This window comes from Marinifilum sp. RC60d5 (assembly GCF_052400665.1).
Classification (GTDB): Bacteria; Bacteroidota; Bacteroidia; order Bacteroidales; family Marinifilaceae; genus JBQTGK01.
Genome location: NZ_JBQTGK010000017.1, coordinates 19,597 through 66,809 on the forward strand (window position 1 = coordinate 19,597; position 47,213 = coordinate 66,809).

The 47,213-nt window shown below is 32.0% G+C and carries 38 protein-coding genes and 2 pseudogenes; 21 read left to right on the forward strand and 19 right to left on the reverse strand.

Annotated features, from left to right (window positions below; translation table 11 throughout):
- Positions 1-60: 60 nt before the first annotated feature.
- From ACT3CE_RS18400 to ACT3CE_RS18410, 3 genes and pseudogenes are all read left to right on the forward strand, one after another.
- Positions 61-159, forward strand: a pseudogene (locus tag ACT3CE_RS18400) (ComC/BlpC family leader-containing pheromone/bacteriocin); the annotation flags it as partial.
- Positions 160-228: 69 nt separating this feature from the next.
- Positions 229-327: pseudogene (locus tag ACT3CE_RS18405) on the forward strand (ComC/BlpC family leader-containing pheromone/bacteriocin); the annotation flags it as partial.
- 110 nt (positions 328-437) lie between these two features.
- Positions 438-1,295 carry a sensor histidine kinase gene (locus ACT3CE_RS18410; RefSeq protein WP_444711228.1) on the forward strand — a complete coding sequence of 286 codons (858 nt, stop codon included), beginning with the start codon at positions 438-440 and terminating at the stop codon, positions 1,293-1,295.
- Positions 1,296-1,344: 49 nt separating this feature from the next.
- Here the strand turns inward: ACT3CE_RS18410 and ACT3CE_RS18415 are convergent, their stop codons facing one another.
- The 3 genes from ACT3CE_RS18415 to ACT3CE_RS18425 all read right to left on the reverse strand — a co-directional run bounded on the left by ACT3CE_RS18415 (position 1,345) and on the right by ACT3CE_RS18425 (position 3,195).
- Positions 1,345-1,674 (reverse strand): hypothetical protein, encoded by a 330-nt coding sequence (locus ACT3CE_RS18415; RefSeq protein ID WP_444711229.1) that lies wholly within the window; start codon positions 1,672-1,674, stop codon positions 1,345-1,347.
- 5 nt (positions 1,675-1,679) lie between these two features.
- Entirely contained in the window at positions 1,680-2,702 is a 1,023-nt protein-coding gene (gene ruvB / locus ACT3CE_RS18420; protein WP_444711230.1) for a Holliday junction branch migration DNA helicase RuvB, read from the reverse strand.
- 109 nt (positions 2,703-2,811) lie between these two features.
- Positions 2,812-3,195 carry a response regulator gene (locus tag ACT3CE_RS18425; protein WP_444711231.1) on the reverse strand — a complete coding sequence of 128 codons (384 nt, stop codon included), beginning with the start codon at positions 3,193-3,195 and terminating at the stop codon, positions 2,812-2,814.
- A 746-nt stretch (positions 3,196-3,941) separates the two neighbouring features.
- On the opposite strand from ACT3CE_RS18425, the gene rpiB reads away from it, so the two are divergent.
- Positions 3,942-4,382 carry a ribose 5-phosphate isomerase B gene (gene rpiB, locus ACT3CE_RS18430; protein WP_444711232.1) on the forward strand — a complete coding sequence of 147 codons (441 nt, stop codon included), beginning with the start codon at positions 3,942-3,944 and terminating at the stop codon, positions 4,380-4,382.
- A gap of 132 nt (positions 4,383-4,514) precedes the next feature.
- The gene (locus tag ACT3CE_RS18435; RefSeq protein ID WP_444711233.1) at positions 4,515-4,958 is read left to right on the forward strand and encodes an RrF2 family transcriptional regulator; all 444 of its coding nucleotides are present in this window, start codon (positions 4,515-4,517) and stop codon (positions 4,956-4,958) included.
- Here ACT3CE_RS18435 and ACT3CE_RS18440 read toward each other — a convergent pair.
- Positions 4,953-5,381 (reverse strand): VanZ family protein, encoded by a 429-nt coding sequence (locus tag ACT3CE_RS18440; protein WP_444711234.1) that lies wholly within the window; start codon positions 5,379-5,381, stop codon positions 4,953-4,955. The genes ACT3CE_RS18435 and ACT3CE_RS18440 overlap by 6 nt on opposite strands.
- Positions 5,382-5,531: 150 nt before the next feature.
- On the opposite strand from ACT3CE_RS18440, the gene ACT3CE_RS18445 reads away from it, so the two are divergent.
- Positions 5,532-9,692, forward strand: coding sequence for a phosphodiester glycosidase family protein (locus ACT3CE_RS18445; RefSeq protein ID WP_444711235.1), 4,161 nt, complete (start codon positions 5,532-5,534; stop codon positions 9,690-9,692).
- Positions 9,693-9,713: 21 nt separating this feature from the next.
- Here ACT3CE_RS18445 and ACT3CE_RS18450 read toward each other — a convergent pair whose 3' ends face one another.
- Together ACT3CE_RS18450 and asnS are read right to left on the reverse strand one after the other, a co-directional pair.
- Complete coding sequence (locus ACT3CE_RS18450; RefSeq protein WP_444711236.1) at positions 9,714-10,433, reverse strand: head GIN domain-containing protein; 720 nt, start codon at positions 10,431-10,433, stop codon at positions 9,714-9,716.
- A gap of 180 nt (positions 10,434-10,613) precedes the next feature.
- Positions 10,614-12,059 (reverse strand): asparagine--tRNA ligase, encoded by a 1,446-nt coding sequence (gene asnS / locus ACT3CE_RS18455; protein WP_444711237.1) that lies wholly within the window; start codon positions 12,057-12,059, stop codon positions 10,614-10,616.
- 418 nt (positions 12,060-12,477) lie between these two features.
- Between asnS and ACT3CE_RS18460 the strand changes: the two genes are divergently transcribed.
- Positions 12,478-14,133 carry an AMP-binding protein gene (locus ACT3CE_RS18460; protein ID WP_444711238.1) on the forward strand — a complete coding sequence of 552 codons (1,656 nt, stop codon included), beginning with the start codon at positions 12,478-12,480 and terminating at the stop codon, positions 14,131-14,133.
- Positions 14,134-14,162: 29 nt separating this feature from the next.
- Here ACT3CE_RS18460 and ACT3CE_RS18465 read toward each other — a convergent pair whose 3' ends face one another.
- Positions 14,163-15,068 (reverse strand): hypothetical protein, encoded by a 906-nt coding sequence (locus ACT3CE_RS18465; protein ID WP_444711239.1) that lies wholly within the window; start codon positions 15,066-15,068, stop codon positions 14,163-14,165.
- Between the two features lie 582 nt (positions 15,069-15,650).
- Here ACT3CE_RS18465 and ACT3CE_RS18470 point away from each other — a divergent pair.
- The 5 genes from ACT3CE_RS18470 (at position 15,651) to ACT3CE_RS18490 (ending at position 22,831) form a co-directional block, all read left to right on the forward strand.
- Positions 15,651-15,917 (forward strand): hypothetical protein, encoded by a 267-nt coding sequence (locus ACT3CE_RS18470; RefSeq protein ID WP_444711240.1) that lies wholly within the window; start codon positions 15,651-15,653, stop codon positions 15,915-15,917.
- Positions 15,918-15,927: 10 nt separating this feature from the next.
- Positions 15,928-17,298, forward strand: coding sequence for a TolC family protein (locus tag ACT3CE_RS18475; protein WP_444711241.1), 1,371 nt, complete (start codon positions 15,928-15,930; stop codon positions 17,296-17,298).
- Positions 17,299-17,326: 28 nt separating this feature from the next.
- Positions 17,327-18,448 carry an efflux RND transporter periplasmic adaptor subunit gene (locus tag ACT3CE_RS18480; protein ID WP_444711242.1) on the forward strand — a complete coding sequence of 374 codons (1,122 nt, stop codon included), beginning with the start codon at positions 17,327-17,329 and terminating at the stop codon, positions 18,446-18,448.
- Positions 18,449-18,459: 11 nt separating this feature from the next.
- Positions 18,460-21,897: an efflux RND transporter permease subunit gene (locus ACT3CE_RS18485; RefSeq protein ID WP_444711243.1), complete on the forward strand. Its 3,438-nt coding sequence runs from the start codon at positions 18,460-18,462 to the stop codon at positions 21,895-21,897.
- A 343-nt stretch (positions 21,898-22,240) separates the two neighbouring features.
- Positions 22,241-22,831, forward strand: a complete 591-nt coding sequence (locus tag ACT3CE_RS18490; RefSeq protein ID WP_444711244.1) for a hypothetical protein — start codon at positions 22,241-22,243, stop codon at positions 22,829-22,831.
- A 26-nt stretch (positions 22,832-22,857) separates the two neighbouring features.
- On the opposite strand, the gene ACT3CE_RS18495 is transcribed toward ACT3CE_RS18490, so the two are convergent.
- The 4 genes from ACT3CE_RS18495 to ACT3CE_RS18510 form a co-directional block, all read right to left on the reverse strand.
- Positions 22,858-24,270 carry a family 16 glycosylhydrolase gene (locus ACT3CE_RS18495; protein ID WP_444711245.1) on the reverse strand — a complete coding sequence of 471 codons (1,413 nt, stop codon included), beginning with the start codon at positions 24,268-24,270 and terminating at the stop codon, positions 22,858-22,860.
- Positions 24,271-24,366: 96 nt separating this feature from the next.
- Positions 24,367-25,191, reverse strand: coding sequence for an energy transducer TonB family protein (locus tag ACT3CE_RS18500; RefSeq protein ID WP_444711246.1), 825 nt, complete (start codon positions 25,189-25,191; stop codon positions 24,367-24,369).
- 161 nt (positions 25,192-25,352) lie between these two features.
- Positions 25,353-25,820 (reverse strand): toxin-antitoxin system YwqK family antitoxin, encoded by a 468-nt coding sequence (locus ACT3CE_RS18505; protein ID WP_444711247.1) that lies wholly within the window; start codon positions 25,818-25,820, stop codon positions 25,353-25,355.
- 10 nt (positions 25,821-25,830) lie between these two features.
- Entirely contained in the window at positions 25,831-26,202 is a 372-nt protein-coding gene (locus ACT3CE_RS18510) for a carboxypeptidase-like regulatory domain-containing protein (protein ID WP_444711248.1), read from the reverse strand.
- A gap of 260 nt (positions 26,203-26,462) precedes the next feature.
- Between ACT3CE_RS18510 and ACT3CE_RS18515 the strand changes: the two genes are divergently transcribed.
- Entirely contained in the window at positions 26,463-27,167 is a 705-nt protein-coding gene (locus ACT3CE_RS18515) for a ComF family protein (protein ID WP_444711249.1), read from the forward strand.
- On the opposite strand, the gene ACT3CE_RS18520 is transcribed toward ACT3CE_RS18515, so the two are convergent.
- Both ACT3CE_RS18520 and ACT3CE_RS18525 read right to left on the reverse strand, forming a co-directional pair.
- Positions 27,164-27,865 (reverse strand): response regulator transcription factor, encoded by a 702-nt coding sequence (locus ACT3CE_RS18520; protein WP_444711250.1) that lies wholly within the window; start codon positions 27,863-27,865, stop codon positions 27,164-27,166. The two genes, ACT3CE_RS18515 and ACT3CE_RS18520, sit on opposite strands and share 4 nt — an antisense overlap.
- Positions 27,866-27,889: 24 nt before the next feature.
- A complete protein-coding gene (locus ACT3CE_RS18525; RefSeq protein WP_444711251.1) occupies positions 27,890-28,927 on the reverse strand; it encodes a sensor histidine kinase in 1,038 nt (345 codons plus the stop codon).
- A gap of 620 nt (positions 28,928-29,547) precedes the next feature.
- On the opposite strand from ACT3CE_RS18525, the gene ACT3CE_RS18530 reads away from it, so the two are divergent.
- Together ACT3CE_RS18530 and ACT3CE_RS18535 are read left to right on the forward strand one after the other, a co-directional pair.
- On the forward strand, positions 29,548-32,292 hold the full coding sequence (locus ACT3CE_RS18530; RefSeq protein WP_444711252.1) for a TonB-dependent receptor domain-containing protein: 2,745 nt from the start codon (positions 29,548-29,550) through the stop codon (positions 32,290-32,292).
- 33 nt (positions 32,293-32,325) lie between these two features.
- Entirely contained in the window at positions 32,326-34,326 is a 2,001-nt protein-coding gene (locus ACT3CE_RS18535) for a hypothetical protein (protein ID WP_444711253.1), read from the forward strand.
- Between the two features lie 229 nt (positions 34,327-34,555).
- Here ACT3CE_RS18535 and ACT3CE_RS18540 read toward each other — a convergent pair whose 3' ends face one another.
- A complete protein-coding gene (locus ACT3CE_RS18540) occupies positions 34,556-34,948 on the reverse strand; it encodes a rhodanese-like domain-containing protein (RefSeq protein WP_444711254.1) in 393 nt (130 codons plus the stop codon).
- Between the two features lie 63 nt (positions 34,949-35,011).
- On the reverse strand, positions 35,012-36,190 hold the full coding sequence (gene hemW, locus ACT3CE_RS18545) for a radical SAM family heme chaperone HemW (protein ID WP_444711255.1): 1,179 nt from the start codon (positions 36,188-36,190) through the stop codon (positions 35,012-35,014).
- 173 nt (positions 36,191-36,363) lie between these two features.
- Between hemW and rpoN the strand changes: the two genes are divergently transcribed.
- Positions 36,364-37,818, forward strand: a complete 1,455-nt coding sequence (rpoN, locus tag ACT3CE_RS18550) for an RNA polymerase factor sigma-54 (RefSeq protein ID WP_444711256.1) — start codon at positions 36,364-36,366, stop codon at positions 37,816-37,818.
- 137 nt (positions 37,819-37,955) lie between these two features.
- Entirely contained in the window at positions 37,956-38,558 is a 603-nt protein-coding gene (locus ACT3CE_RS18555; protein ID WP_444711257.1) for a hypothetical protein, read from the forward strand.
- A 2-nt stretch (positions 38,559-38,560) separates the two neighbouring features.
- On the opposite strand, the gene ACT3CE_RS18560 is transcribed toward ACT3CE_RS18555, so the two are convergent.
- Positions 38,561-38,980 (reverse strand): SPOR domain-containing protein, encoded by a 420-nt coding sequence (locus ACT3CE_RS18560; RefSeq protein ID WP_444711258.1) that lies wholly within the window; start codon positions 38,978-38,980, stop codon positions 38,561-38,563.
- 7 nt (positions 38,981-38,987) lie between these two features.
- Positions 38,988-39,428, reverse strand: a complete 441-nt coding sequence (locus ACT3CE_RS18565) for an SPOR domain-containing protein (protein WP_444711259.1) — start codon at positions 39,426-39,428, stop codon at positions 38,988-38,990.
- A gap of 281 nt (positions 39,429-39,709) precedes the next feature.
- Between ACT3CE_RS18565 and ACT3CE_RS18570 the strand changes: the two genes are divergently transcribed.
- Both ACT3CE_RS18570 and ACT3CE_RS18575 read left to right on the forward strand, forming a co-directional pair.
- Positions 39,710-40,093 carry a methylglyoxal synthase gene (locus ACT3CE_RS18570; protein WP_444711260.1) on the forward strand — a complete coding sequence of 128 codons (384 nt, stop codon included), beginning with the start codon at positions 39,710-39,712 and terminating at the stop codon, positions 40,091-40,093.
- Positions 40,094-40,180: 87 nt separating this feature from the next.
- On the forward strand, positions 40,181-42,463 hold the full coding sequence (locus tag ACT3CE_RS18575; protein ID WP_444711261.1) for an inorganic phosphate transporter: 2,283 nt from the start codon (positions 40,181-40,183) through the stop codon (positions 42,461-42,463).
- Positions 42,464-42,523: 60 nt separating this feature from the next.
- Here ACT3CE_RS18575 and ACT3CE_RS18580 read toward each other — a convergent pair whose 3' ends face one another.
- The gene (locus tag ACT3CE_RS18580) at positions 42,524-43,219 is read right to left on the reverse strand and encodes an SIR2 family NAD-dependent protein deacylase (protein WP_444711262.1); all 696 of its coding nucleotides are present in this window, start codon (positions 43,217-43,219) and stop codon (positions 42,524-42,526) included.
- Between the two features lie 7 nt (positions 43,220-43,226).
- Positions 43,227-44,072 (reverse strand): hypothetical protein, encoded by an 846-nt coding sequence (locus tag ACT3CE_RS18585; RefSeq protein ID WP_444711263.1) that lies wholly within the window; start codon positions 44,070-44,072, stop codon positions 43,227-43,229.
- A gap of 211 nt (positions 44,073-44,283) precedes the next feature.
- Between ACT3CE_RS18585 and dnaG the strand changes: the two genes are divergently transcribed.
- Positions 44,284-46,260, forward strand: coding sequence for a DNA primase (dnaG, locus tag ACT3CE_RS18590; protein WP_444711264.1), 1,977 nt, complete (start codon positions 44,284-44,286; stop codon positions 46,258-46,260).
- Between the two features lie 18 nt (positions 46,261-46,278).
- The gene (locus ACT3CE_RS18595; RefSeq protein WP_444711265.1) at positions 46,279-46,803 is read left to right on the forward strand and encodes a pyridoxamine 5'-phosphate oxidase family protein; all 525 of its coding nucleotides are present in this window, start codon (positions 46,279-46,281) and stop codon (positions 46,801-46,803) included.
- Positions 46,804-47,213: the final 410 nt, after the last annotated feature.

A 47,213-nucleotide genomic window follows, 5' to 3' on the forward strand; every position in this document is an offset into this window, starting at 1 on the left:
TCAAAAAAACAATCCATTATTTTCTATACAGATAATTCAAAATACTAACAAAATAAAAATACAACAATGAATAATTTTGAAACACTTAGCACAGAAGATTTAAAAAATACTAAAGGTGGTATGCAGGATAAAGTAGTTCTTGATGACATTCTAGTTTAGATCATCTTCTCAAAAAAACAATCCATTATTTTCTATACAGATAATTCAAAATACTAACAAAATAAAAATACAACAATGAATAATTTTGAAACACTTAGCACAGAAGATTTAAAAAATACTAAAGGTGGTATGCAGGATAAAGTAGTTCTTGATGACATTCTAGTTTAAAAAAATTCTATCATTAAATTTTCGGATGATAATCACTCTAAGATCAATGGTCTTGTATTAGCATGTAAATACAAACCAATAATCTTTATACTAAAGATAAATTCATTTGCATGGAGAAAAATCCAACTTACAAGGAATTGCAAGAACAATTAGAAGAAGCAAAAATACAATTAGAACAAGCAGAACAGCTTAAAAATTCGTTTCTCTCTAATATGTCACACGAAATTCGTACTCCTATGAATGCCGTTGTAGGTGCATCTGAATTGTTAAAAGACGACTCTCTTTCGAAAGAAGAACGCAATGAGTTTACTAAAATATTAAGTTCAAGCAGTAAAGAGCTATTGGATTTATTTAATAGAATTCTCGAGTTATCTCAACTAGAAAGTGGCGCAGTTAAATTAATGGAATCTGAAATTGAAATTCGTACTCTATTTGAGAAATTACACATTTTATTTAGCCAAAAGATTTATGATTCTAAAAAAAATATAATCCTTAACTATTATCAGGATCTACAGGAAATTAAAATTTTTAGCGATCACGATAAACTATTAAAAATCTTATCTTATTTGCTGGATAATGCAGTAAAATTTACAGATAAGGGAGAAATTGATTTTGGGTGCGCAATTCTAGATAGCGATAATATTATATTTTATGTAAAAGATACTGGACCTGGAATTGCAGAAGAAGAATCAGAAAAAATATTTAAAAAATTTACTCAAATCGATAATTCTTATACCAGAGTACATTCAGGGGCTGGTTTAGGTTTAAGTTTATGCAAAGGATTAATAAATACATTAAATGGTAAGATACATATAGATTCTAAAATTGGTAATGGATCTATTTTCTATTTTACAATCCCATTAAAAATTTCAGAATCTAATATTGTTATAAAAGAAAAAATTGAGGCCATCTTAAAAGAAAATTCTACTGAAATTTATTGCCTATCCAAAAACAATATTGCCATTTAAAATGGTTCAATTATATTTCCATAATTACGTTTCTAGAAAATCTTTGTAATTATTTCGAGCGAAAAGATATTTCTTTATAGTTCAATACTAGGTCAAGTACAATTGATAATATTAAAATATTAAATCTCTGATCCGATTTAGAAAATATCAAAGTACAAGCTATTCCCATAATAATAATTCCAAATAACTTAAGTAAAGAACTTAATTCAAATTCCTGTACTTTCTTCCAATTTAAGTTAAGAATTCTGTAAATAATATTTAGTCCCAATCCGCAAGTTAATAGCACTACACCATAAGTTTCCAACTGTAAAATAAATAATGCTCCAACAATTATTAAAACTGTTGCAAGAGTATATAAAATAGAAAGTATTCTTGTCATCTAATTTAAAATAAAAGTTCAGGATCGTTAAAATTACTTTTTCCCAAATGTGAATAAGCCAAAGGTGTTACTTCACGACCACGAGGTGTCCGTTTTATAAATCCCTCTTTAATTAAAAATGGTTCGTAAACTTCTTCAATTGTACCACTATCTTCTCCCACAGCAGTAGCTATTGTCGAAATACCAACAGGTCCTCCATTAAATTTATCGATTACAGTCGTTAAAATTCGATTGTCCATTTCATCTAATCCATGCTTATCGATATTTAGTGCTTCTAAAGAAAATTTAGTAATATTGAGATCAATTGCACCATTTCCTTTTACCTGAGCAAAATCTCTTACTCGTCGTAAAAGTGCATTAACAATTCGAGGTGTTCCCCTACTTCTCGATGCAATTTCTCCGGCAGCTTCATGAGTAATGTCAACATTTAAAATTCCGGCACTTCTTTGTACAATTTTTGTCAATACTGGTAAATCATAATATTCGAGATGACAATTAATTCCAAAACGCGCACGAAGAGGCGAAGTTAAAAGACCTGACCTAGTAGTAGCACCAATTAGGGTAAATGGATTTAACTCAAGTTGAATGGAACGTGCTGCAGGCCCTTTATCAATCATTATATCTATTTTGAAGTCTTCCATAGCAGAATACAAATACTCTTCTACAATCGGATTTAAACGATGTATTTCATCAATAAACAACACATCATTCTCTTCCAGATTTGTTAAGAGTCCTGCTAAATCTCCAGGTTTATCCAGGACGGGTCCTGAGGTAATTTTTAAACCCACTCCTAACTCATTAGCTAAAATATTAGATAAGGTTGTTTTTCCGAGTCCGGGAGGTCCGTGAAGTAAAACATGATCTAAAGCTTCCTCTCTCATTTTTGCAGCTTTTACAAAAATGCTCAGATTCTCAACTATTTTTTTTTGACCGCGAAAATCAGAAAACTGTAATGGTCTTAATTCATTATCGAATTCTTTTTCCTTATCAGGAACATTCTGATTTCTTATGTCCAAATTATCTTCCATTCGGCAAAATTAAAATTGAATTTACTATTTAACTGTAAAAGTTACATAAAATAAATAAGCCGATATGTTTTAATACCGGCATCTTATTAAAAAAATCTGTAATAATAATTTATAAATTTAATTTTTCAAGAATCTTAAAGAATTGCTCTAATTCGAATGGTTTAGACAAATGTGCATCCATACCACTCTCAATACATTTTTCTTCGTTAGCGACCATTATATCGGCTGTGAGAGCAATTATTGGAGTGTATTGTTCACCGTTTTCTAAAATTCTAATATTTTTAGTAGCTTCAATACCATCCATTTCTGGCATCATAATATCCATTAGAATAAAATCATAAGTTGCCTCCTTGCATTTATCAACCGCTTCAATTCCATTATTGGCAACATCAATTGTATAGCCATATCGTTTTAAAGTAAACTTGACAACCGTTTGATTTAATTTATTGTCTTCAACCAATAAAATAGAATAATTTTTACTTTCCCAGTTCATTCTTTTAGTATGGATTTTAATAGGAGGCAAGATAACAAAATCATCTTAATTTAAGTAAACAATTTTAACTATTACGTGAATGTCTAAAAAATTGTTGTAAGGATGTAATGTCTGTTATCAACACCTTTATTATTATTATTTCCTTTTTTTAAATTTCTAAAAAATAATATAATAAATATATCCTGTTAATACTGTTGGTAAGAGTTTTGATTTTTCTTTGTAATTCTTTTTAAAATAGATCTAGTAACAGGATACTAACAGGTATTGTTAATTTAGGCGTATTGTAAATCAGTGTATTTTACATCTTATCAACAAACTGTTGATAACTGTATCTTGTTATAAAAATACCGTTGTTTTATATTAACAGTGTGTTAATAACTGGTTGAGAGAATACAATAAGACGGTGAAAAATAAACTTGGTATGGGATCATTTTTTTTCTATACAAAGACAATTTTGTATCCTCCAAATAAAAGATTAGAATATTTAATAAGGAAAAATTAACAGTATGTTAACTGAATGTGAACAAAAATGTTAATAAGCTATTTTAAGTGTCTTAATTGGTTGATTAGTAGTAGTTAAGAAAGGTGTGTTTTTGCCGAAAAGTAGTACTTAGTTGATAAAGTTAATTTTAAGTGTGAAAATGCATTTTTTATCAGGCTGCTAATTAAAATTACTTAATTTTGTGAGATAAATTAATAGAAGAACCGCATTAATAAATAAGTAATAGTTTCGAAAAATACTTACTATGAAAAAAATAAAAGTTGCAATTGCTTGCGATCACGCAGGCTTTAATTTTAAAAATAAATTGGTTGATTTTTTATCTGCTCAGGGATATGAGGTCAAAGATTTTGGAACAAATTCTGAAGAAAGTATGGATTATCCGGATACAGCTCATCCTTTAGCTGCTGCAGTATCAGCCAATGAATTTGACTTTGGTTTTACACTTTGCGGAAGTGGTAATGGTATTACAATGACTGCCAATAAACATCAAAAAATTAGAGCGGCCTTATGTTGGACTACAGAAATTGCCGAATTAGCTCGATTGCATAATAATGCAAATGTATGTGGTATTCCGGCACGTTTTATTTCTTATGAACTTGTAGAAGAGATTGCTAAGGTATTTCTTACTACTGCGTTTGAGGGGGGCAGGCATCAAAATAGAATTGATAAAATTCCTTTAAAATAATAGGCTTAGCAAGCATAAACAGAATCATAATAAATAAGGAATAAAAGAATTAAAGATGCTTTATTGGTAGTAAGAATTATTATATTTGTGCTGATTGTTAGAGTAATAAGAGAGTTTAATTAAAAGGATAAAATGCTATCAAATACGTGTAAATATGCAATTCGCTCGGTTATTTATTTATCTATAAATGCTAAAGAAGGGAAGAAGATTGGAATTAAAAAAATATCAGAAGAGTTAGAAATTCCTACTCCTTTTCTTGGTAAGATATTACAAAGTTTAGCTAGGCAAAAATTACTTACTTCAACAAAAGGACCACATGGTGGTTTCGGAATGGGTAAGGATCCATCTGAAATTACATTAATGAATATAGTTGAGATTGTTGATGGTTTGGACATGTTCGATAACTGTTTAATTGGTATACGTCCATGTAAAACAGGAACAAATAACCAACCGCCTTGTCCTGTGCACAATCAATTTAGTAGTATCAGAAAACAAATTTATGATTTGTTTAAGGGCAAAACTATTGGACAGTTAATTACCGAAATGGATGATACTAATGAATTCATTAGTTTATAATATTTTTTTTAAAAATGATATTTTATTGAAAGGCTTGCTATTTAATAGCAGGTCTTTTTTTATTTTTAACCAGGGATACATAAATATAGCTGTAATTCCACCAATAATATCGGCAGCTAAATCGGCATAATCGCCACTTCTATTTATAAAAAAGTTTTGTTGAAGATATTCAATAATTGCACCATAAAAAGCAATTACCAAAAGAGAAACTATAATTCTGCTTTTTCTCTTTAATCTGGTCTGAAAACGTAATTCGGCCAGTAGAAAAAGACCCATAACGAAAAACATTCCAAAGTGGACTATTTTATCGAAATAAGGAATTTCAAAAGCTGAAGTTTTCGGTAAATCATCTCCAGGAACTGAGCATAAAATAAATATAATTATTGCCCATATAATATTTCTCCAAAATGGTTTAAATTTCATTTTTATAGTTGTTTGCAGCAAAGTTAATAAGCTAATCCAACTTATCAAGTATATTTTTAGATATGGTTTTACCTAATCTTTATTGACTAGCTTATTAGATTTTTGTAACTTAAATAATGTTTAAAATTTTGTTAACTATTATTTTAATTTATGAAAAATACTGCAGCAGGAGTAATGAAATTATTAAGAGAAGAAAAAATAAATACCTGGTTTGATTTAGGTCTTTTTATTGATCGTTTTAAAGAAAATAAACCCATTCCTGTTGTCGAATTTAATAAATCATATTTCGAATTTAAAAAGGATATTGGTAAGAAAGGAATGGCTTTTATAAGCTTTTATTTTTCTATTGATGGGGTAAGTATAGAAGTTGAAAAATATGCCAAAATATTTCGTCATAACTTAGGTTCTCAATTACCTATACACTACATAAGTGGTAAATTTTATCCGGAATCGATGAAAATTATTGATGCTGATACTAAGACCTTTACGATAGAAGAAATGCAAGGTTTTGATGATTGGAGTTTGTACAAAGATTTCTTTTTTACCAAATTGAAAAGAGGTAGTGTAGAATATAATGAGCTGATCTCTAAGTTCTGGAATGAAAGTCTAACAATATGTGAAAAACTAGCTAAATATATCGAGGATAATAATATTGGATTGTTATATCTCATAAATGTTTGCTCTAATCCTGGTAATGTTTCGAGTGCCTTAGCATGTGTCTTGGTATCCGAATATATGGGAATTCCGGTTATTAATAATAATCATGATTTTTATTGGGAAGGAGGCAATTCTGAAATAAATAAACAGGTTTATGGATTGAAAAAAGGACCTAGAGACTTCTTTTTTTTAAATTCTCATTTGGGCGAATTTTTTTCTCAATTGGAGGTTTTGTATCCCTGGGAATCCCGATCCTGGATAAATGTTAATATCAATAAAAAACAAAGTGAATATCTGGTTCATTACAAAGGGCATAATCCTGCTAATGTAACAGAAATAGGCACTGCTGTTGATACTTCTAAATATTCAGATATTAACAAAAGAAAGAGAATTCAGGCGATGTATCAGATGGAAAAAATGCTGAGTCGTTATCATAAAAAGACATTAATTAGTTATTCGGTTAAAGATGTATTGCAATATAAATTGGTTGATAAAAAGAATCCGGAGCCTATTTATATTGGTTACAAAACGAAGGCAATGCATAAGTTTCTGTCAGAAAATATCATTTTTTTGCAGCCAACTCGAGTTATTTCTCGAAAAAGAATAGAGCTGGGATTTGATTTAATCCGTAAGATGCTTGAAGTTGATAGTTTAAAAGAAAAAATTAGAGAATCGGATGATTTAAAGCTTACCATTTTGATAACTGGGCCTATTCCTTTAGGCCAATATCCCTATTTTCAAAAGCTGTTAAAGCGTTTTGAAAAACTACTTAAGGATATCGATAAAGAATTTAGAAAAAGAGTGTATTTAGGATTTTTATTTAGTGAAACCGATAAAAAACGATTTAAAGATCATTTTAAAAATCCAATAGGCATACCCGAGTTGTACAGTATTTCATCTCTTATTTTATTGCCTTCGAAAACCGAAGGAAGAGGTTTACCCATATTGGAAGCGGCTGCCGCCGGAGTACCTATCTTTTGTCGCAGATATCAACCCGAAAATGTATATGCCGAAGTTATAGGTGAACATTTACCTGAAGAAGACAGGCTTCAGGTTATAGAATTTAAAGGAAGAACTATACTAAATTCTCATGTTAATGAGATTATTGATAAAGTATTTTTTCCACATATTCATTACCGAAGTGTGAATCATAATAAAAAGGTAATAGAGAATCGATATAGTATTACTTCTTTAAATACAGGGATCGAAAAAATCATTAAAAAACTACATTATCAGCTTAAATCAAATAAAAATAATCTACAAAAGGTAGGCGAATTTTATGAGCTATATCAGCAAAAAGTAAATTTCACTAACAATGATGTAAAAGCCTTATTAAATACTGATAACAGACATTACTTACCAGGCTATGGAAGATTAGCTTTTATGCTTTATCTTAAATCCTTAATCGATCCAAGTAGCTTTAGAAAGGAAGAACAGGAAATAAGAGGTGCTGCCTTTTATTTTGCTAAAAAACAGGTGAACGATCACCCCGATTTTGAACAGTTAAGTTTAGAAGAGATTCATAATTTTTATAATTCTGTTGATAATTTGTTTGTAATAAGAAATGGGGAGGTAAACATACGTCACGATCATTCATTTACCTATCGCCATAGAAATAAGAATAATTATTATTTTCATAATTATACCATTCAGGAATTATCGGGAATGATTAACCTGTTGAAACTTGAATATTTACCTGCAAGTAATGGGCGGAAAGTAAATGGTTCCTCAAGATTTTTTTTGGATAAAAATTTAGCTCTTTCTCAGCTCACATCGAGTTCTGTTATTTCTATTGATGATAGAGAATTTTTATTCAAAAAGTTAAAACAAAATTTGCCAATGGCATATTTTCCTGGAAAATATGTAAAGTACGAATTTGAATATTTTGTATTAAATTCGGTGAAAAACCGATTGAATATTCAGATGCACGATTCTATTTCTAAAGAACTAATCAGGAATAATAAAATTGCTAATATTTATATTTTTGCTCCTGATACAGTGCTTACAAATTGGACAAGAGCACAGGATATTCAGAACTTTATAGAATCGGGTTCCGATCAGGATCTAAAATTGTTGTACGAGGAAAAAATATTGCAAATTGTATCTATTAATTCTTTAACTGTCGGAATTCATATTCCTCAAATGGGAGAGAAGCCAATCTCAATTCTTCGATTTATAATGGAACACGATGGATATCTTATTTCTAATCGAAGAAATGCAGCTTTTATGTCGGATATTCTTAATATCGATCGTTTTCATATTGGTCGTGCAAGTACCGATTTAGAAGCAAATATTATGGGTATTTCTAAAAATACCGGATACATACAGTTCGTGCCTGCAGGAGTTCGAACAAGTCTGGCTTATCCTACGCCAATTCAAACACCAAAGAATTTCTCTGACCTTTTACATTCAAATCAGTTTAAAACTTTGTGTGATAAATATGGAGAAAAAGAGGTTTACAGAATAATACGTGAAGATGCAGAAAAAAATGGTTCTCCTTTACAATTGGTTTTGGATAAACTTTCTGATTTGAAACAGGAAGATTCTGATGTGGAATATTCTTATGTTAGTGGAGTATATCAGGACAAAAATCCATGGAATGGAGTGTTGGCTAAAGCAAAAATAAGTACAGATACCGAAAGTTGGAAATTTGCTACTTTAAGTGCACTTAAAACAAAAACAGTAATTCATTTTGTAAAAGATTTTGAAGCTGATAACAATTGTAAAGTGAAAATAGCCTGGAATGGAGGATATATTTTAAATCCCGAACTGGTAGGTAAATTGGGAATTTCAGAATCGTATATCGGTTCTCCTTTAGGTTTACTAATATCCAATGGAGAAACATTAAGCGCTCCCTTATTTAATAAGCCTGCTTTACTCATTTATAAATCGGGTAAACTGGATATTTCAAGAGTAAATTGCAACAAAGGAATAAAAGTAAGAATAGGAGATATTATTTTAACTTTTGATTCTAAAAATTATAACAAATGGAGTTCTAGCGAACTATCTTATTTCGATTTAATGTATGAGAAGAAAGATATACAAGCTAAAAATTGTATTATTTATCGATTGGCAGGCAATACCTTAAAAGAAATTATACATGGAAAAGAATCGGTTCGACAGATTCCGGTGGGTTTAACATTGTGTATTCCAATATCTGTATTTCAAAATAGTATTGCTAAAATAGGCGATAAGCTAAAAATTGATATCATTGGATTAGAAAACGTACTGCATGCTGTGGAAGCTGGTCCGATGTTATTAGATGAAGGAAAACAGTGTTTAAATATGGAAATTGAAGGTTGGAAAAAGCAAAATTCAATAAAGACACAAGCGGCGCGTTTAGATTATACGGATATGAGAGGACCTAAAATTGCGCTAGGAATAGATCATAATGGAGATTTATATGTTTTAACCATTAATGGTAGAATAAGAGAATCGGTAGGAGCCACACATTTTGATATGGCGGCAATATTGGAAAAATACAATATTCAAAAAGCTATGGGGTTCGATCCGGGTGGAAGTTCTACTCTTGTGGTGAATGGAGAAAACTTAAATATATCGCCTTATAACTCAAAATACGAGCAAAATAATTTCTCTTTACCTCCCGAGCCTCGTGCTGTTTCTAATGCTGTAATTGGTTATAAAAAGGACTAGATAGTTTACAAAATTAATATATTAGTATTTCCTTAAGCTTCCGAGAAAGGAAATATCGCTGGTAACTTTAGGATCACCCTTATATTTTACCGATCCAATACCCGAGATATTTACTCTTAATTCTTCTTCTACATGTACTTTTCCGCTTCCAACACCACTTATGTCAATATTGGCTTTATTTGCTATTAAATCAATAGCATTTACACTTCCGGCACCCGAAATATCAATCTGCATTTCATGCGCTTTACCAGCTAGTTTTATGGTAGAAGCGCCGCTGTTATCTATCGATAAACGATTGGCCGATAAGTTTAAATTAGCAGATGAAGCTCCATTTATTTCAATATCTAATTTATCGAAACGCAATGATTGATCGCTTTTAAGAGAAATTGCTCCATTGGCTTTTATTCCACTTAAATGTTTAAATCCGATGTAAAGTTTAAGTTCTTTTGATTTATAAATCGATTTTTCGGTACTGATATATAAAACATCATTTTTCACTTTACTTTTAATTATTTCCAGAAGGTTTTCGTCGGCAACAATTTTTAAGCTGTAATCTTCGTCTTGCGACAGATAAATAGTAAATGCACCATTAATTTTTATGTTTTCGAAATTGTTAATCTCACGATTTTCAGATTTTACGTTTCCATTTCCTTTAATTCCATCTGCTTTAAGCGGATTTACAATTAAAAAACTAAACAGTAGAATTAAAATTGGCGATATCATTTTCTTTAAACTTCTCATCCGGTTTATATTTTATGAAACTCTGTTCGATTATTTATTGTTATCTGTTTAAAAGACGTATGATATAATGAATCGTTGCATAATTGGTGGAAATAATATTTTTATTGAGAGGTATAGGGACAAAAAAACCGTATCACAGAAGTAATACGGTTTATATTTAGTTAAGAATTTATATCATCTTTAAAATTCAGCATTATTTGGTGTTCTTGGAAAAGGAATTACGTCGCGAATATTACCCATTCCGGTAACAAATAACATCATTCGTTCAAAGCCTAAACCAAAACCAGCGTGAGTTGCAGATCCAAAACGGCGAGTATCTAAATACCAATCCATTTCTTCTGCAGGAACATTCATTTCTTTCATACGAGTAGTCAGTTTCTCTAAACTTTCTTCACGTTGAGATCCTCCAACAATTTCACCAATTCCCGGGAATAAAATATCCATGGCGGCAACTGTTTTTCCATCCTCATTTTGTTTCATATAAAATGCTTTGATATCCTTAGGATAATCAATAAGGATTACTGGTTTTTTGAATTTTTTCTCTACCAAATATCTTTCGTGCTCCGATTGTAGATCAGCTCCCCAACCTTCAATCACATATTGAAATTTTTTCTTTTTATTTGGCTTAGAGTTGCGAAGAATATCAATAGCTTCGGTATAAGTTAAGCGAACAAAATCGTTTTCCAATACAAATCTCAATTTCTCGATTAGCTCCATTTGGCGATCTTCTGCTTTTAAGCCTTTTTCTTCTTCCTGTAAACGCTTGCTTAAGAATTGAAGATCTTCCATACAGTTATCTAAAGCATATTTAATCATATACTTTAAAAATTCTTCGGCCAAATCCATATTATCAATAATATCATAAAAAGCCATTTCAGGTTCTATCATCCAAAACTCAGCCAAGTGACGAGTTGTATTCGAATTTTCGGCACGGAAAGTAGGACCAAAAGTGTAAATTTCACCCAAAGCCATAGCTCCCAATTCACCTTCTAACTGTCCCGATACGGTTAGGTTGGTTTCTTTTCCGAAGAAATCTTCTTTATAGTTAATTGTTCCATCCTCGTTTAAAGGTGGATTTTTAGGATCAAGTGTTGAGACTCTAAACATTTCGCCAGCACCTTCGGCATCCGATCCGGTAATTAGTGGTGTATGCATATAAAAGAATCCTTTTTTGTTGAAGAATTCGTGAACAGCATAAGCCATTGCATGACGGATACGAAATACAGCACTAAAAGTGTTGGTACGAAAACGCAGGTGAGCCTTTTCTCTTAAGAACTCTAAAGAGTGTTTTTTAGGCTGTAGCGGATACTTATCAGGATCAGCAACACCTAACACTTCAATACTTTTTGCAGCAATCTCAACCGATTGTCCGCTACCTTGCGATTCAATTACTTCTCCAACAACAGAAATTGCTGCTCCGGTTGTAATTTTTTTAAGTAAGTCCTCATTAAAATTAAGAACATCAACAACAATCTGAAGATTTTGAATAGTAGAACCATCATTTAAAGCCACGAAATTAATTTGCTTATTACCGCGCTTTGTTCTTACCCACCCTTTCACATTCACTGTACTGCCAATCTCGTTCGAAATCAACAATTCTTTGATCTTAATTCTTTTCTGTTCCATTTTAACTAATACTTAATGAGATGTTTTAGCTAGCAGCAACGAGCTGTTAGCTCTTAGCTATTCCCATATTTAAATAAGAATAACACATTCTAAATATTTCTATATATGAACGATTATGTATCAAAAAAACACTTTATACAAAATCGAATTACAAAAATATAAAAATTGACTGCAATACAGTTAAGTAGAAGCTAATTAATTGAAAAATTAGTGCTTAAAGTCTTTATCGTTATCAGGAATAAAGGGTGATTGTATTACAAATACGACTTATTAAATATTTTTTTCAAGATTTAATTTGTAAGAATAAGATATTGATTCACAATAGTTAAAGAGTATTTGTCTAAAGAATCATAATTCGTAGTTTACGATTTTTTAACAAGATTATTATCTTTAGCCCATGCATAAATCTAGTAAATCAATGATTCAAAATAAGTTAGTAAACGCATTACAAGAATCGATACAAAAAAATCGTGATCTTTCGGCTTTTAGTAATTATCAAAAAGATACCATTACTTACGCCGAAGTTGCTCAGCGTATTCATTGGATGCACATTTTCTTTAAAGAACTTGGCATTAAAAAAGGAGATAAAATTGCAGTTATAGGCCGAAATTTAAGTAATTGGGGAGTTACGTATCTGGGAGCTGTTACTTATGGTGCGGTGATAGTACCTATATTACCCGATTTTAATTCCAGCGATATTCATCACATAATAAATCATTCTGAGTCGAAAATATTATTTGCCACCGAAAATCTTTTTAATAAAATTGATGATTCGAAAGCAGAAAAGCTTAAAGGAATTATTTCTTTGGGTAATTTAGAAATACTTTGTGCTGCCAGCGATAAATTTGAAAAAGCATTTAAAATTTCAAAGCAAATAGCAGAAGAAAAGCCGGTAGATATCGATAATTTAAAGTTTGCAGATCCTAAGGAAGATGATATTGCAGTCCTTTCTTATACATCAGGAACTTCTGGTTTCTCGAAAGGAGTTATGCTGCCCTATAAATCTTTGTATTCGAATGTGAAAATTGGTTTCGATTATATCGATTTAAAAGCACAAGATAAGATTGTATCCTTTTTGCCACTGGCTCATGTATTTGGGTGTATGTTCGAATTTTTAACCGAGTTTTGCTGTGGTTGCCATGTTGTATTTTTATCGAGAGTTCCTACTCCTCAGATTATTACGAAGGCTTTTATGGATGTTAAACCGCGCCTTATTTGTGTAGTTCCTCTTATTATGGAGAAAATCTATAAAAAGAGAATTTTACCTGTTTTAGAAAGTCGTAGAGTAAAATTAATGCTAAAAATTCCTTTACTGGAACGAAAAATCCATAAAAAAATTCGAAATACATTAATTGATACTTTTGGTGGCAATTTTATAGAAGTTATTATTGGTGGAGCTGCTTTAAATAAAGAGGTAGAAGATTTTTTGAAAAAAATAGAGTTTCCTTTTACAGTAGGATATGGAATGACAGAATGTGGTCCACTAATTAGCTATAGTTCCAATAAAGAGTTTCGATCACACTCATGCGGAAAAGTTGTTGATCGCATGCAGGTGCGTATTAATTCGGATGATCCATATAACACAGTAGGCGAAATTCAGGTAAAAGGTAATAACGTAATGAAAGGTTATTATAAAAATTCTGAAGCAACAGCTGAGTGCTTAAGTAAAGACGGTTGGCTGGGAACAGGAGATTTAGGTGTGATAGATAAAGACAATACAATTTATATTAAAGGAAGAAGTAAAAATATGCTTTTGGGTCCATCGGGACAAAATATTTATCCCGAAGAAATTGAGGCAAGCCTAAATAATATGCCTTTTATACAGGAATCGATCGTTACCGACGATAAAGATCATAAACTAATTGCATTAATTTATCCCGATTATGAGGCATGTGATGCCGAAGGTTTAGATAAAGAAGAAATTGAACATGCAATAAATAAAGACAAGCAAATTATTAATAAAGGGCTTCCTGCATTTATGAAAATTTCGAGAGTAGTTCTCTTTCCCGAAGAGTTTAAGAAAACACCCAAACGAAATATTAAAAGATATTTGTACACAAATTTGTACCACTAATCAATATAAGCCGATCAGTTTTGATCGGCTTAATTTTTGAATAAACCCGATTGTAATCTTGTTCTGTGATGAAATTTATATACAAAATCAATAAGCGGTGTTATCACGAATTGTGTTCCGTAATTACTATCTAAATAAGATAATTTATAGCCTGCCGAAAGCGAAAACCTACTGTTTTTGTGCCAGTGAATTTTAGCTTGATTTTCCACAGCCCATTCTCCATTAAAATTAATATTATAGTAATCTGCATTTATGGAGAAATTAAAATTTTTATACATATTACCAGCTAGTTCTAATCCCGTAAAATAGAGTTTATTGCCAGAATAAAAACTTGCTGTACGCTGATATAAAAAGTAATAATCAAGAACAGGCATTTCCTGATCTCCGGTTTTTAAGGAAAAATCAATTCCAAACCTTGCACTAAGAATTAAATCTGGAATTCGGATAATGCAATCGGGCGCTTCAGGATTTAAAATACGACTTACAATTATTTCGTTTCTAAAAGTAAAAATATGTGGAATTTTGGCTGATTTTGGTAGCTGATTCTGAAAAGAACTTTTCCGCATCCATTTTAAACCTGGTGTTGGATAATAAAATGTATGCTGGCTCGAAAGGATAGTTTTTTTTCCTATCCATTGGTGCTTGAAACCTAAATTTGGAGCAAAGGGAAATAATAATAAATGTGAATTAATTTCTGTTTTTGGATAGTTACCATAGCGGCTAATTGCTAATGCACTTAAGTAGATTTCGTACATAGGAACAACTTTAGCACCTCTTTCTGTCCAGGTATTATAGTAATCAATTCTTGGAGTGCCCGGTTGAATTTTATTTGCATAATCAGAATACTGGTTCGCATGTATATTAATTTTACCATTATACTGAGCACTTACTGTTAAGGTACAGATACATAAAAGTAAAATATTTATAATTCTCATATTTAATATTTTATATCAAATATATCTAATTATAATTAATATTTAATAATCAAATTTATGCTACTTACCGATAAAATGTGATTGCTTACCTAAAAATTATCTTTTTTTACTTCCTAGCTCTCTATTTTTATATTTAAATAGACTAAAAGTTAAATACAATTGTTTACTAAGAAATTATTAAATCCGGAAACTTTTAAATTCTTTATAGTTTCCGAAGTTTTTACTTCCTTATATTTGTAATATGAGTGATTTAAAGGAATATATTGTTACTAAATCGTGGCATTTATTTTCTAAAAATGGAATTAGAAATGTTACAATGGATGATATTGCCAATAAAATGAGGATATCAAAAAAACAATTTATCGTTTTTTTAAAAACAAATCGGATCTGGTAGAACAAGCTTTAGATTGGCAATTTGAAAATCCTATTTTCTCATTTAATTCTAAAAAAATATCTAAACTAAATGCTATAGATCAGTATGTTGAGTTTTATAGGTTTATTACAAAACAAATTAATAACAAAGAGCATAAGCTGCAATACGATTTAAAAAAGTACTACCCATTACTTTGGAGTAAGTTTAATTTGAAGAATATCAGTAGGTTTAAGAATGAATTAAGTGGTAATTTACAGCAAGGAATAAAGGAAGGACTTTATCGAAAGGAATTAAATATAGAATTTATAAGTAAAACAATGGCTCGTTTGTATTTGAGTATGACTTTGGTTGATGATTATATTTTTCAAAAGGAAGATATTTTAAATTTCAATTACCATAAAGAATTAGGAATCTACCATTTATATGGAGTATGCACATCAAAAGGAATAGAATACTTTAAAACTAAACTAATATAGATTATAACTAATGAAAAATATCCTATTATTAATATTGGTTATTTTTTTTGGTCTCAGTTACCAAACGCAAGCACAAACTGAGGTCAAAGAATATTTTAGCCTAAGCGAAGCACAGGATTTTGCTTTAAAAAACTCATATTCGGTTAAAGGTACCGATTATGATTTGCAAGTTGCCAGGAAGAAAGTTTGGGAAACCATTGCCGATGGTTTACCTCAAATTGATTTTTCGGCTGATTATACAAATAATTTAAAATTAAGTAAGTCTCCATTGCCTGTCGAGTTTGCTAATGTTATTAGAGCAATGAGTGGCGAACCTACTTCCGATGAACCTATGTTTGTATCCTTTGCTCAGCAATATTCCGGTTCGGCAGGAATTACTGTAAATCAGAAAATATTTGATGGTTCTTATATCGTGGGTACAATGGCGGCCAAAGTGTATTTACAGCTTTCTAAAGATCAGAAAGAAAAATCCGAAATAGAGATTAAAGATGCAGTTGCACAAGCATATTATACCGTATTGGTTGCCAAAGAGAATTATAAAACAATAAAGGATAATCTTGAGATTAACGAGAAGCTATTAAAAGAAATAGAAGCATACTATGAAAATGGTTTTCGAGAAGAGTTGGATGTTGATCAGATTCGTTTGAATCGTAACAATGCGAAAACCAATTTATCGGATGCTAAAAGAGCTATTCGCACCGCGCTAATTGTTCTGAAATTTACAATGGGAATTGATGTTGACAAGCAAATTGAATTGACAAATACTTTAGCAAGTTTAGTTGATCCCATTAGGTCGGTAATCCCTGCAATTTCGACTTATGATGTTTCGAATCATATCGATTATAAAATTATGAGTACGCAGTTAAAGGCTCAGGATTTATTAATAAAAAATGAACAAGCAGCCTACTTGCCAAATATCTCGGCATTTTATACATACAATAAAAATACCAGTACCGATTATTCTAATGTATTAAAATCGGAAGTTCCCTGGTTTAACTCATCCATATTAGGATTTAAAGTTAGTATGCCAATTTTTTCGGCTGGCAAAAGAAGATCTCGCGTAAAGCAACAAAAAATTGAATATTTAAATCTCGAGAATAATCTTTTAATGACCGAGCAAAATCTTAAAAAAGATTTAAGTATTTCGTTTTCGAACTTGTTAAATGCTCAGGAAAAATATGAAAATGATAGCGAGGGTTCTAAAATTGCGAAGAGAATATACGATAGAACACGAATTAAATTTAACGAAGGAATTTCTACCAGCACAGAATTATCCGAAAACGAAAAACAATATATCGATGCTCATGCAGCATATATAAACTCAACACTTATGTTGTTGAATTCTAAAATTGCTTTCGATAAAGCATTGAGTAAACTATAATTGATTAAATCCTACAAAAGATATAAAAATGAAAAAATTAATTGTTGCACTAATGATTCCGCTTTTATTTGCATGCTCTTCTAAAGATGCAGAAAAGGATTTAAGCAATGCCGAACAGCTAAAAAAATACAAAAGTGAATTTGCTATTTTGAAAAAGAAAATTTCGATTCTCGAGAAAAAAATTAAAAGCGAAAATCAGGAGGAAGACAAAGTAAATGTTCTGGTTTCGGATTTAAAAACTTCTAAATTTGAGCATTTTATACAGGTAACAGGAAATGTTGAAGCTGATAAAAATATTACAATTACCCCTGAAGCTGCAGGAAATATCATTTCTATTGATGTGGTAGAAGGACAGCGCGTAAATAAAGGAGATGTGTTGGGAAGATTGAATACCTCACAAATTCAACGTACTATCGACGAAGTAAAAACCAATCTCGATCTTACAAGAACAATATTCGAAAGACAGGAAAGACTTTGGAATCAGAAAATAGGTTCTGAAATAGAGTATTTGCAGGCTAAAACCAATAAAGAATCATTGGAAAGAAATTTAGAAGCTCTCGAGGCTCAGAAAGATATGGCAATTATTACTGCACCTTTTAAAGGTATTATCGACCAAATTCATCAAAAGAAAGGAGAGTTGGCTGGTCCTTCTATTCCTTTTGCTCAATTGGTAAATATCGATAAAGTATATGTAGAAGGTGATGTATCAGAAAAATATCTTAATCATATTAAAGCCGGAGCTATTGTTCAACTTAATTTTCCAGCTATTGATCTGGATATTGAAGCTCCAATTTTTCGTACATCTAATGTAATCGATCCAGGAAATAGAAGTTTTCAAGTAAGAATTAACTTAAATAATTCGAAGCATAAAATTAAGCCTAATTTGATTTCTATAATGAAAATTAAGGATTATGAAATTGATAATGCAATGGTGGTTCCCTCTATTATTATTAAGAAAGACTTTGAAGGAACTTATTTGTATTTGGCAAAAAAAGAGGGTGATCATTTAATTGCAAAGAAAACTTACATTAAAATTTCCAGAACTTATAACAATCTGTCACTGGTAGAATCGGGATTAAAATTAGGTGATAAAATTATTACCGAAGGATTTTCTCAGGTTGTTAACGGAACGCTAATTAGCTATAAGTAATTCGAAAAAAAATGGATAAAATTAAAGATACAACTACTTCCGAGAATATTCATCGGGAGTTTAAACCCACATTTGGAGCTTTAAAGAATAAGAATTCTATTTTTATTCTTACAGCTATTCTGGTTATGTTCGGGTGGTTTTCATATAAAAGTATGCCCAGGGAATATTTTCCTGAAGTGGTAATTCCAAATATCATGATTTCTACTCCTTATCCGGGAAACTCTCCTGTGGATATTGAGAATTTAGTAACTCGTCCCATCGAGAAAGAACTAAAATCGCTAAAAGGAGTTAAAAAATTAAGCTCGGCTTCTTACGAAGATATGAGTTTAATTGTAGTCGAATTTAATACGAATGTACTTGTTAAACAAGCTCTTCAGGACACTAAGGATAAGGTAGATAAATCTTTAAGCGAATTGCCGGACGATTTAGATACAGACCCAATTGTTGAGGATATCGATTTTGCCGATTTCCCAATTATGAGCGTTAACCTTTCTGGTGATTTTGGTTTGGATGATTTAAAAGAATTTGCAGAAGAACTGCAGGATAAGTTTGAAGCTCTTCCCGAAGTTTCCGAAGCCGATATTAAAGGTATCGATGAAAGAGAAATTAAAATTAATGCCGATCTTCATAAAATGGAAGCTAACAATGTTAGTTTTCATGATATAGAAACGGCTATTAGCGACGAAAATGTAACTGTTAGTGCCGGTACATTAATTACCGATAATACCAGAAGAAGTATTCGTACCAGTGCCGACTTTGTTAATATGCAGCAAATAGAAAACACAATTGTAAAGGTTGTAAATGGGAGAGTGGTTTACCTAAAAGATGTTGCCGAAGTTGAAGATGGATACGAAGAACTTTCCTCTATTTCACGATTGGATAATCATCCGGTAGTATCATTATCTATTACCAAAAAATCGGGTGAAAACCTTTTGGCTGCAACCGATCAGATCCACAAAATTATTAGTCAGGAAAAAGTAAATGGAACCCTTCCTCGTGGATTAGTAGTTACTGTTACCAACGATACTTCGGAAGATGTAAGAGGACAAGTTGCCGATTTAGAGAACTCTATTATTATGGGAATGCTGCTGGTAATTCTTATTCTTTATCTTTTTATGGGATTAAGAAATGCACTTTTCTCGGGTTTGGCCATTCCAATGTCTATGCTTATTTCTTTTATTCTTCTTAATCAGCTTGGATATACGGTTAATCAAATGATCCTTTTTTCTTTGATTTTAGCTCTTGGAATGCTGGTTGATAATGCCATTGTGGTAGTCGAAAATGTGTATCGATTGCACGAAGAAGGTCTTTCTAAGTTGGAAGCAACCAAAAAAGGTGTTAGCGAAATTGCCGGACCAATTATCTCATCAACAGCAACTACTTTGGCGGCATTTTTTCCACTTTTATTATGGGGTGGTATTATGGGTGAGTTTATGAAATATTTGCCAATCACGTTAATTGTGGTGCTTTCTTCCTCTTTATTTGTTGCATTAATTTTAAATCCGGTTTTTACTGCCAGTTTTGTTAAAATAGATGATGTGAACAAGAGGATGGATAAGAAAAAATACCTTATTATAGCGTCTGTCTTTTTAATTGTTTCTGTTCCATTTTATTTAATGAAAATGTTTGGTGGCCTGGAAAGCTATTTAACAGCAAATATTTTTGCGGTAATCGGTTTACTTATTCTTTTAAATCTTGCTGTACTTAAACCTTTTGCCCGTTGGTTTCAAACAGTTTTTTTAATTGTTCTTGAGAACAGATATGAAAAAACATTGCGTTTTGCACTGAAAGGAGTTCGCCCGTTATTATTTTTTACAGGAACATTTTTATTAATGATTGGCTCCATAGGTTTCTATTTTAGTACCAATCCATTATTTGTATTTTTTCCTGATAATGATCCAAAATCGGTGTACATAACAATGGAATTACCGTTGGGAACCGATATTCATAAAACCAACGAATTAACCGAAAGAGTTGAGAATATTGTTAATAAAATAATGTATCCTTACATGGGTATTGTTCGATCAATATCTACCAATGTTGGTTCGGGTAAAGGTGGAATGTTTACAGCAAGCAGGGCCGCTAATAAATCTTTAACTACTATTTCTTTTGTAGAGTTTAAAGAGAGAGGTGGACTTAGTACTTCTGATATTATGAAAGAGTTGACTAGTGCTTTTGAGGGATTTATTGGTGCTAAAATATTCGTAGAGAAAGACGATCAGGGACCTCCGGTTGGATATCCTGTTAATATTGAAATATCGGGTGATGATTTTGAACAATTATTAAAAGAGGCTAATCGTGTTAAACAAATGCTCGATGAAGATAGAATTGCTGGCGTTGAAGAATTAAAACTGGATTTAGATCAAGGGAAACCCGAAATGCTAATTAATATCGATCGCGATAAGGTTCGTCGTTTTGGTTTGTCAACAAATCAGGTGGCAAGAGCTCTTCGAAATTCATTATACGGACTCGAAGTATCTAAATTTAAAGATGGAGAAGATGAATATGATATTATGCTTCGTCTTAGCGATAAATACAGATATGATGTTCCGGCATTAATGAACCAAAAGATAAGTGTGATGAGTCCTGTGAGCAATAAAATGGTTCAGGTACCCATTTCGGCTGTTGCCGATTATTCGTATGGTTCAACCTACGAACGAATAAACAGAATTGAGAATACTCGGGTGGTTACCATTTATTCTAATGTTAAGGAAGGATATAATGCAAATATTATAAATGCGAGAGTTAGAGAGTTGCTTAGCGATTTTGAAATGTCGAAAGGATATACTTATAAACTTACTGGCGAACAGGAGGAACAGGAAGAAACACAAGCATTTTTAACTCAGGCTTTAATGATTGCTCTGGCCTTAATTACCTTAATTCTTGTTACTCAATTTAATTCGGCAGTAAAACCAATAATTATAATGATTACTGTATTATTTAGTACCATTGGCGTATTCCTTGGCTTAGGAATTTTTCAGATGCCTTTTGTAATTTTAATGACAGGAATTGGAATTATTTCTTTAGCTGGAATTGTTGTTAATAATGGAATTGTTCTGGTCGATTATATCGATTTACTTCGTAAACGTAAAATCGAAAATACAGATATGACAGGTCGTAAATATTTGAATTCTACTGAAGAGGTTGATTGTATAGCCATGGCAGGAAAAACTCGTTTGAGACCTGTATTACTTACAGCAATAACTACTGTACTTGGTTTGCTTCCTCTTGCTGTTGGTATGAATTTCGATTTTGCAACCTTGTTTAAAGACTTTAACCCTCATTTATCTTTTGGAAGTGATAGTACAGCTTTTTGGGGACCAATGTCGTGGACAGTAATATTTGGTTTAACGGTTGCCACCTTTTTAACCCTCGTAATTGCACCAGTAATGTTTCGTTTGGCTACACAAGTAGAGCATAAATTTTATAAACTATTTCAAAAGAAATAAATTAAATAATTCCCTTTTTTTATAAAGGGAAAATTACTGGCTTTTATACTAAACAAAATACCTATATAAAATTATCTTTACTGATTTTCTAAAAACTTATTTCAGAGATATAAGTTGATATAAATAGTAATAAAGTTCTGAAAGTGGCGTTTTTAGTTTAAAAGCTATAAAAAATTAAATTCAAATTTTAATCCTAAAAAATGATCTGTTCATCTATAAAAATATAGGGTAAATAAAATCTGATAGAAGCATTTTGTGTGTCAATATAATAATTCGTAAATTTTTAAATGTGAGTTTGTAGATAAGGATAGCTCAATTAATCATATATATTAAACCTTTAGCCATGGAAATCATTTCGATGATATTACAAATATTAATTCTAACTGCTCTGGTATTTGTTATTTCTTTTCTGATACAGGAAAAAAGAAATACTGTATCAGGATTAGAAGAAGTAGCAACTGATACGCAATTAGAAGAAGAGAATCATGTTATTGCTGTATCTGATGAGAAACGCGAAGAATTTTTAAGAATTAATTCTTTTTTCATGAAAATTTTATGCGAAAAAAAGAGCAAGAGTAATTTTAAGAAACTGCAAAAAGAGTTTTTAGATTTAGGCACGCGTCTTTATTATTTAGCTTCGGAACCTACCATCAGAAAGTTTTTAGAATTTAAATCGCTTAGTTCTTTTGTTGAAGGAACGGTGCATGAACATAAAATTGCTCTTCTTTGGTTTGCCGAATTTAATGTGTTGCTTAGAAAAGATTTGGGACTTAAAACCTCTCCTGAATTAATAAAAGATTATTTGAATATTGTTCTTACTTTTTGGGATGAAGAAGAAATGGAAAAGGGGGAGTTAAATGATTTAAAAAATCAACTTGCCGACTCTATAGATAATTATTTTAGTGTTTTTAATGTTGGAACTTCATTAAACTAAAAAAGTGCCGAAAGGCACTTTTTTATTTATTTTTTCATCTGGTAACATCTTACCCAGTCTATTTCTAATTCCGAATTTAAATTATTACTTGCGTTTTTAACAGCAATACAGAAATTTAAATACATCGACTCCTGAGGTATTCCTTCCTTTATAATTTTAACGCTTACATCGTTAATTTTCCATTCCAATTTATCAGCACTCCAATCAAGAGTGTAAATATAATAGCCTTTGCTTAAATCTATCCCTTTTACCTTAAATTCATTTTTTTGTGGTGATTTCTCGTTTCCCCAAAAATTTCCGAACATGAGTTTACCTTCATTGGCGGTTTTTAGTACATCAATATGAGGAAGAATTTTATTGGATACCATCCAAAATGAATTTTGAACTTGAGAATGATTTTTTAATTTAATTTTAGCTTCGAATTTTCCATACTTTTGTTTGAATGAATTTCCGGTATTTATAATAGCCGAAGTATATTCAAATTGTTGAGGTACAAAACCTAAATTAGGTTTCCATAATAAACCATCTTTTTTTTCTTTTCTAGCTTGTAAAACGGCCGATGTTCCTGATACTTGTATATTATCTCCATCAGTAAAAGATTGTAAATCTCCAGCTAAAGAATAAGCTTTATTTAATAGTTTATCACCCCAATAATAGCGAGTTGTCCATTTAGTTGTGTCAAGCTTATTGGTGTCAAATTCATCGGAAAAAGTAAGTTCCCATTTTTTAATTTCTTCAAATGGGTTTTTATGTTTCAATTTGAAAAATTTCACAAATTTCTCACTTGCTTTCAATTGCTGATATTCCTGCAGCTTTTTATATTCTTTGGTTTTTTCAAATCGCTTTTTATCCTGTAGAAATTCTTTTTCTTTTAGAAAATCATCGGAACTAATTTTTTCTTCGAGCTGATAATAAGTTTTAAGATCAGATGATTTTTCTACTTCCTGATATATTCGAAGGGCTTTTGATTTTCCGAACTTAAAATATTCTTTTATACGAGCCGATGATTTTAGTCTTTTATATTCATTTAACTTATCAGCTTGTTCTTTTTTGTTAAAAGAAGATGATTTTACAAGTGTTTCAAGATCTTTAAATCGTATTAACTCATCCGATTCGTTCAGTTGATTATAATTTGTAAGTTCTGAAGAATCTTTTAATTTAAAATAAGTTTTAAATTTTCGGGATTTTTGAAAACGCTTAAATTGCTTTTCATCCTGAAATAACTGACTTTTCTTAAAGCTTTTTCCTTCAATATTTTTCCGGTGGTTCTTAAATTTATCGGAAAGAACATAAGTTTCGAGTTCATTAAAATGTTGTAATTCATCTGATTTTGAAAAATTTTCAAAATCTTCGAAATCACTTTTTAGTTCGTCTCTTTTTTTCTCAATGGCAACAGTATCTGATGCTCTGCGTAGTTTAGATGCTAAAAAAAAGCTCATATTATTTTAATTTCTTGGATAAAAACAATTGTCTAATTTATACATAATCGGTAAATAATCATAATCCGATTAAGTGATTAGTGTCTTAATTAAAAATTATTGTCTTACAAAGTGATAAGTAATGCTTCCTTTTTGTTGAATTGGACTGGAGCTACTAACATTAAATTTTGTTTTATAAGAAGCACCAATAGCTGCTTCGAACAAACATTCATCTTTTACTCCCGATTCTTTTTCCAACACTTTGGCATCAATAACTTTTCCACTTCTGTTTACTGTTATTTGCACAACAATTTTTCCTTCTCCTTCACATTTAAATACCGGTATGGGTAAATAAATTTTATGGCGACCTTCTAAGCTGTAATAAACACTGCTTGGTCCACTATATTCAATACTTTGTAAAGAATCTAAAGCACGCTGCTTTTCTTTAGCTTCGGCTGCAGTAATACTGTCTAATTTGTAGTCATTAGAACTTTTTTTACCTCCAGGTGCTTCGTCAGATCCATACTCTTCTAAATTCTTGCGAATCTCGTCGATCATATTCTCAACCTTTACTTTTGGATCGGACTTAGATTTTTTAACATTTTGGTTTACGGCAATTGATTTAAGAAGTTCATCTACACTCTTAGAAATTTCAGAATTTTTTTCTTCGAGTGCTTTTTCAATTTTTTCTTCCTCTTCTTTAAGTATCTGTTCTGCTACTTCTGCTGGAATATCAATAAAAATTTCTGGTTCACTAAACTCACGTTTTGTGTTTAGTTTAAATGAAAGTAGAATAATCAATAAAAGCATATGAAATGCCAGAGTGCCCATTATTCCATATTTGTTCCTCGAAACAAAACTTTTGTATTCGGATACTATATATTTACCAAATTGTAAAATTTGAGTGATAATGGCTTTTATAGTATCTTTTATCGAATTCATTTTTTTCTCCTGCGTCGGTTTATTTTGCAATATTAACTATTCTAAGACAAATTTATTAAGAATTAACGGCTCTCCCATATAAACATTGCAGATACAAAAATAAAAAAAGTCGCTTAAAATAAATTAAGCGACTTTCAGAGAACTTCTATTATCTGAATTTACTAAAACTTCCGTTCTTTTACTAAATTGCCTTTGGCATCCCAAATGTACCAGGTTCCTACTTTTTTTCCTTCGTAATACTCCATTTCATAGCGTTTTACTCCATTTTCGTCCCAAATGTACCACTTGCCATGCTTTTTATTCTTTTTGTAATTGGCTTCTGCAATCTTTACTGATTTATCATTCCAGGTAATCCAGGTTCCATCCATTAAACCGTTCACATAAGAGCGAACTTCCTGAACTTTTTCATTTTCGAAGAAAAGAGTAATTTTTCCATTACGTTTTCCCTCAACTAGATTCATTTCTATTCTTTTAGCACCACTTTCATAAAACTCTGTATATGTTCCGGTGTAAAGATCTCCCTGGGTACAATAATATAATCCCTCTATTTCTTCTATTGGTTGTGAAAATGAGTGATTAGCAAAAAAGCACAATAATAAGCCTAATATTACTCCTAACTTTTTAACCATCTACTTCTAATTAATCCTTTTTTAGTACCAAACGGATAACGTTATTTTTTCCGTTTACATTTACATTTTTTAGCTTATTGTTGGTATAAGAAATATAGCTTGACAATATATTATAGTTGCCAGGAACTACATTGCTAATTTTAAAGTTACCATCAAAATCAGTATAAACAGTTTCTGCTGATCCTTCGAAACGGATAGCTACTCCTGCTAATGCTTCACCTGTTTCTGTATCTAAAACAATACCAGACAAGCTAGTTGTTTCAATAGTTGCAATAGCTGCTGTATCTAATTCTTTATCACCCTCAGGTGTTACTACCTTAATTGCCTGACTTTCAAGTCCAACTACTAATAGTGCAATAAATAGGAAAATAAATTTTTTCATTTTCGTAAATTTTTTGTTTTAGTAATAAATCTTAGTTTTTATTTTATATTGATTAATTCTATTTGATTGTTTCATTGTTATTTTCATTAAATTAGAACAAGCAAAAAGAATTTTATTCTCGTTTTCGAAGTGAAACTACTTTCTCTTCTTCTTACACAACAAATGTAAGGTGCTTATTTCTGATCTTTATTAGAATAAGCTTATTAAAACCTTAAGTGTTGGTTAACTTTTTATGTAGATTATATTTCAAATTAACTCCAATGAGTATAAAGAGCACGATTTTAGTATGGTTGAACGATTTTATTAATCTTTTTTATCCCAATCTGTGCCAGGCTTGTGGCAATTATCTGTTTAAAAATGAAATTGCAATTTGTACCCGGTGTTTGTATGATTTACCTACAACGGATTTTTATCTGCAAAAAAATAATCCGGTTTCTATGTTATTTTGGGGACGAGTAAAAATTGAATATGCAGCTTCTTATTTTACTTTTTCCAAAGGCAGTAAATTTCAGAAGCTGATCCATAAGTTAAAATACCATAATCAGCAGGGTATAGGAGTTGAACTAGGTAAGCATTTGGGAGCACAACTTAAAAAGTCAGACTTTTTTAAAGATATTGATTTAATAGTACCAGTTCCTTTGCATGCCGAAAAACAAAGAATCAGAGGTTACAACCAGGCAGCGTTGGTGGCTAAGGGCATAAGTTATAGCTTAAATGTTCCTGTTGAAGTGAATAATTTATATCGGACGGTGCATACACAGTCTCAAACCAGAAAAAATAAACTTGAACGGTGGCAAAATGTAGATAATATTTTTAAAATTAAGAATGCACCGCAATTTACGGGCAAGCATATTCTTTTAGTTGATGATGTTGTTACCACCGGATCGACTCTTGAAGCTTGCGCTCATGCTATTTTGCAGGCCGAGGATAGCAGAGTAAGTATTGCAACTTTGGCTTATGCTTAATTAGCATCAATAAATTTATAGCCTACACCTTTAACGGTTTGAATATATTTATCACCAATTTTCTCGCGAAGTTTTCGAATGTGAACGTCAATTGTTCTATCTCCAACAATAATTTTTTCACCCCAAATTGAAGAATAAATAACATCGCGTGTAAAAACTTTTTGCGGACGGGAAACCAGTAATATCAATAATTCAAATTCTTTTCTTGGTAAGGAAAATTCTTTACCATTTTGGATTATTACATACCTTTCTCGATCAATTGAAATATTACCTATAGTAATTAAGCCATTTGATGCAGAATCTTTATCAGAGATTCGTCCTGATCTTTTTAATAATGCTTTAACTCGGCTAATAAAAACTTTTGGTTTTATGGGCTTATTAATATAGTCATCGGCTCCGGCTTCAAATCCTGCAATTTGAGAATAATCTTCACCTCGAGCTGTTAAAAAGGAAATTATTACATCTGAAAATTCAGGTAGAGATCTAATTTCTTCACAAGTTTCGATACCGTCCATTTCTGGCATCATAACATCTAAAATAATTAGGTGGGGATTAAACTTTTTTGCTTTGTCGATTGCCTCTTTACCATTGCTAGCTGTTGAAACCTGAAAACCTTCTTTTTTAAGATTGTAACTTAAAAATTCGAGAATATCATCTTCATCATCTACCAATAATATTTTGTAATTACTATTTTCCATTTGGTGTTGCTTGTTAGTTTTTAGTTATTTTGATTTATCTAAAGTAAAAGTAAAGCTTGTTCCTACGCCATAAGTACTGCTAACATTTATATTTTGATTGTGAGCATCAATAATGTGCTTAACAATGGCTAATCCTAATCCTGATCCTCCCATATTTCGGGCTCTGCTTTTATCAACACGGAAAAATCTCTCAAAAATTCTAGGCAAATTATCAGTTTCTATGCCAATACCATTATCACGAATTTCAATAAGCATTTTATCCTCCATATTCATTAGTTCGATAAATGTAGTGCCTTTATCCTTTCCGTATTTTATGGAGTTCACGACAAGATTATTTAGAACCTGGAAGATTTCTTTTTTGTCTGCATAAACATATTTGGGTGTCGAATTATTTTGTTCGAATTTTAGTTTAATGCCATGCTTTTTGGCACGTATTTCCTGCATTTCAATAACTTCATTAATTAAATCGATAATATTAAAGCGCTCGTACAAAAGTTTTAGCTCACCTGATTCTAATTTCGAAATCACTTCCAGATCTTTCACAATTGTGATCATTCTGTTAATACTTTTTTCGGTACGTTCAAGATAATTTCTGTTAATTGAAGCATCTTCAAGTCCGCCATCGAGCAAGGTTAAAATATATCCCTGTATATTAAATATAGGTGTTTTTAATTCATGTGATACATTTCCTATAAATTCCTTTCTGTATTTTTCCTGTTTTTTTAACTGAACCACCAGTGAACCTCTGTTTTTACTCCACTCCATGACTTTTTTTTCGGCTTCGACCAAAATATCAGTGGTTTTTATTTTACGACTTAGTTCATTATCTATTACCTGAGTATCGTGGATGGTTTTGTAAAGTATTCTTATTTTAGAATATAGAAATCGGTTTAGCAGATATTTACTTATGGCATAAATAGCGCAGGCAGTTAGTAAAGCATATATTAATACATATATAAATTCACCTTTCACTAAGGTATGTAGCAGGAAGGCACATATAATTAACACAGCAGCTATTAAACTGGTATAAATACTAACTTTTGTTGATGATATTATTTTCATTTTTATCTTATTCTAATTCTGTATTGTAAACTCTAATTAGTATAAAATTACTGCTTTTGAAAACGCTGGTTTTTACAATCTTTTTTGTGTAGCACAATATTTAAATAAAAATAGGATTTTTTCTGAATTACAAGTTAATTTTTTGTTAACCTTATTGTATTTCATAGGCTTAAATCTTAATAATATCTTAACAATTCAGTCATAAAAATGCATTAAAAAAAATGATTTGATTTTTTGTGAAAACATATCTGAAAAAAAATGAAATTTCAAACTGCATTTTTTCATCAAAATCTGATGCAAAATCCAAGTTTTTTTTTGAGAATTTCCAAGAAAAGATATTTGTAATTTAATCGTAACATCAATGCAATAAAATAGTAATTTACATTTATTTTTCTTTTTATTCGGGCCTTACAGATGCTTAATCTTCGAAAGCAACTTCCTTTTTTAACACTGCTTTTACCTTTGCTTTACATTGAATTTTATACTTAACCAATTCTTAACACAAAGGGGTTGTTTTGATAATTTTTTGTTAAAGTCCAATTATCGTTTTACTCATATATCATCCCTAATATCGCATCGTGATTCGAAAGTAAATATTGTATTGACTTATTAATTGAAAAATGACAAAGCAAGTATTATTAGTTTTATTACTCACTCTTTCCTCATTTGGTTTGTATGCACAGAAGGGAAGCATTACTGGTAATGTGAAGGATGGAAAAACCGGCGAAGCATTAATTGGAGCTTCGGTTTTTGTTGATGGAACTACCTTAGGAACTGTAACCGATTTTGATGGCAATTATACATTATCTAATGTACCCGAAGGAACGGTAACTGTAAAGTGTTCTTTTATTTCTTATGAAACATCTGCAAAAGAAAATGTAAGTGTTGGAGAGAGAAATGTAGCAGTTGTAAATTTTGTAATGGGAGAATCGACTGTAGCACTTGAGGACGTGAAAGTAGTAGCGAAAGCAAATCGGGAATCGGAGGTTGTATTATTAATTGATCAGAAAAAATCAGTAGGAATTAAACAATCAATTGGGGCACAGGAATTGGCATTGCAAGGAGTATCGGATGCAGCTGCTGCAGCATCAAAAATTTCTGGTGTAACTAAAAACGAGGGATCAGGCGATATTTATGTTAGAGGTTTGGGCGACAGATATCTTTCAACAACCATGAATGGCTTACCTGTTCCGTCTGATGATGTTGACAAAAAGAATATCGATCTGAATTTATTTGGTACCGATATTATTAAAAACATAGGAATTAACAAAACTTATACGCCTGAAGGATATGCCGACCAAGTATCGGGTAATGTTGATATTGTATCGAAAACAATAAGTGAAAAAATTACAATTGCTTTAAGTACCAAAGCAAATACAAATGTATTGCAAAGTGGGGTTTTCGATGATTTTAGAACCACTCAAAACTACAATGATGTTAGTTTCGGTTTTTACGACTTACCTTACAATACTGTTGATGCCGTTAACAATCAGAGTTGGAACACTGCAAAAAGAGATTTTCCGATAGCTTATGATTTTTCGGTTTTAGCAGGTAAAAAATTTAAGTTATTAGATAAAGATTTATCAGTTTTTGCAACTCTTTCCCACAAGAATGAATCGGAATATCAGGATGGTATTTATAAAAAATATCGTTCCAATATTCTTGATAACTCATTTAATGATATTGAATTGTTCGAAACTAAAATTAACACTACTGGATTATTAAATCTTACCTACGATTTTAATGCAGATAACAACATTAACTTTAACACGGTTTGGGTTCATAAAACTTCTGATGAATTGTATGAACAAGGAAGAAATGGTGAAGGATATGTTTTCGATCAGGATCCACAAGAAGATGGTGCTTTTGTTAGAGATCAGAACTTAAAAGAAACCAATTTGTTTATTAATCAGCTTTTAGGTTCGCACAAAATAAACGAAAAAAATACAGTTAACTGGGCGCTTGCTTACAATCAGATAAAAGCTGAAGAGCCAAACCGAATTCGAAACGAGGTAAATATTCTTGACGAAAATACAGTTCAATTTGCTCATGTTGGTGACTTTCAGCAAAGAAAATCAAATCAAAATATTGAAGACACAGAATTGAATGGATATCTAAAAGATGAGTTTAAAATACTTGATCAGGATGATAAAAAATTCAAATTGAATTTCGGAGCTAATTTTAGAATGAAAGAAAGAGATTTTAGTTCTCTTTTTATTGGAGTAAGAGCCAAAGGTGTTCAGCTTGCTTCTATCGATAATCTTGATGAAGCTTTATTGAATAACAGTCTTTATTCAAACAACAGTTTAATTATCAGAGAAAGAAGTGAGGATACCTACAATGCCACATTAGATGTATTTGCTGGTTACCTAAACGCAGGTTTCCAAATCGATAAATTATCGGGTACTGTTGGTGTTCGTTACGAAAAAGATGAAATGGAAATTGATTGGGATGTGGCTAACTATGTTGGTAGAATTGGTAGTCTTTCAAACGACTATAACAATGTACTTCCTTCTTTAAACCTAAAGTATCAGTTGACAGATAAGTCGGCATTGCGATTGGCAGCAAGTAAAACAATTACATTGCCTGAGTTTAAAGAGTTGGCGCCTTTTGAGTATGTATCGCCTACTGGTCGTGTAACAAAAGGTAATCCTGATCTTAAAAACTCAGAAAACTACAATTTCGATTTAAAATGGGAAATGTTCCCAACTGCTAAACAATTGATTTCGGTTTCAGCTTTCTATAAAATGATTAACGATCCTATCAATCTTGCTCAAACAAGAGGTTCATCAGGAAATTTTATCTACGAAAATACCGGTGATAAAGCTGATGTTTACGGATTAGAGTTTGAAACAAGATTTGCTTTAATAAAGGCAGAAACTACTGAAATGCCAGAATTAAATATGGTTCTGAATGCTACTAAAATGTGGTTTAACCAGGATTTATTCGTGGAATATCAATACAACAGTAAAACTGAAACAGATTTACAAGGAGCTTCGGATTTTATTGTGAATGGTACACTTAGCTTCTCAAATAACAAAGAAAAAGAGTTCATGGCAACATTAACAGGGAATTACTCATCAGACAAAATATTTGCACTGGGTGCTCCTGAAGATTTTGCCAACTCGGCAACACTTTTCAATAACGAGATAGTTGAAAAAGGTTTTGTAACACTAGACTTGGTTCTTAGCAAAAAACTATCCAACCGTATTTCTCTGAAATTTTCCGGTAAGAATTTATTGAACCCTGATATCGAACAAACACAGGAAATAAAACCTCTTTCGGGTGAGGCTTCAAACGAAGTTGTAAGCTCATATAAAAAAGGCATTGCCTTGAGCTTAGGAGTAAAAATCAACTTAAACTAAATAACTATTTTATATTCCAAAAATTAAATTAAAATGAAAAAATTAACTATTAAAATCTTAGGTCTGGCAATCTTAGTAATGCCATTTTTATCAAGTTGTTCTGATGATGATGATGATCCGGAACCGATAGTAGTTAAAGAAGTAATTCAGCTTTTAGAGATTGGCGAAATGAAGGGTGAACTAACTGAAGATTATACGCTTGATTCTTCTACTTCTTATGAGTTAACAGGTTCTTTTATAGTACCTGAAGGATTGACATTAACAATTCCTGCTGGTACTAATATTATTGCAGATAATGGTGGAACTGATGTTTATATAGCAGTTTTAATGGGTGGTAAAATTAATATTAATGGTACTACTTCCAGTCCTGTTGTTATGTCTTCTGCTAATGGTATGCCAGGCGATTGGGGTGGATTAACAATTTGCGGACAAGCTACAACCACAGCAGGTGCTGGTTCTGAAGCTGAAGTAGGTGGATTTATTTATGGTGGTTCTAATGATGCTGATAACTCTGGTGTAATTAAAAATCTTGTTATTACAGGAACTGGTGCACAGATTAATTCTGAGTCTCAGTACAACGGTGTTTCTTTCTACGCTGTAGGTTCAGGAACTCTTGTTGAAAACGTAGCTGTTATCAATGGTTCTGATGATGGTGTTGAGTTCTTTGGTGGAACTGTTTCGGTAAGTAACTTGTTTTTGCAAAACAACGAAGATGATGCAATCGACTGGACTGAAGGTTGGAATGGTACAATTACAAATGCGTATGTTGAGCACACAATTGATGATTTCTCAACTGTTGTAGAAGGTGATAAAGTAAATAACAATCCTAAAATCATAAATTTAACTGCTGTTTCTACTACAGGTGGTACTGCGCTTCAATTCAAAAAAGAATCAGGTGCTACAATCACAGGTTTATCATTAAGCGGTTATGCTACAAGTATCGACATGAAAGATGGTGGTGCATTAACAAATGTGAAAATTGAAGGTGTAGATGCAGAACCAGCTAATTCGTACAATACTGCTGCTACGGTTGATCCATCTGCATGGACCTGGGTAAACGCTGAATTGGCAGAAGTTGAAACATTATCAGGTAATGTGGATTCTGATGTAACTCTTGATGCTTCTAAATCATACCGTTTAACTTCTTCTTACATCGTTCAGGATGGTGCTACTTTAACAATTCCAGCTGGTACTAAAATTCACGCTGATGCAGGTGGTACTGATGTTTACATCGCTGTTTTAATGGGTGGTAAAATTACTATCGAAGGTACTTCTGATAAGCCAGTTGTAATTGCTTCCGACCTTGCTCAGCCAGGCGATTGGGGTGGATTAACAATTTGTGGTAAAGCAACAACTTCTGCTGGTGTTGATGCTGAAGCTGAAGTTGGTGGTTTCATTTATGGGGGTACAACTGATGATGATAACTCAGGTTCTATATCCTACCTCGTAATAAAAGGTACAGGAGCTCAAATCAACTCTGAATCACAATACAATGGAGTTTCTCTATATGCTGTAGGTTCTGCAACTACTATCGAAAATATAGCTGTAATCAATGGCTCTGATGATGGTATCGAATTCTTCGGTGGAACTGTTTCTGCTAGCAAGCTTTACTTGGAAAACAACGAAGATGATTCTGTAGATTGGACTGAAGGATGGAGCGGTAAAGTAACTAACGCTTATATCTCTCACACTATTGAAGGTTTCTCAACTGTATTCGAAGGTGATAAAGTAAACAACAACCCTCAATTCGAAAATATTACTGCAATATCTACTGTAGGTGGTACTGCTCTTCAGTTTAAGAAAACTTCTGGTGGTTCAATCACAAGCTTGTACCTCGAAGGTTACGATGTAGATTTAGATATGAAAGATGAAACTACAGCTAACGAATATGTAAACAATGTTCAAATTGACGGAGGAAATCCTGATGTAAGTTTAGTTGATGGTGAAACTTTAAGAAAATACACTTTAAATGCAGGTAAAGATGCTGATAAAGTTGATATCTCAACTTGGTCTTGGATAGAAGCAGGTTTATAATAAAATTCAAAAATAACATAGGAAAAGCAGGCTCGTTTCGGGTCTGCTTTTATTAGTATTGATATTTAACTACAAGTTATGGTGTGATTGCCTCTTTTTACTGATATTCTGGCTTACCAATAGGGGATTCGGACGAAAATACACGCACATTTTGTAATCTGAAACCAGCTCGGATGAAAATCCGCAGCGATTTGTGTAACACGTAAAGGCCTTGTACAAAATTACAAGCCTATTTCACAACTTTCATTTTTAGCTCTTTCCAGTAATCCAAACCTCCTTGCAGTGAGTAAGATGTAATCTGATATTTTTTAAACAGCATTTTACCGGCATCAACACTTCTGTTGCCATCTTTGCAGTAGAGCAAATAAATCATTTCTGTTCCTGTGGTATCGATAATATGGTATAAATTTTCCGATTTTTCGGCTAGTACAGCATAAATAATATGTCCTTTTTTGTAGGCTTTCCTGGTTCTAACATCAATTACAACAGCCCGTGGATTTGTTTCTGCAATTTTACTAAATTTTTTAGGACTTATTATTTGCACACTATTCTCTTGTGAATACAACAAATTTGTTGATGTGAATAAGATAAACAGCAGTAAAAAGTATTTTAAAAATTTCATAGTAATCAAATTATACAGAGTAAACGTGATAGCTTATGTGCTATTGTATTCCGAAAACAGCCTTTATTCATCTTCTACATAAAAAAAATCAGACATAATATCGTTTGATACAAATACACCCTTATCGCTTAATATTAGAGAAGAATTTTCTTTGCGAATATGATTAGATTGAATATATTTTTCAGCCTTCGATAAACAATGCAAGTACAGTTTTTCGCCGAATTGTTCTTTTACACTAGTTAGGTTTAAGCCCCAATAAGTGCGAAGCGAAGTTAATATTAAGTCGTTAAATCTATCGTAAATATTCAGTTCTTCTTTTTCAGAAAAACTCTTGCCCTCTTTTATGGCTTTCATGTATTTATGATTGTGTGCAATATTCCACTCTCGTTCTTTAAAATTGTAAGAGTGAGCCGAGGGACCAATTCCTAAGTATTCTTTTTGTTGCCAGTAGCTCGAATTGTGTCGGGAAATATAATTTTCTTTACAAAAATTAGAAATTTCGTAGTGTTTAAAGCCATTTTTTCGGGCCGAATCAACTAAATACTTGTACTGCTCATAACTTTCTTCTTCGTCCATTTCTGTTAACTGACCTTTTTCCAGTTTTTTTGCAAAAACAGTATTAGGATCGTACATTAAATGATAGGATGAAATATGTTGAATATTTAATTTGTAAACCAAATTCAGATTTTCCTTCCATTTTTTCATTGTTAATCCGGGTACACCGTAAATCTGATCTACCGAAATATTATCGAAACCATAATATTGTGCTCTTTTAATTGCTTCGTAGGCTTGTTTTCCAGTGTGTCGGCGGTTCATTAAAATCAAATCTTCATCGTGAAAAGATTGGATTCCAACACTTAAGCGATTAACCGAAGTTTCAGATAGCTGTTTAAGGTATTTTACTGATAAATCATCGGGGTTGGCTTCGAGAGTTATTTCAGCGTTAGAATCTATTTTCCAGTATTTTTGCACTTCATTAATTAATTCCTGTATTTTATCAGGTTGATAAACAGAAGGCGTTCCACCACCAAAATAAATACTGGATAAATGATCTTCAGAGAGATAGTTTTTTTTTAGTTCCAGCTCTTTCTTGAAACATTCAAGCATATCATTTTTAGCATGTAAGGAAATGCTTTTATGAAAAGCACAATAATGACAAAGCTGTTTGCAAAATGGTATATGAAAATAAACTCCAGACATAACTTTTTTTTGCAAGGTAAAAGCATTTCTTTTATTTTCCATATATCATTGCTTATTGTAGTGATTTTTTAGATGATAAACAGTTTTTTTATTGGTAAAGTATTCCTCAAAATTAAAAAGGAATAATTTTTGTCAGGCGGGTTTGAATAGCACTTCTTGTATGTTCACAAGAGTTTGCGTACCTTGCTTCATCATTAAAAAAGGATAGATTTAGTATGTTAAAGCAAAGTTTACAGCAGAAATTATTGCAAAAATTATCGCCTCAGCAAATTCAGGTGATAAAGTTGTTGGAACTCCCTACTTTACAATTAGAGGAACGTATAAAAAAGGAGTTGGAAGAAAATCCTGTTTTGGAAGAAGGAGGTAAGGAAGAAGAATATCAGGAAAGTGCTCAAACAGAAGATGCTGCAGAAAATGATGCAGATAGAGACGAGTTTACTTTAGAAGATTATATGAATGATGAAGATACTCCTTCCTATAAATTATCTGCTCAAAATTATTCTAAAGATGATAAGCATGAGGAGATTCCTTTTTCGGGAGGAACTACATTCCATGAACTTTTAATTTCTCAACTAGGACTTAGAATTTTAACACCCGAGAAAGCTGCTTTAACCGAATATTTAATTGGTAATATCGACGAAGATGGTTATTTAAGAAGAGATATTGATAATATTGTTGATGATTTGGCTTTTTCGACTGGAGTAGAAACATCTTTCGAGGAATTGGTTGATTTGTTAAGAGTAATTCAGGATTTTGATCCGGCAGGCGTTGGTGCTCGCGATTTACAGGAATGTTTATTGTTACAGATTCAAAGAAAAGGAAAGCATAATCCGGATGTGAAGTTGGCCAAGCTAATCCTGAAAAAGCATTTTGAAGAATTTACAAAAAAGCATTACGATAAAATTAAAAAGCGCGTAAATGCGAACGATGAAGATTTTAAATGTGCAATTGATGAGATATTAAAACTAAATCCTAAGCCAGGATCGGCTTTTAACAACCCAATGATTAAAGCCTCTCCCACTATTATTCCCGATTTTATTCTCGAAGAAGAAGATGGTGACCTGCGCTTGAGCTTAAATGCTCGAAATGTTCCAGAGCTTCATGTTAGTAGAACTTATTCTGAAATGTTGCAGGACTATTCTGGTAACAAAAAAAATCAGTCGAAAGAAAAGAAAGATGCCGTCATGTTTGTGAAGCAGAAATTAGATTCGGCAAAATGGTTTATCGATGCAATTAAGCAAAGGCAAAATACTTTACTTGTTACCATGAATGCCATTATCGATTTTCAGCGCGCTTATTTTATGGAAGGCGATGAAAAGAAACTTAAGCCAATGATTCTGAAAGATATTGCAGATATTACCGGTTTAGATATTTCTACTATTTCCCGAGTTTCCAATTCAAAATACATACAAACCCATTTTGGTATTTTTTCGCTTAAATATTTTTTCTCTGAAGGTATGCAAACTGATACCGGTGAAGAGGTTTCGACTCGGGAAATAAAAAAAATACTGCAAGAATGTGTCGATAACGAAGACAAGAAAAAACCATTAACCGACGATAAACTGGCTGCAATTTTAAAAGAAAAATCGTATCAAATTGCCAGAAGAACAGTTGCTAAATATCGCGAACAGTTGAATATTCCTGTTGCTCGATTAAGAAAAGAACTGTAAGTTAATTATGGTGAAAGTTTTAAGTAAAAAGTATAATTATAGTCTAATTGGTATTTAAAGCTGCAAAGAAGTTTATCTTTGCGCTTTCTTTTTTGCAAAAAGTTTTGATACTAACAATTCAATACCAGAATCTAAAAATGAATTTTTCAAGAATAATTTCAGGAGTGGCTCACCCAATGTTAATGCCTCTTTATTCAATCTTTGTAGTGTTTCATTCGGGTACTTATCTGGATTTTACTCCTCCGCAGTTAATTCGGGTAATCTATATAATTGTTGGTATTTCAACAGTATTATTACCAGTAAGCATTTTGCCAATGCTTAAATCTCAAAATTTAGTATCTGATTATGGATTAGAAAAAAGAAAAGAGAGATTTGTGCCTTTGGTGTTAACAATAGTTTTTTATGCTTTGGGATTTTATTTACTAATGAAGTTTCCAATCACAAGAATAGTAGCTCATCTTCAATTAGCAGCAATAATTTCAATTGCCATGATAGCACTTATATCAACTAAATGGAAAGTGAGTATTCACATGACCGGAATAGGTGGCTTTGTGGGAATGATTATAGGAATTAGTGTTTTACTATCTAGCTCCTTACGAATATTCTTTATTGTTGGAATTGTAATGGCTGGACTTCTTGCTTATTCGCGTTTAAAATTAAACCTGCACACTCCTTTTCAGGTATATGCAGGCTTTATATTAGGTTTTCTAATTGTATTTTCCAGCTTAATGCTGCTTTAGCTCTATTGTTTAAGTAGCCATAAATCAGGTTTCTTATTTAGTTTTCGTAATCGGTATAGTTCTTTTAATGCCGATTTTTTAGTGTTAAACGATTGTAGTATAACACGATATTTTCCGTTTTTTTCCAAAACAATAGAAGGATATCCTTTCTGATATAGTCTACTTTTAAAGGCAGTAGCTTGCTTTTTATTAGTGTAACTGGCAGCTACGATATGATAATTAAAAGTATCTCTGTTTTTAGCAATTTGAACATCAGTTAAAACAGATTTTGAACTTACAGCAGAAGGCGCCAACTTAGGAACCTGTCTTTTTACGGTTTGTTCAACTATATTCTTTTTGTTTACAGTAGTTACTGATTTTTTATCATTACATGAAACTAGTAATAATAAAACTGGAATAAGTAAAAAACTAAATCTTGCCATACCTTAATTATCGTTTGATATAAAGCCAAGTATCTTTGTGTTTTTCTGTAGCACGCACATCTTTTAATTCGCTAAAAGCTAATTTTCTGTCAGAAAAACCTTTGTATGAAACTCTGGTGAATCCATTAGGAGCTTTATGCATCTCAGATTTAAAACCTTCGCTTGTTAATTTTTGTTGAAGTCTTACAGCATTCGATCTATTTTCAAAGCTAGCAACAATTAAAAAATATTTATTAGGAAGCTTTTTTACTACAGGTTTTGTTTTTTTCCTGGCTACAGGTTTTGCTTCTGCTTTCTTTTTTACTGCAGATTTAGTTTTTATCGAAGGCTTTTTAATTTCCTTGTTTTCGGGATTTTTTGCATTAGTTTTACTGCTGTCCTTGCACGAACTTAGTCCTACAGAAATAATAAGGGCACACAGAAGAAGAATCTTAGAAATATTGTTCATAGCTGATACATTAATATAATATTAACAAATTTACGATTTTATAACTGAATTGAAGAATACTTTGTTTATTTGTTGTACAATTAGATAAGTAGTAATAGACTGTACGGAATCATTTAACTGAGCTTTCAATTCTAGTCAGAAAAGTAGTAAATTATAACATAAAAGAATCATTTTATTCTAAATAATGTATTATTTTTTTGACAAATAGAAGGTATCCGATGATTCGATGAAGAAAATTAACATCAAATTATATATTATTAACTGATTAAATTAATTACAGAATGAAGACAATTGCCTTAGTTGCTCATAATGAAAAGAAAAGTGTAATGTTAGCATGGGTAAAAAGACATTTAGATGAACTTAAAAAACACAAGCTTATTGGTACTTCAAATACTTCAGAATTATTAAATTCGGTATTAGATTTAGAGGTGGCACCTTTTGGTCATGGACCTAATGGTGGCGATATTTTACTTGCTGCACAAATATTAGAAGGAAAAGTAGATGAAGTAATATTTTTAATAGATGCAGAAACACCCCATGGTCACGAACACGATATTCAAACTTTAATTAGAACCTGTGTAATTAATGATGTTCCTATGGCTTTAAATATAGCAACAGCAGATTTTTTAGTTAAATTAAATAAGAACGAACAAGAGAAAAGTTAACATAGAGTTAACACAAACATAATAAATAGGAAACATTTTCTTCTCCATGTCTTAGTATGTTTGCTCTGAATTTACGAACTTAATGACATGGAGAACTTTTACTTACTAATTGTGGTAGTGTTATTTGCACTAGCCATAAGTGATCTTATTGTTGGCGTTAGTAACGACGCCGTAAACTTCCTAAACTCTGCTTTTGGCTCCAAGGCGGCTCCCCGTTGGGCAATCATGATAATAGCCAGTCTTGGAATTTTAGTTGGAGCAACTTTTTCGAGTGGAATGATGGAAGTTGCGCGTAAAGGAATTTTTCACCCCGATCAATTTTACTTTGCGGAGATCATGATCATCTTTATCGCGGTAATGTTAACAGATATTATTCTGTTAGATTTCTACAATACCGTTGGTTTACCAACTTCTACAACTGTATCGATAGTATTCGAGTTGCTTGGTGCTGCCGTGGCTGTTGCGGTTGTAAAAATTATGAATTCTTCCGATGAGACATTGCTCGATTTGGGGAATTACATTAATTCTGCGAAAGCTCTGGCAATTATAACGGGTATTCTGCTTAGTGTTGTTATTGCATTTCTTTCGGGTGCTATTGTTCAATGGGTAACACGTCTTATTTTTACCTATCGTTACGAAAAAACCTTTACGTATTTTGGAGCCATTTTTGGTGGTTTGGCAATTACAGCAATTACTTACTTTATTTTAATTAAAGGAGCAAAGGGATCTTCGTTTATAACTAAAGACACTTTAGCATGGATTAAAGCCAATACTTTTTTAATTATTGCAGTTTGTTTTATTGTTTGGACTGTGATTCTACAATTATTGGTTTGGATTGTACGTTTAAATATCCTTAAAGTAATTGTATTGGTTGGGACTTTTGCTTTAGCAATGGCCTTTGCTGGTAACGACCTTGTAAACTTTATTGGGGTTCCTTTAGCTGGTTTCAAGTCTTTTCAGGCATTTGTAGCCAATCCGGGAACCGATCCTTATGGCATGACTATGGGTATTTTGGCAGGTAAGGTACAAACCGAAACCTATTTGTTAATTATTGCTGGTATTATAATGACTGTTACCCTTTGGTTATCTAAAAAAGCAAGAACGGTTACCGAAACAGAAATTGGATTAAGTAGTCAGAACGAAGGAGATGAGAAATTTGGGTCTTCATTCTTTGCTCGATTACTGGTGCGACGTTCTTTATCTGCCAATAGTAATTTTAAAAGAATTATGCCTGCAGTAATTCATGGTGGTATTCAAAAGCGATTCGATAAACCAGAACCTTTAAAAGGAATTGAAGCCAAAGATATGCCAGCATTCGATATGATTCGTGCTTCGGTTAATCTTACCGTTGCCAGTATCTTAATTGCTATTGGAACATCCCTTAAATTGCCACTTTCAACTACTTATGTAACTTTTATGGTTGCAATGGGTACTTCTTTGTCCGATAGAGCCTGGGGTAGAGATTCGGCCGTTTATCGTATAACTGGTGTAATTACAGTAATTGGAGGTTGGTTTTTTACTGCTTTTATTGCATTTACAGCGGCATTTATATTTGCCAACTTAATTAATTGGTTGGGTGGATTTGCAATTTTTGGTTTGCTTACTATAGCTGTTGTTTTTGTTGTACGTTCTCATATCTTCCATAAAAGAAAGTCTAAATCGAAGCAAAAAGAGGATATCACAGAAGAAGATGATACAATTATTATAAAAGGCGGAGTTACCGAACAATTGACTTTTGCAGTCTTAGGAATTACAGCTAAAATTCCAAATTTATATAGCAAGATTATTAATGGCTTAGCTTTCGAAGAGCGGGCGAAATTAAAAGAATGCAATAAGAAAATTGAAAAACTCGATCATGAAGCAAAATCGATTAAAGATCAGATTCCTGTAATGATGAAGAAACTTGCTGATGATAGCGTATCAACTGGTCCTTTCTACGTTCAGCTGGTCGATTATCTTCGCGAAATGGCACACTCAATTAGTTATATTGCAGGTCCGGCTTTCGATTATGTCGATAACAATCATAAAACATTAATTAAGGAACAGGTTAATGAATTAAATACTATTCAGACTAAACTGGATGATTTTTTTAGAACCATTAACCGTTTATTAAAAGATAATAATTATGACATTGCCGAAATTGAGAAAGCTTTTGCAAAGCAAAAAACTCTGTTAACATCTATTCGAAAATTTAGAAAAGAGCAAATTAAAAGAATTAAAGCAGAAAAAGTTGGAACCCGAAATTCGGTTCTTTATTTAGGTTTACTAAACGAAACTAAAAATTTAACTTTACATGCTGGTAATCTGTTAAAAGCGTCGCGCGATTTTACCGGATCAGATGGTAATGATGAAGATGAGTTGGAGGATTAAATTTCTTAAATTTAATATTATAGATATAATAATGAAGCCGGAATTTTTATGATTCCGGCTTTATTTTTTGCTGCTTAGATGTAAAATATCATATAGTTTGCTCATTCCGGCACAGGCTTTTTCTTTAATAAAAGTAATATCTCTGTCCGACTTTAGAAGTGGTTGATTAGGATCGATAACATATATTGGTACATTATCGGCTACAAAGTCGATTAAGCCAGCAGCAGGATATACATTCATTGAGGTGCCTATTATAAGGAATAGATCTGCTTGTTTTACAATTTTGGCTGCTTCAGATATTGTCGGAACATTTTCTCCGAACCAAACAATATGCGGACGAAGAGGAGAGCCTTTCTCGCATTTATCGTTTAAACTTAATTCCCATTTATTTAAATCATAAACCAGATTCGAGTCAACACTACTTCTGGCTTTTTTTAATTCCCCATGTAAATGCAGTACCTTTGAACTCCCAGCTCGTTCATGTAAATCATCAACATTTTGGGTTACAATATCAACATCGAAATATTTTTCTAAATCATAAATATGATCATGAGCACTATTAGGTTTACATTTAAATAGTTGCCTGCGCCGTTCGTTATAAAACTGATGTACCAAATTAGGATTTTTTGCCCAGGCTTCAGGACTTGCAACTTCCATAACATCGTACTTGTTCCATAAGCCTCCCATATCACGAAAAGTTTTTATCCCACTTTCGGCACTAATACCTGCCCCACTTAATACAACTAATTTTTTCATATTACTCTTAATTTAATAGCTTCTTAAAATCTCTTACTAAAAAACTATCGGTTTGCTTCTTTTTCACCATGTGATAGTCAAAATAATAAATTTTTGCATCGTCGGCACCAATAATAATTTTAAAACATCTGGCCTTATGCGCAGTTTTTCCAGGACCCACTTTGTGAAGAAAAACTACATTCTTATTTTGTTGATTTATAGCTTGTTCTATTTCTTCGATACTCACAATTTTAACTCTTCCAGAATATAATTTTTTAATTTTAGACATCGATTTTGTGTTTGGTGGTAAATCTTCCTGAGTAATATAGAGTGTTTTATTTTTTATTTGGGCCGTATTTTTATTGTAATACTTTAAAACATTATCAGAAATAATAGTCGGATTTTTTGTCACCAGCGATACATGGTTTTGAATAAAACGAACAATAGATTCCAATTTATATAAATAATCAGATTCATCAGCATTTAAATAAGACATAGGAACTGAACATAGATCAGTCATATTAGTTATGTCTTTAGCTGTTCCTCCAAGTAGCAGACTTAGGAATTTATATTCTGCATTTGTTTTATCCTTATTAAAAGTAACTGTACTGGTAACTAAAAATGAGTAATTCGAGTTTGGTTTTTTTTGTTTAAACTCTTCGTTCGATATAAAATCGAATTCAGAAAGTGTCCAATTTTGTTTTACAGCATTTTTAATTTTATCGTTGTAATCCGAAAAAGGAGAATTTTCTAATACGACTAAAGTTTTTGTTTTGTAAACTCTACTATAATCCGATTTTGTAGGAAGCGATTCTTGCGAAAAAACATTAAATCCGAGAATAATCAGTAAGATCAATATTCCTGTTTTGTACATTTGTATCTGGTGTTTTTAGGATTAATATTAATTGTTTGTCTTACAACAAGAACATAAAAATAAAATTACTTATTTAATTATGTAATTCAAATTTATACTATAAACCTTATTTACACATATTCTATTGTGTGCAGTACATTATTTTCTGTTTTTTGTGAATTGTTGAAAAGTTGAAAATTTAAATCTTCTATTCTTTGAATTTTTCTCGATCTTGTTTTCTATTTTTGTTGATATGATTGATCAGGCTACAGTAACACGAATTTTCGATGCAGCAGAAATAAGCGAAGTTGTTTCTGACTTTGTAACTCTTAAAAGGCGTGGAGTAAATTATTTAGGCTTGTGTCCTTTTCACAACGAGAAAACTCCATCGTTTACAGTTTCTCCGGCCAAAGGAATTTACAAATGCTTTGGGTGTGGCAAAGGTGGAAATTCCGTTAATTTTATAATGGAGCACGAACATCTCGATTATGTTGGAGCTTTAAAATATCTTGCCAAAAAATACCATATCGATGTTATAGAGAAAGAATTATCTCCCGAACAGGAAAAACAAAAGAACGATCGTGAAAGTATGATGATCGTTAATTCTTTTGCACAAAAATCTTTTACTCATAACTTACATCAGCATCAGCAGGGAATGGCTATTGGAATGAGTTACCTGCGCGAACGTGCTTTTCGTGATGATATCATAAAAAAGTTTCAGTTGGGATTTTGTCTTGAAGACTGGGAGGCTTTCTCGAAACATGCAATTGATAGTGGATACAAAAAGGAATATCTGGTTAAAACCGGATTGAGTATTGATAAAGAAAACCGATTACTTGATAGATTCAGAGGTCGTGTAATTTTTCCTATTCATGGAATTGCAGGTAGAGTGTTAGCTTTTGGAGGGCGGATTCTGAAAAATGATAAAAAAGCTGCTAAATATCTTAATTCTCCAGAGTCGGAAGTATACCATAAAAGTAAAGTTCTTTACGGGATTTTTCAGGCTAAAAAAGCAATCGTTCAAAACGATAAATGTTTTTTGGTAGAGGGATATACCGATGTTTTGTCCTTTCATCAGGCAGGAATTGAGAATGTCGTTGCTTCATCGGGAACAGCACTAACTCCCGATCAAATTCGACTGATTAAACGCTTTACCAATAATGTTACCATCATATACGATGGCGATGCTGCCGGAATAAAAGCATCCTTGCGTGGTATCGATTTGGTACTGGAACAGGAAGTAAACGCAAAAATATTGCTCTTACCCGAGGGAGAAGATCCCGATTCTTTTTCCAGAACAATGGGAGCGGGTGAATTAACAGATTACATAGAGAAACACGAAACCGATTTTATAGTATTTAAAACCAATCTTCTGTTAAAAGATGCGCAGGATGATCCGGTTAAACGTGCAAATTTGATTATCGATATTGTACGGTCCATTGCAATAATTCCCGATGCCATTGTTCGTTCTGTTTATGTGAGAGAATGTAGTGGGATTTTGAATGTGGACGAAAGAGTATTGTACACCGAAATCAATAAAATAATTCATAAGAAAAAAGAAGAAGCCTGGAAAAAAACACAAAGGCCGGATTTTCAGGAAGCTGAACAAGGTGGTAGAATGGCTGAGAATTCAGCTTATCTGCGCTCGGCTAATGAATGCGATTTGGAAGAAAGAGCTTTGGTGCGTATTCTTTTAAATTTTAGTACCGAGGTTTTGTTCCGCGATACTCAGGACGATGGTTCCGAAGAATTAACTTTAGTAGGAAATTTTATTATTTCCGAATTACAAAGAGATGAACTCGAATCCGTAAACCCATTGTATCAATTGGTATTCGATCAGTTTGGATCTAATCAGGAAAATAAAGATTTTAATGCAAAAACATTTTTTCGGGATCATTCCAATGAAAAGGTTAGTCAGCTTGCCGCCGATATTTTAAGTGAGCCTTATCAATTAAGTGGACTCTGGACCCGAAACGATAGTTATGTAGAGTCTGAAGAAATGAAACTTAAAGAAATAGTTCCTAAGCTGGTAAATGAGTACAAAGGAAAGAAAGTACGGATTTTAATGAAAGAGGTACTTCAGGAAATGCAAAAAGCACAGGAAACTGGTGATTCAGACAGAATGATGGAGCTTATGCAACAAAAAATGGTCCTCGATCAAATAAAAAATGCAATTTCCAAAGAGTTGGGAAACCGCACAATTCTCTAATATATAATATCATTAAAAATGAAAACTGTATCTATAGAAGGTAAAGAGCAAATCGAAGAAATTATTCGCTCTTGCGATATTTGCAACCTTGGGGTTATCGACAATGACAATAAACCTTATGTGGTGCCAATGAATTTTGGGTATCACGATGAATATATTTACTTGCATGGAGCCGATTTTGGTAAATTAATTGAGTGCATGAAAGCGAACCCTGAAGTTTGCATTACCTTTTGTACTGCCTCTGAACTGGTGTTTCAGAATGAACATGTTGCCTGCAGTTACCGAATGAAAGGAAAAAGTGTTGTAGCGCGTGGCAAAATTGAATTTATTACCGATTACGATCAAAAAGTAGATGCATTAAATATTACAATGGCGCAGTATACCGATAAAAAATTCACCTACAATTCACCAGCTGTGCGAAATGTAGAAATCTATCGACTAAAACCCGAAGAGCTTACAGCAAAAGAATTTGCAGCTCCGCATGGTAATAATTTCCCTTGGCAAGTCGAGCGCGACAAAAAGAAATCAATGAGAGATCAATAGTATCTATTAATAAAACTAAATTGATATATCAGCAAAAGCCTTCTCGTAAAGAGAGGGCTTTTTTGTGATATATTATTGTTGTTCTTTTGTTGTCACTTTAATACAACTCTTTTTATTTCGAAATTGTGATGCAATCTTAATCATAGGATTATTATTTTTTAAAATAGTTTCTTCGCTAATGATAATTTGTAATTTTTCTATTTTATTTTTTTAATAAATGGGCTATCAGAGGTTGGATATCCTGTAATTACTAATGTTTATAGGTTTTTTCAAATTTTTTCAATCAGGTTACCAGTAAGTTAAGCTAAGGCAAAAAAAAAGATTAGAAAAGCATTTGGAAAAGAGTAAAACTTAAGCTTATCTTTGCACTCGCTTTACAAAGGTAAGGCATTATAGTTTTGAAGAAATGG

Coding starts and splice junctions, on each gene's coding strand:
- ACT3CE_RS18410 (WP_444711228.1), top strand. CDS start 438: ATGGAGAAAAATCCAACTTACAAGGAATTGCAAGAACAATTAGAAGAA.
- ACT3CE_RS18415 (WP_444711229.1), bottom strand. CDS start 1,674: ATGACAAGAATACTTTCTATTTTATATACTCTTGCAACAGTTTTAATA.
- ruvB (WP_444711230.1), bottom strand. CDS start 2,702: ATGGAAGATAATTTGGACATAAGAAATCAGAATGTTCCTGATAAGGAA.
- ACT3CE_RS18425 (WP_444711231.1), bottom strand. CDS start 3,195: ATGAACTGGGAAAGTAAAAATTATTCTATTTTATTGGTTGAAGACAAT.
- rpiB (WP_444711232.1), top strand. CDS start 3,942: ATGAAAAAAATAAAAGTTGCAATTGCTTGCGATCACGCAGGCTTTAAT.
- ACT3CE_RS18435 (WP_444711233.1), top strand. CDS start 4,515: ATGCTATCAAATACGTGTAAATATGCAATTCGCTCGGTTATTTATTTA.
- ACT3CE_RS18440 (WP_444711234.1), bottom strand. CDS start 5,381: ATGAAATTTAAACCATTTTGGAGAAATATTATATGGGCAATAATTATA.
- ACT3CE_RS18445 (WP_444711235.1), top strand. CDS start 5,532: ATGAAAAATACTGCAGCAGGAGTAATGAAATTATTAAGAGAAGAAAAA.
- ACT3CE_RS18450 (WP_444711236.1), bottom strand. CDS start 10,433: ATGAGAAGTTTAAAGAAAATGATATCGCCAATTTTAATTCTACTGTTT.
- asnS (WP_444711237.1), bottom strand. CDS start 12,059: ATGGAACAGAAAAGAATTAAGATCAAAGAATTGTTGATTTCGAACGAG.
- ACT3CE_RS18460 (WP_444711238.1), top strand. CDS start 12,478: ATGATTCAAAATAAGTTAGTAAACGCATTACAAGAATCGATACAAAAA.
- ACT3CE_RS18465 (WP_444711239.1), bottom strand. CDS start 15,068: ATGAGAATTATAAATATTTTACTTTTATGTATCTGTACCTTAACAGTA.
- ACT3CE_RS18475 (WP_444711241.1), top strand. CDS start 15,928: ATGAAAAATATCCTATTATTAATATTGGTTATTTTTTTTGGTCTCAGT.
- ACT3CE_RS18480 (WP_444711242.1), top strand. CDS start 17,327: ATGAAAAAATTAATTGTTGCACTAATGATTCCGCTTTTATTTGCATGC.
- ACT3CE_RS18485 (WP_444711243.1), top strand. CDS start 18,460: ATGGATAAAATTAAAGATACAACTACTTCCGAGAATATTCATCGGGAG.
- ACT3CE_RS18490 (WP_444711244.1), top strand. CDS start 22,241: ATGGAAATCATTTCGATGATATTACAAATATTAATTCTAACTGCTCTG.
- ACT3CE_RS18495 (WP_444711245.1), bottom strand. CDS start 24,270: ATGAGCTTTTTTTTAGCATCTAAACTACGCAGAGCATCAGATACTGTT.
- ACT3CE_RS18500 (WP_444711246.1), bottom strand. CDS start 25,191: ATGAATTCGATAAAAGATACTATAAAAGCCATTATCACTCAAATTTTA.
- ACT3CE_RS18505 (WP_444711247.1), bottom strand. CDS start 25,820: ATGGTTAAAAAGTTAGGAGTAATATTAGGCTTATTATTGTGCTTTTTT.
- ACT3CE_RS18510 (WP_444711248.1), bottom strand. CDS start 26,202: ATGAAAAAATTTATTTTCCTATTTATTGCACTATTAGTAGTTGGACTT.
- ACT3CE_RS18515 (WP_444711249.1), top strand. CDS start 26,463: ATGAGTATAAAGAGCACGATTTTAGTATGGTTGAACGATTTTATTAAT.
- ACT3CE_RS18520 (WP_444711250.1), bottom strand. CDS start 27,865: ATGGAAAATAGTAATTACAAAATATTATTGGTAGATGATGAAGATGAT.
- ACT3CE_RS18525 (WP_444711251.1), bottom strand. CDS start 28,927: ATGAAAATAATATCATCAACAAAAGTTAGTATTTATACCAGTTTAATA.
- ACT3CE_RS18530 (WP_444711252.1), top strand. CDS start 29,548: ATGACAAAGCAAGTATTATTAGTTTTATTACTCACTCTTTCCTCATTT.
- ACT3CE_RS18535 (WP_444711253.1), top strand. CDS start 32,326: ATGAAAAAATTAACTATTAAAATCTTAGGTCTGGCAATCTTAGTAATG.
- ACT3CE_RS18540 (WP_444711254.1), bottom strand. CDS start 34,948: ATGAAATTTTTAAAATACTTTTTACTGCTGTTTATCTTATTCACATCA.
- hemW (WP_444711255.1), bottom strand. CDS start 36,190: ATGGAAAATAAAAGAAATGCTTTTACCTTGCAAAAAAAAGTTATGTCT.
- rpoN (WP_444711256.1), top strand. CDS start 36,364: ATGTTAAAGCAAAGTTTACAGCAGAAATTATTGCAAAAATTATCGCCT.
- ACT3CE_RS18555 (WP_444711257.1), top strand. CDS start 37,956: ATGAATTTTTCAAGAATAATTTCAGGAGTGGCTCACCCAATGTTAATG.
- ACT3CE_RS18560 (WP_444711258.1), bottom strand. CDS start 38,980: ATGGCAAGATTTAGTTTTTTACTTATTCCAGTTTTATTATTACTAGTT.
- ACT3CE_RS18565 (WP_444711259.1), bottom strand. CDS start 39,428: ATGAACAATATTTCTAAGATTCTTCTTCTGTGTGCCCTTATTATTTCT.
- ACT3CE_RS18570 (WP_444711260.1), top strand. CDS start 39,710: ATGAAGACAATTGCCTTAGTTGCTCATAATGAAAAGAAAAGTGTAATG.
- ACT3CE_RS18575 (WP_444711261.1), top strand. CDS start 40,181: ATGGAGAACTTTTACTTACTAATTGTGGTAGTGTTATTTGCACTAGCC.
- ACT3CE_RS18580 (WP_444711262.1), bottom strand. CDS start 43,219: ATGAAAAAATTAGTTGTATTAAGTGGGGCAGGTATTAGTGCCGAAAGT.
- ACT3CE_RS18585 (WP_444711263.1), bottom strand. CDS start 44,072: ATGTACAAAACAGGAATATTGATCTTACTGATTATTCTCGGATTTAAT.
- ACT3CE_RS18595 (WP_444711265.1), top strand. CDS start 46,279: ATGAAAACTGTATCTATAGAAGGTAAAGAGCAAATCGAAGAAATTATT.